40 protein-coding genes and 3 tRNA genes (2 of these 43 cut by a window edge) are annotated in these 57,671 nt (G+C 51.4%); 25 read left to right on the top strand and 18 right to left on the bottom strand.

Annotation, left to right across the window (positions count from 1 at the left end; genetic code table 11):
- The 10 genes from DEV76_RS10295 to DEV76_RS25900 form a co-directional block, all read left to right on the top strand.
- Positions 1–897 carry the 3' portion of a MoxR family ATPase gene (locus tag DEV76_RS10295; RefSeq protein WP_109697820.1) on the top strand. 606 nt of this gene lie to the left of the window's left edge, so the window shows 897 of its 1,503 coding nt (coding positions 607–1,503); its start codon lies off the left edge, out of view; it ends in the stop codon at positions 895–897.
- 59 nt (positions 898–956) lie between these two features.
- A complete protein-coding gene (locus DEV76_RS10290) occupies positions 957–2,243 on the top strand; it encodes a Gfo/Idh/MocA family protein (RefSeq protein WP_109697819.1) in 1,287 nt (428 codons plus the stop codon).
- A gap of 5 nt (positions 2,244–2,248) precedes the next feature.
- Positions 2,249–2,989: a 3-keto-disaccharide hydrolase gene (locus DEV76_RS10285; protein ID WP_109697818.1), complete on the top strand. Its 741-nt coding sequence runs from the start codon at positions 2,249–2,251 to the stop codon at positions 2,987–2,989.
- Positions 2,990–3,073: 84 nt separating this feature from the next.
- A complete protein-coding gene (locus DEV76_RS10280) occupies positions 3,074–3,649 on the top strand; it encodes an RNA polymerase sigma factor (protein WP_157962817.1) in 576 nt (191 codons plus the stop codon).
- Positions 3,650–3,719: 70 nt separating this feature from the next.
- Positions 3,720–4,877, top strand: coding sequence for a FecR family protein (locus DEV76_RS10275; protein WP_109697816.1), 1,158 nt, complete (start codon positions 3,720–3,722; stop codon positions 4,875–4,877).
- Positions 4,878–5,246: 369 nt separating this feature from the next.
- Positions 5,247–8,438 (top strand): SusC/RagA family TonB-linked outer membrane protein, encoded by a 3,192-nt coding sequence (locus DEV76_RS10270; protein ID WP_157962816.1) that lies wholly within the window; start codon positions 5,247–5,249, stop codon positions 8,436–8,438.
- A gap of 11 nt (positions 8,439–8,449) precedes the next feature.
- Entirely contained in the window at positions 8,450–9,976 is a 1,527-nt protein-coding gene (locus tag DEV76_RS10265) for a RagB/SusD family nutrient uptake outer membrane protein (protein WP_198652018.1), read from the top strand.
- A gap of 3 nt (positions 9,977–9,979) precedes the next feature.
- On the top strand, positions 9,980–10,510 hold the full coding sequence (locus tag DEV76_RS10260) for a discoidin domain-containing protein (RefSeq protein ID WP_109697813.1): 531 nt from the start codon (positions 9,980–9,982) through the stop codon (positions 10,508–10,510).
- Between the two features lie 305 nt (positions 10,511–10,815).
- Positions 10,816–10,893 (top strand) — tRNA-Leu (locus DEV76_RS10255).
- Between the two features lie 147 nt (positions 10,894–11,040).
- Positions 11,041–11,128: transfer RNA gene (locus tag DEV76_RS25900), tRNA-Tyr, on the top strand.
- Positions 11,129–11,186: 58 nt separating this feature from the next.
- Here DEV76_RS25900 and DEV76_RS10250 read toward each other — a convergent pair.
- Both DEV76_RS10250 and DEV76_RS10245 read right to left on the bottom strand, forming a co-directional pair.
- Positions 11,187–11,687, bottom strand: coding sequence for a hypothetical protein (locus DEV76_RS10250; RefSeq protein WP_109697812.1), 501 nt, complete (start codon positions 11,685–11,687; stop codon positions 11,187–11,189).
- Positions 11,688–12,728: 1,041 nt separating this feature from the next.
- Positions 12,729–12,799 (bottom strand) — tRNA-Cys (locus DEV76_RS10245).
- A 105-nt stretch (positions 12,800–12,904) separates the two neighbouring features.
- Between DEV76_RS10245 and DEV76_RS10240 the strand changes: the two genes are divergently transcribed.
- From DEV76_RS10240 to DEV76_RS10230, 3 genes are read left to right on the top strand one after another with little or no spacing between them, the layout of a single operon-like run.
- Positions 12,905–13,780, top strand: a complete 876-nt coding sequence (locus DEV76_RS10240; RefSeq protein WP_109698173.1) for a nucleoside phosphorylase — start codon at positions 12,905–12,907, stop codon at positions 13,778–13,780.
- Positions 13,781–13,813: 33 nt separating this feature from the next.
- Positions 13,814–14,593 carry a diaminopimelate epimerase gene (gene dapF / locus DEV76_RS10235; protein WP_109697811.1) on the top strand — a complete coding sequence of 260 codons (780 nt, stop codon included), beginning with the start codon at positions 13,814–13,816 and terminating at the stop codon, positions 14,591–14,593.
- Positions 14,594–14,637: 44 nt separating this feature from the next.
- Positions 14,638–15,576 carry a magnesium transporter CorA family protein gene (locus DEV76_RS10230; protein ID WP_109697810.1) on the top strand — a complete coding sequence of 313 codons (939 nt, stop codon included), beginning with the start codon at positions 14,638–14,640 and terminating at the stop codon, positions 15,574–15,576.
- Here DEV76_RS10230 and DEV76_RS10225 read toward each other — a convergent pair.
- From DEV76_RS10225 to DEV76_RS10215, 3 genes are read right to left on the bottom strand one after another with little or no spacing between them, the layout of a single operon-like run.
- Complete coding sequence (locus tag DEV76_RS10225) at positions 15,573–16,022, bottom strand: NUDIX hydrolase (RefSeq protein WP_109697809.1); 450 nt, start codon at positions 16,020–16,022, stop codon at positions 15,573–15,575. The two genes, DEV76_RS10230 and DEV76_RS10225, sit on opposite strands and share 4 nt — an antisense overlap.
- A 10-nt stretch (positions 16,023–16,032) precedes the next feature.
- Positions 16,033–16,827, bottom strand: coding sequence for a queuosine precursor transporter (locus DEV76_RS10220; protein WP_109697808.1), 795 nt, complete (start codon positions 16,825–16,827; stop codon positions 16,033–16,035).
- Positions 16,824–17,078 (bottom strand): hypothetical protein, encoded by a 255-nt coding sequence (locus tag DEV76_RS10215; RefSeq protein ID WP_157962815.1) that lies wholly within the window; start codon positions 17,076–17,078, stop codon positions 16,824–16,826. Before DEV76_RS10215 ends, DEV76_RS10220 begins: the two co-directional genes overlap by 4 nt.
- 91 nt (positions 17,079–17,169) lie before the next feature.
- Between DEV76_RS10215 and DEV76_RS10210 the strand changes: the two genes are divergently transcribed.
- The gene (locus DEV76_RS10210) at positions 17,170–19,656 is read left to right on the top strand and encodes a YfhO family protein (protein WP_109697806.1); all 2,487 of its coding nucleotides are present in this window, start codon (positions 17,170–17,172) and stop codon (positions 19,654–19,656) included.
- Between the two features lie 125 nt (positions 19,657–19,781).
- Here the strand turns inward: DEV76_RS10210 and DEV76_RS10205 are convergent, their stop codons facing one another.
- Genes DEV76_RS10205 through DEV76_RS10185 form a run of 5 tightly spaced genes read right to left on the bottom strand, consistent with a single transcriptional unit; the run spans position 19,782 to position 26,237 of the window.
- Entirely contained in the window at positions 19,782–20,693 is a 912-nt protein-coding gene (locus DEV76_RS10205) for a glycosyltransferase family 2 protein (RefSeq protein WP_109697805.1), read from the bottom strand.
- A gap of 1 nt (position 20,694) precedes the next feature.
- A complete protein-coding gene (locus DEV76_RS10200; protein WP_109697804.1) occupies positions 20,695–21,855 on the bottom strand; it encodes a glycosyltransferase family 4 protein in 1,161 nt (386 codons plus the stop codon).
- On the bottom strand, positions 21,848–22,669 hold the full coding sequence (locus DEV76_RS10195) for a glycosyltransferase family 2 protein (protein ID WP_109697803.1): 822 nt from the start codon (positions 22,667–22,669) through the stop codon (positions 21,848–21,850). The genes DEV76_RS10200 and DEV76_RS10195 overlap by 8 nt, the downstream gene beginning before the upstream one ends.
- A 6-nt stretch (positions 22,670–22,675) precedes the next feature.
- Positions 22,676–23,512, bottom strand: a complete 837-nt coding sequence (locus tag DEV76_RS10190; RefSeq protein WP_109697802.1) for an alpha-1,2-fucosyltransferase — start codon at positions 23,510–23,512, stop codon at positions 22,676–22,678.
- Positions 23,513–23,561: 49 nt separating this feature from the next.
- Positions 23,562–26,237 (bottom strand): CshA/CshB family fibrillar adhesin-related protein, encoded by a 2,676-nt coding sequence (locus DEV76_RS10185; protein ID WP_109697801.1) that lies wholly within the window; start codon positions 26,235–26,237, stop codon positions 23,562–23,564.
- Between the two features lie 120 nt (positions 26,238–26,357).
- Here DEV76_RS10185 and DEV76_RS10180 point away from each other — a divergent pair, with 120 nt between their 5' ends.
- On the top strand, positions 26,358–27,842 hold the full coding sequence (locus tag DEV76_RS10180; RefSeq protein WP_109697800.1) for a polysaccharide biosynthesis C-terminal domain-containing protein: 1,485 nt from the start codon (positions 26,358–26,360) through the stop codon (positions 27,840–27,842).
- Here DEV76_RS10180 and DEV76_RS10175 read toward each other — a convergent pair.
- A complete protein-coding gene (locus DEV76_RS10175) occupies positions 27,831–28,766 on the bottom strand; it encodes a glycosyltransferase family 2 protein (RefSeq protein WP_157962814.1) in 936 nt (311 codons plus the stop codon). The genes DEV76_RS10180 and DEV76_RS10175 overlap by 12 nt on opposite strands.
- 44 nt (positions 28,767–28,810) lie before the next feature.
- On the opposite strand from DEV76_RS10175, the gene DEV76_RS10170 reads away from it, so the two are divergent.
- Positions 28,811–29,653, top strand: coding sequence for an FkbM family methyltransferase (locus DEV76_RS10170; protein ID WP_109697798.1), 843 nt, complete (start codon positions 28,811–28,813; stop codon positions 29,651–29,653).
- Here DEV76_RS10170 and DEV76_RS10165 read toward each other — a convergent pair.
- Positions 29,646–30,320, bottom strand: coding sequence for a C40 family peptidase (locus tag DEV76_RS10165; protein ID WP_157962813.1), 675 nt, complete (start codon positions 30,318–30,320; stop codon positions 29,646–29,648). The two genes, DEV76_RS10170 and DEV76_RS10165, sit on opposite strands and share 8 nt — an antisense overlap.
- Positions 30,321–30,414: 94 nt before the next feature.
- Between DEV76_RS10165 and dnaE the strand changes: the two genes are divergently transcribed.
- On the top strand, positions 30,415–34,053 hold the full coding sequence (gene dnaE, locus DEV76_RS10160) for a DNA polymerase III subunit alpha (protein WP_109697796.1): 3,639 nt from the start codon (positions 30,415–30,417) through the stop codon (positions 34,051–34,053).
- Positions 34,054–34,175: 122 nt separating this feature from the next.
- Positions 34,176–34,493: a thioredoxin gene (gene trxA, locus DEV76_RS10155; RefSeq protein WP_109697795.1), complete on the top strand. Its 318-nt coding sequence runs from the start codon at positions 34,176–34,178 to the stop codon at positions 34,491–34,493.
- Positions 34,494–34,566: 73 nt separating this feature from the next.
- Here the strand turns inward: trxA and DEV76_RS10150 are convergent, their stop codons facing one another.
- Complete coding sequence (locus DEV76_RS10150) at positions 34,567–37,254, bottom strand: T9SS type B sorting domain-containing protein (RefSeq protein ID WP_109697794.1); 2,688 nt, start codon at positions 37,252–37,254, stop codon at positions 34,567–34,569.
- A gap of 134 nt (positions 37,255–37,388) precedes the next feature.
- On the opposite strand from DEV76_RS10150, the gene DEV76_RS10145 reads away from it, so the two are divergent.
- The 4 genes from DEV76_RS10145 to DEV76_RS10130 all read left to right on the top strand — a co-directional run bounded on the left by DEV76_RS10145 (position 37,389) and on the right by DEV76_RS10130 (position 43,085).
- Positions 37,389–39,023, top strand: coding sequence for a NupC/NupG family nucleoside CNT transporter (locus DEV76_RS10145; protein WP_198652016.1), 1,635 nt, complete (start codon positions 37,389–37,391; stop codon positions 39,021–39,023).
- Positions 39,024–39,156: 133 nt separating this feature from the next.
- Positions 39,157–41,274, top strand: coding sequence for a M43 family zinc metalloprotease (locus DEV76_RS10140; protein ID WP_198652015.1), 2,118 nt, complete (start codon positions 39,157–39,159; stop codon positions 41,272–41,274).
- Positions 41,271–42,452, top strand: coding sequence for an aminofutalosine synthase MqnE (gene mqnE / locus DEV76_RS10135; protein WP_109697792.1), 1,182 nt, complete (start codon positions 41,271–41,273; stop codon positions 42,450–42,452). The genes DEV76_RS10140 and mqnE overlap by 4 nt, the downstream gene beginning before the upstream one ends.
- A gap of 87 nt (positions 42,453–42,539) precedes the next feature.
- Positions 42,540–43,085 (top strand): DUF192 domain-containing protein, encoded by a 546-nt coding sequence (locus tag DEV76_RS10130; protein WP_198652014.1) that lies wholly within the window; start codon positions 42,540–42,542, stop codon positions 43,083–43,085.
- Here DEV76_RS10130 and DEV76_RS10125 read toward each other — a convergent pair whose 3' ends face one another.
- Positions 43,086–43,721, bottom strand: a complete 636-nt coding sequence (locus DEV76_RS10125; RefSeq protein WP_198652013.1) for a LuxR C-terminal-related transcriptional regulator — start codon at positions 43,719–43,721, stop codon at positions 43,086–43,088.
- Between the two features lie 189 nt (positions 43,722–43,910).
- Here DEV76_RS10125 and DEV76_RS10120 point away from each other — a divergent pair, with 189 nt between their 5' ends.
- Complete coding sequence (locus tag DEV76_RS10120) at positions 43,911–44,582, top strand: SDR family NAD(P)-dependent oxidoreductase (protein ID WP_157962812.1); 672 nt, start codon at positions 43,911–43,913, stop codon at positions 44,580–44,582.
- A 4-nt stretch (positions 44,583–44,586) separates the two neighbouring features.
- Here the strand turns inward: DEV76_RS10120 and DEV76_RS10115 are convergent, their stop codons facing one another.
- The 3 genes from DEV76_RS10115 to smc all read right to left on the bottom strand — a co-directional run bounded on the left by DEV76_RS10115 (position 44,587) and on the right by smc (position 52,511).
- Positions 44,587–46,875, bottom strand: coding sequence for a DUF7133 domain-containing protein (locus tag DEV76_RS10115; protein WP_109697789.1), 2,289 nt, complete (start codon positions 46,873–46,875; stop codon positions 44,587–44,589).
- A gap of 514 nt (positions 46,876–47,389) precedes the next feature.
- The gene (locus DEV76_RS10110; RefSeq protein WP_109698170.1) at positions 47,390–48,853 is read right to left on the bottom strand and encodes an MFS transporter; all 1,464 of its coding nucleotides are present in this window, start codon (positions 48,851–48,853) and stop codon (positions 47,390–47,392) included.
- 127 nt (positions 48,854–48,980) lie between these two features.
- On the bottom strand, positions 48,981–52,511 hold the full coding sequence (gene smc / locus DEV76_RS10105; protein WP_109697788.1) for a chromosome segregation protein SMC: 3,531 nt from the start codon (positions 52,509–52,511) through the stop codon (positions 48,981–48,983).
- A gap of 376 nt (positions 52,512–52,887) precedes the next feature.
- Between smc and DEV76_RS10095 the strand changes: the two genes are divergently transcribed.
- Entirely contained in the window at positions 52,888–55,119 is a 2,232-nt protein-coding gene (locus DEV76_RS10095) for an FUSC family protein (RefSeq protein ID WP_198652012.1), read from the top strand.
- A gap of 4 nt (positions 55,120–55,123) precedes the next feature.
- Here the strand turns inward: DEV76_RS10095 and bshC are convergent, their stop codons facing one another.
- On the bottom strand, positions 55,124–56,737 hold the full coding sequence (bshC, locus tag DEV76_RS10090) for a bacillithiol biosynthesis cysteine-adding enzyme BshC (protein WP_157962811.1): 1,614 nt from the start codon (positions 56,735–56,737) through the stop codon (positions 55,124–55,126).
- A gap of 199 nt (positions 56,738–56,936) precedes the next feature.
- Here bshC and DEV76_RS10085 point away from each other — a divergent pair, with 199 nt between their 5' ends.
- A protein-coding gene (locus tag DEV76_RS10085; RefSeq protein WP_109697784.1) for a glycosyltransferase family 4 protein crosses the window boundary here: on the top strand, positions 56,937–57,671 show its 5' end (the start). It continues 1,539 nt past the right edge of the window; 735 of the gene's 2,274 nt are visible here — the first part of the coding sequence; the start codon lies at positions 56,937–56,939; the stop codon falls past the right edge of the window.

Raw genomic sequence — 57,671 nt, 5'->3', positions numbered from 1 at the left:
GATATCCAGATTAGGGGCTTTAAAGTGCGCATGCCGCTCGATATGCTCTTTGTATTCACCGCCAACCCGGAAGACTATACCAACCGCGGCGCCATCGTAACACCGCTGAAAGACAGGATAGAAAGCCAGATCATTACCCACTACCCTAAAACACTGGAAAACAGTCTGCTCATTACTGAGCAGGAAGCCGCCGTGCATGCAGAGCAGCAGGGTAAAGTAACCATGCCCGACCTCATCAAGCGCCTCATTGAACAGGTGGCCTTTGAAGCAAGGGCGAGTGAGTATGTAGACAAGAAAAGCGGTGTATCCGCCCGCTTAACCATCGCTGCATTCGAAAATGCGGTGAGTGCTGCGGAAAGGCGCACTTTCCTGAATAATGAGACTAAGACATATGTCCGCGTAAGTGACCTGCAGGGAATCGTACCCGCCATCACCGGTAAAATTGAGCTGGTATACGAAGGCGAGCAGGAAGGCCCCCTCCAGGTAGCCCTCAACCTGCTGGATAAAAGCCTCCGCACCCTCTTCGCACAATACTTCCCCAACCCGGAAACCTTTAAGAAACGTAAAGCCGGCGGACCGGATACCAACCCCTACCGCCCCGTGATCCAGTGGTTTGATGCGGGCAATGCCCTTCAGCTGCTGCAGGATGCTTCTGATAAGGATTATGCCAAGGCACTGATGCAGGTATCCGGACTGGAAGAGCTGGTAGGAAAGCAATTCCCACATGCCAATAAACAAGAAAAGCTGCTGATGATGGAAATGGTGCTGCACGGACTGGCCGCCCATTCGCTGCTTAGTAAGAAGTCGCTCGAAAATGCTACGCGCTTCTCCGACCTGCTGGGCACCATGATGAATTTCAGTACAACGGAAGATCCGGAAGACGACGAAGAACTATAACGGGAATTTTTTATCTTGTCTCTATATTTCGATTTCTTTCCACGTCAAAACATGAAAACATGCACAGAAGGAACTTCTTGTTCAACACTTCCGCATTCCTTGCGGGGTCGGCCTTCCTGCCCTCTTCGTTACGCGCCATAGCGCCGAGCGACCGCGTCAATATTGCGGTGATCGGTGTAAATGGTATGGGCTGGAGCAACCTCAATGCCCTCTTAAAACATCCCGAAACCAATGTAGTAGGCCTTTGCGACGTTGACTCCAACGTATTGAACAGGCGCGCCGGTGAGCTGGAAAAGAAGACCGGTAAGAAAGCCGCACTTTACAGCGATTACCGTAAGCTCCTGGAAAATAAGGACATCGACGCCGTAGTGATCGGTACCCCCGACCATTGGCACTGCCTGCAGATGACAGATGCCTGCGCTGCCGGGAAAGACGTATACGTTGAAAAGCCCATCGGCAACTCCATCGCTGAATGCCGCGCTATGGTAAACGCACAGGAGAAATCCGGGCGTGTGGTACAGGTAGGGCAATGGCAACGCAGTATGAACCACTTTAACGATGCTATCGCATATGTGCACTCCGGCAAACTGGGGAAAGTACGCCTCGTGAAAGTATGGGCTTATATGGGCTGGATGAAACCGGTAGCGATTGCCTCTAACGCAACGCCTCCCGCAGGAGTGGATTACAAATCCTGGCTCGGTCCGGCTCAGATGCGCGACTTCAACGCCAACCGTTTCCATTTCAATTTCAGATGGTTCTGGGATTATGCCGGCGGACTGATGACCGACTGGGGCGTGCATCTCATCGATTACGCCCTCTATGGTATGAAAGCCTCCAATCCTAAAAGCATCATAGCCGCAGGGGGTAAATTCGCCTATCCGGATGATGCTGCCGAAACACCCGATACGCTTACCACCGTATATGAATTCGACGGGTTCAATATGCAGTGGGAACATGCAACAGGTATCAACGGCGGCCCATATGGACGCGATCATGGTATCGCATTCATCGGTAACAACGGCACCCTGGTGCTGGACCGTGGCGGATGGGAAGTGATCGGTGAAAAGGATAAGATGGAAAGCATCAGCCGCGTGAAAGCAAACGATAACGGGCTGGATAAGCATACCAAAAACTGGCTGGAAGTGATTAAGTCGCGCAAGCTGGATGACCTCCATTGCGACATCCGGACCGGTGCTAACGTGGCGGTGAATGCCCAGATGGGTAACATTGCCTTCCGAACGGGAGAAAAGATCTACTGGCGGCCTTATGAAGGCAAATTCAATAACAAAGAAGCCAACGCCCTTATCACACCCGAGTATCACAACAATTACAAACTTCCCAAATAACCGATATGTACAGGACAACGAAAATCATGCTCTGCGCAGCCCTTCTTGCGCCCGCTATCCATGCTTCCGCACAGGAAGCCAAACCACAGGACACTGAAGTATGGGAACCCGTACCGCCCAAAGTAACTCCCGGTACCGGTACCAGCGCCCCTTCAGACGCTATCGTGCTCTTCGACGGTACCAGCCTCAGCAGCTGGGTTTCTGATAAAGACGGCTCCGCAGCCCCCTGGGTTGTTAAAGACGGCGCTATGACCGTGGCACCGGGCAAGGGAGGTATCAAAACAAAGGCTTCCTTCGGCGACTTCCAGCTGCATATCGAATGGCGCTCCCCTTCCAAAGTGAAAGGAGAAGGCCAGGGCCGCGGCAACAGCGGTATCTTCCTGCAGGAGCAATATGAATTGCAGGTGCTTGATAACTATGATAATAAGACCTACTCCAATGGCCAGGCCGGCAGCCTTTACAAGCAGGCTATTCCATTAGCCAATGCATGCCGCCCTCCGGGAGAATGGCAGGTTTATGATGTAATTTATACCGCCCCCCGCTTTAAGGCAGATGGCACGGTGGAATCGCCCGCGCGCGTTACCGTACTGCACAATGGTGTGCTGGTACAGAACAATTACGCCCTGCTTGGTAAAACCCTCTACATCGGCAAGCCTTTTTACGAAAAGCATGGCGATCTGCCAATTGGCTTGCAGGATCATGGCGATCTCGTGAGCTACCGGAATATCTGGTTACGCAAACTCTGATGGTATTGTAATTTTTCGATAGCCTGATGCGCTCCGCATCAGGCTTTTTTTATATGTTTACAGTCACCAACAAAGCACGCTGCGTTGCAAACCAAGGTAGTAGATATCAGTGACACGTTACAGGCAGTATCCCGAGGGGATGAAGCTGCATTCCGTGACTTGTTCCGTCAATATGCCGACCATCTATATGCATATATCTGGCAACTCACCAAATCCCGTGAGCTGGCAGAAGAAGTTGTGCAGGATATATTTCTCCAGATATGGATCAGCCGCGAAGCGCTGGCAGGAGTCCGTAATTTCCGTAATTACCTGTTCGTGATCGCCAGGAACCATGCCCTTAACGCCATCAAGAAAATGATGCGGGAAAGGAAGCGGGCTTTGGAATGGGAGCTGGCGCGGGGGGAAGAAGATGTGCCGCCACCCCAGGAGCCTGACCTTGATATAGTGGAAGAAGCCATCCGCCAGTTGCCCTCCCAGCAGCAGAAAGCCTGGCTGCTAAGCCGCAGGGGTGGCAAGAAGTATCATGAGATAGCAAGGGAAATGCAGCTCTCCCGTGAAACCGTTAAAAAGTACATCCAGTACGCCACACAATCCATTGTGCGGTATGTAACCAGCAGGATCTCCACCCTGCTTGCCATCTGCATCTTTTCATCTTTCTGAAAAAAATCCTGAAAAATATTCCCGGGCGGTAGCCCCTTTTCTTTTTTACCGTTGTCCCTATTATACCACTATGCAAACAGATTCGTCAAGACTGCAGGAATTACTGGACCGCTGGATGAGCGACCAGGCTACCGACGCCGATAAGGAAGCGTTGCTTGAACTGCTGGACAGGCAGGGCACAGAAGCCCTTACTCCTGCCCTCAGGGAAGCATGGGATAACCTGCGCCCCGGCATGGCCATGTCTGACGAAACCAAAGATGCCATCACCAACCGTATCCTTCACCGCCAGCACAGCACCCCGGTGCGCAGGATGTTCTGGTGGTATGCTGCAGCAGCCGTACTGGCACTGGCCATCGCCATCCCCGCCGGTATGAAGCTGTGGAAAGGAAGCAATACCCCCATTGCAAAGGAGAACCGCCAGCCCGATGTTGCCCCAGGTAAAGAAGGCGCCATTCTTACATTGGCCAACGGCCAGCAGATTGTGCTGGACTCTTTGGGCAATGGACTGGTAGCCAGCCAGCAGGGAACTCAGATCACACTTCAGAACGGCCGTCTTGCCTATGATGCTGCCCAGGCGGCAGACATCACATATAATACTATGACAACACCCCGCGGCCGTAAGTTTCAGTTGCTGCTGCCCGATGGTACTAAGGTGTGGATGAACGCAGGATCTTCCCTCCGCTTCCCTACTGCCTTTACCGGCAGTGAACGCAGGGTGGAAATGACCGGTGAAGCATATTTTGAAGTAGCGAAGGATGCGAAGCACCCGTTCTTTGTGACCATTAATGGTCAAACGGATGTTCAGGCTCTGGGTACCGAGTTCAATATTCATGCATATGCTGATGAGCAGCACATCAATGCCACGCTCCTGGAAGGTTCTGTACGCGTCCGCAATGGCAATAACTCAAGAGTGCTTACTCCCGGCCAGCAGGCCCGCATTCCGCATGAAAACGGCAGCATGACTATTGTAGAGCCCGATCTGGATCAGGTGACAGCCTGGAAATCAGGTTACTTCAATTTCCAGAACGCCCCGCTCCGCGAAGTAATGCGCCAGCTGGCAAGGTGGTACGATATAGAAGTGATTTACGAAGGCAATGTGCCCGACCAGCAGTTTGAAGGCGAACTACCCCAGTCGCTGCAACTGTCGCAGGTAACGAAGATATTAACCAAAGTCAATATAAAATTCAGGATCGAAGAGGATAAGAAACGGCTGATAGTATTGCCGTAACAGTGTAACAGAAATAGCAATTATCAAGGTAACAGCAACAACCACGCAGAAAGAAACATAATGCCATGTTAGTACGCTCAGCAAAGCACCGTCGACGACGGTGAGGCAAGGTATTGTCCCCTTCAGAACGAAAAAGGGAAGTGTTTGCAGCACTTCCCTCGAATAAGTTCAGGCGGATAAACAGCATAGCCCGTTGGAACAAGCTTCTTATTTACTCCACTCTTAAACCTTTACAAAAGTATGAATTTTTGGACTTTTTGTAAGAATGTCTTCCCGTGCCCCCACCGGAAGGCAGGCCAAAATCTATGTAAGGCGGGGCACGGTTCCGGGAGGCACCGGAGCAGCCGCTTCACCACAATCGTGAATACGATGAAATTAACCGCCGCTTGTCTTTTTGCCCTGTGCATGCATGTCAGCGCAAAAAGCCTATCGCAGACCATCACTTTTACCGGCCGCGATGTACCTCTCGCCCGGGTATTTGCCACTGTCAAGAAGCAAACGGGCTACGTTTTCTTCTATAACAAAAGCATAGTGGCCGATGGCGCCACCATCAACATCAGCGCCACCAACCAGCCCCTGGAAGCCTTCCTGAAAGAAGTGCTCCGCAGCCAGCTGCTGGATTACTCCATCGAGGATAAAGTTATCATCATATCGCGCAAACCGGTTGAAACGTTACCCGATATGCCCCCTCCCATTAATGTGACGGGCCGTATCACCGACGACCGCGGTGTACCACTGCCCGGTGTTTCCATCAAGGTAAAAGGCACCACCCGCGGCGCTACCACCAATGCCGATGGTGTATTCAGCATCAGCAATATCCCCGACGATGCGCACCTGCTCATCTCCTACATCGGCTTCGAATCGCGCGATGTACCGGTGCAGGGCAAAACATCGTTCGACCTGCAGCTGATACCCGCCAGTAAAGACATTGAAGGCGTTACCGTAGTAGGCTATTCTTCCAAAAACGTGAAGTACCTCTCCAGCGCCGTAAGCACCGTATCTCGCGAGAAGCTCCGCGACGTAACGAGCAACAGTCTTTCCAGCCTCCTCCAGGGTAAGGCCGCAGGTGTGGTGGTGAGCTCCGGCTCTGGCGACCCTGCTGCGGGTAACAGCATCACTATCCGCGGACAGGGCACCCTCGCAGGCAGCCCCAACCCGCTCATTGTGGTAGACGGTAACATCGGCGGCTCCTTCAACCCCACCGATGTGGAATCCGTTACCATTCTGAAGGATGCGGCAGCAACGGGCTTATATGGTTCCCGCGCAGCCAACGGCGTTATCATTGTTACCACCCGCCAGGGCAAGGCAGGCAAAACACGCATCGAGTTTAACACCGTAGTAGGCTATAATAAGGCAGACAACGGCAACTTCAAACTCATGAACAGCCGCGATCTCTACGATTACCAGAAAACATTCACCACGCGTTCAGACACCGTGCTGAATACGGATACCGACTGGCTGGATGTGGCATTCCGCACCGCTATGACGCAGAGCTATACCCTCTCGGCTTCCGGGGGCAGTGAAAAAACACAATTCTATACCGCAGGTACATTCTTTAAAGAAGAAGGCACCTTGCTCACCAACAGCAAATCGGCCTACAACTTCAGGGCGAACATCACCCATAAGCTGACCGATAAGATTAAAATGGCCGTACTGCTCAACGGCAGCTACGAAAAAGCCAACAACCACCACAGCAGCACGCTCTATGGTGCTTACACCAATCTTCCCTGGGATAAGCCTTATAATGCCGACGGCTCACTCCGCTTCGGCAGCGGCACCGGATGGCTGGGCCGTGATCAGCACAACTTCCTGTATTCGCTGCAATACAACCAGTCTTATAACCGTGCCATGACCTTCAACGGCGACATTAACCTCGATTACGCCATCACGAAGCACCTCACCTTCAGCACTTATAACCGCGCCAACATTTACAACTACAAATCCACCGAGTACTACGACCAGCGTTCCAAAGAAGGAACCGCAGACAAAGGTTACCTGGCCCACAACGTTAACTACAGCAACACGCTGCTCAGCTCTAACCGTCTCCGTTACGAAAACAGCTGGGGCGATCATAACCTCTCCGTTTTAGGTGTCGGGGAAGCAGAGAAATACTATGGTGATAACAATGGCATCACCGGCCGCGGGCTTCCTGCGGGTATGACTGCCATGAGTACGGCAACAGAAGCGAAATCTACCCCCACCGGCGGGCGCGATGAATACAGCTTCCAGAAATGGCTGGTACAGGGCGATTACAACTTCGATAACCGCTACTTCTTCCTCGCCTCTTTCGTACGTGATATCAGTTCCAAGTTCGGTAACAACAAACCCGGTGGTAACTTCTACCAGGTGGGTGCTTCCTGGATCCTCAGCAACGAGAACTTCCTCGCAGGCAACCCAACTATTACATTCCTGAAAGTACGTGCCAGCCATGGTACCGTGGGTAACCCGCCCATCCTGAACTACCAGGCACTCGGACTGTACCAATACGATCAAACGGCTTCCTATGCCGGACAAAACGGTTCTTTCCCCTTCCAGAAAGCCAATCCGAACCTCACCTGGGAAAAAATCATGGTGAACAACTTCGGGCTGGAGATCTCGTTCTTCAACCGTATTGAGCTGAATGCAGATTTCTATAACAAACAGGCCAAGTCGCTGCTCATGCTGCGCCCCCTGCCGCTCACAACCGGTTATACCAGTGTCATGGAAAACATCGGATCTATGCGCAACCGTGGCGTGGAACTGAACCTGAACACCAAGAACCTCGTGGGTGAATTCAAATGGGAAACCAGCCTCAACTTTGCGCTGAACCGTAACAAGGTGACCAAGCTCAATGGCAATGATAAGTTTGCCAGTCCGGGTACCAACCAGCCGGTAGGCCTCAACGAGGATATGGACAAATGGTATATGCGCATCTGGGCGGGTGTAGACCCTGCCACGGGCGATCCGCTCTGGGAGCGTGTGGTAGCTGATGCAGACGGAAAAACCTATCTCACTTATACCAACAGCTACAACGCCGCTACACTGCAATATACCGGTACATCCGCAGCCCCCAAGTTCACCGGCGGTATGCTTAATACCTTCAGTTACAAAGGTGTTTACATGAGCGCCTTCTTCAACTTTGTATACGGCAACCAGGTATTCAACAGCTCCCGCCAGTTCTTTGATTCCGACGGTATCTACGACAGCTACAACCAGATGGTATTGTCAGAAGGCTGGAGCCGCTGGAGCAAACCGGGAGATATTGCCACGCATCCCAAGCCCCTGCTGGGTGGTAACAAGGCATCCAACGAGCCTTCCTCCCGCTTCCTCGAAGATGGCAGTTACATCCGCCTGCGCAACGTACAGATCGGGTACGACCTGCCGGAGTCTCTACTGCGCCGCGTTAAGATCGGCAGTGCACGCATCTTCCTGAGTGGCGATAACCTGTGGACGGGCACCAGCTTTTCCGGCATGGACCCCGAAGTATCTTTCGTGAACGCCAACGGCTTCACCAAAGGTGTTTCCGGGACCAAATACCCCATCAGCAAGAAAATATTACTGGGTGTAAACATCGGATTCTAAAAATGAGAACAATGACATCAACATACCGCTTCCTGTTCCTCGCCGGCGCGCTTGCCCTTACGGTAGCCTCCGCCTGCAAAAAAACCTTTGAGCCGTCGACCGCCAAGAACGAAGACGACGCGCTGAAAAACGAGGCGGACGTTAAATCCGCCACCATCGGCACTTACGCAGTACTCAAAAACGCGGATTACGTACGCTCCATTCACTTCCTCACCGAATACCAGGGTGATAACATTGCGCAGGCACAAACATCTTCCGATGCATTATCTAACGCCTACCGTTATACGCACCTGGTAGATATGTCGCACGTCAACAACGTATGGCGGCAATCTTACGGCGTGGTGAATGCTGCCAACAAGGTGATTGCTTTCACACCGGATGGTGCCGCCCCCGGCATGCGCCAGCTGAAGGGAGAAAACCTTTACCTCCGTGGCATGATCTACTTTAACCTCGTACGCATCTTCGGCAGGCCTTATACACAGGGTAACGGCGCCAACGAAGCCGTTCCCCTCGTACTGGAAAGCACTACCACAGAGCTGCCCGCACGCAATTCCGTGAAAGAAATATATGACCAGGTAATAGCCGATCTTACAAAAGCAACTGAACTGCTGACAGAAAAGAAGAATAATAACTTCGCATCGAAAGAAGTAGCACAGGCGCTGCTGGCAAGGGTTTACCTCTACATGGGGAACAATGCCAAAGCCATCGAGTCCGCTAACCTCGTTATTAATTCAGGCCGTTACAACCTGCTCACCGGCGATTCGTACAAGAACTATTTCAGGGGAGTTCCGGAGGATAATAAAGAAACCATCTTCTGCATCCGTCATACTAAAACCGAGAACCGCGACTTCAGCGCTATTGGCTCCATGTATTTCAGCGAAGGGGGTCAGGGACAAACAGGTTGGGGTGAGATATATGCCTCTACCGAATACATGGCCCTGCTCGATCAGCATCCTGCCGATTTGCGGCATGCATTCATATCTCCCTATGCCGCCGGCGGCGTGCTTTCCTGGCCTTATACGGCACCGGTACCTGATGTGCGGATGAACACGCGCCTCAATCCCAACACGCCCATGTATTACATCAACAAGTACAATTACCAGGAAGGCCTCGTAAACCTCAGCTCTCCTGTATACATGCGCCTTGCGGAGATGTACCTCATCCGTGCAGAAGCCTATGCCAAACAGGGAGCAGGCTCCGCCCAACTGGCAATAGATGACCTGAATACCCTCCGCCAGCGTGCAGGACTTACAGGAACCGCGTTGCATACCCTCGCCAGTCTTACCGCTGCAGGTAAAACAGTATTGGATGCCGTATTAGAAGAACGCCGGTTGGAGCTGGCATTTGAAGGGCACCGTGCCTACGATCAGTTCAGGAACAACCGTGCACTGGAAAGGAACTATCCCGGCACGCATTCGCTGAACAACACGCCCAGCACCAATATCCAGCAAACCATCCTGCCCTCCGACAACCGGGTGATCTATTTCATCCCTAACCGCGAGCGCCTGGTGAACCCGAACCTCACCCAAAATCCGTAACGCATGCAAAAGAAACATCTCTATCTATATCTCCTCGCCTGCATTATTGCCGCCGGTTGCGGTAAGGCGGACGCCGTTTTCTTCCAGGATAAATCCACTGTCGTAAAAGCCGACCGTGCAGGGTGGACCGCCACCGCATCCAGCGAAGAAACCACCTGCGAAACCGCCACTGCAGGATTAGTCCTCGATGGTAAAACCGCCACATATTGGAGTTCACAGGGCTGCCCCACCGTGCTGCCCTACCCGCACTCCATTACCGTGGATATGAAGAAAGCCATCAACCTCGTAACCATAGACATCATTGCCAGGCAGAATGATGCAAACGGTATGACGAAGTTCAAACTGGAAGGCAGCAACGACGGTACTGCCTGGACCATCCTCAGGGATAACCTCGCATTCGTACCCACCACCCGTACTGCGCAGAGCTATCCCGTGCCCTCCTCCGCCACATGGCGTTACCTGCGCGTAACTGCGCTGGCAGGGCCTATCCAGAAAGCTTTCCTTTCAGAAATTGACGTATACACAACTAAATAACAACTAAATCTGCCAACGGTAGATGCTACTCTGAACCCGAAAAGCCCGTGACGCGTAAGCGCACGGGCTTTCTATCGTTTGTACGTAAGCGTATCCCATACGTGTAGGACCAAACTACTTTGTCATTTGGACTTTGCGCATTCAAATTTGCTATCCTACTTTTGCATCATGCAACAACAAACATCATATAACGCATTTGGTCTAATCCTCTCCTTTTGGAGAGAACAGGCGGTGTTATAGATGTATCAGTTGAAAGATATTCAAACGCCTCCTGGATTATTTTCGGGAGGCGTTTTTGTTTTTAAGCCCCTGTAGGCAAACTGGGAAAGTCGCCTGACTTAGGATCAGGAGTTTTGTGGGTTCGACTCCCACCAGGGGCACCATTCCGGGTGAGCGGGTACGAATTTGAAGTACACTGCTCATCATATCCGGATGCGATTGTAAAATCATCGCGTGAGATAACAGGGAATCTAGGTGAGGCTGCATAGCCTTGTTCAAATGCGGGTTTCGAGAACCGCCGCGATGATAATGGGCAGCCCGCCACGACGGAGGAGTGGCACCGGTCTGTAAAACCGGAACATGGAAACACAACAGGTTCGAATCCTGTGCTGCCCACCATACAAAAAGGGCCGTCTCCAGGAGGAGGCGACCCTTTGCTATCAAATGAAAAACTGCGTTACTTCCCGCCGCAATTCGCGTATTCAATTCCCAATTCATAATACTCACTCTCTTCCGGGCAACCGCTTACCGATACGGTGGCAATGATGCTGTAATACCCTACCGCCATGGATGCGGGTAAAGCGTAGGCATTGGTTTCTGAGAAATTGTAGATGTTGCCGCTGGCAACGATGTTGCCGAAGCCATCCCATACCTGGTAATGCAGGGTGATGTCGCCTACCCAGAACGGCTGGTTCAGCGTGGCCTGAAAGGTGTTCACATAATCATCGAAATCGTAGGGGTGGTTGCAGAGGGTGCTTCCACCACCCAGTCCATTGGAGCTGGACGACATTCCGTTGATGATGTATGTATTGCAGGGATCAGTTTTGCCGGCTTTCAACCGGTCCATTTCTTTCTGTGCGTTCATGACATCAACGATATTGCTGCTTTGTGCTTTGAGCAACATGGGCAGGCATAACAGGGACATGGCCGTGAGGGTCAATTTCAGGATTGTTTTCATGGAATTTGATATTGAGGGTTTGAAAATGTGTCGCTTTAACGGGTTAAAAGATATCCGGGTTTCCGGGTTCACATGACCGTTTGCCTAAAATACACCTGTGCCGGGCCTCCGGATTCATCTGCACGGTTAAGTAATTGGTAAGTTTTCGGGAATTAAGCTGATCTGCCGCTGATTCAATATTATTTAACCTTAAAATAGTACATTTTTTACATAAACAAAAGTATTTGGAAGAAATAATGAAAGTAATTGAAAGTTTATGTAATACCATAGGACTACTATTGGGCAACAGAAAATATACTTCAGGGATACCTGTATTGTGCTGTTATGTATATGTAATGGTACCTAACCCTTTACTGCAAAGGGTTTCGATACGTTTTATATACATTAAGTATACTTTAAGTATACAGTAAGTACCTATTAAGCCTACAGTAGCGTATAAATATGGGATCAGTCTAGTCAGACAGGGGAGTCATTAAGAGGTTCCCACCTGGGGGAGGTTTCTGATAGCGGTAGAATTGATGGTATCTTACCTGAAGGGGGTTAGCGGCAGGCAACATGGCGTGAAATCCGGGTCAATACCGGGTGAAACTGAAGTTAAGTGCGGATAAAAGGTGGACTTGAGGTGGACTTGAGGTGGACTTGATGCGTATCTGAGGTTGCTAAAATAATATCACCGGAAAGCTGAAAAGGAGATATTTACAGCTGCCTGCAATTATAGGAAAATAACTTCTACAGGAGCATCATTTCATGTAAAGATACCTGCTAAAGCCTGTATAAATAACATGCTGAACGTTAGGGATGTTCAATTCCTGCCGTTCAGATTGGTGAAATCCAAATCGACCCTGAAAAGGTGAAAAAACCTTTGTTATCCTCCGCTTGTTGTTCCGTAGGGAAGCTTATTTTTAACAGGGTATGATGTTGCGTGAAGCAGATTTGCAGTGCATTGGTATGGTATATGCCGAAAGATGTGAACTTTACTGCAGCGCCGGCACATCCTGAAAAAGCAAAACCCGCCATTAAGGCGGGTTTGCGAAGAGGAAGAGGTACCGAGCGGATTCGAACCGCTGTACGAGGTTTTGCAGACCTCTGCCTAGCCACTCGGCCACGGTACCTTTTTTGTTTCCATCCTTTTTTGATGGACTGCAAAAGTAGTAAATTTTAGATATTTGCCAAATCTGATTACAAGATATTTGATTACGGATAAAAAAAAACGAGGTATGTCAACAGGAATAGCCGCATCAGAATTGATTCTCAATGCCCGCGGGGCAGTTTATCATCTGGACGTAAAACCGGAAGAAATTGCCAATATCATCATCACCGTAGGTGATCCCGACAGAGTACAGCACGTTTCCAAACATTTCGACCGCACCGAAGGGCAATACCGACACCGCGAATTTGTTACCCATACCGGTTACTTCGGCGATAAACGCGTTTCCGTCGTTTCTACCGGTATCGGCACCGATAATATCGACATTGTGCTCAACGAACTCGATGCCCTCGTCAATATCGATTTCCAGACACGCCAGGTGAAAGAAGAACTGACCAGCCTGCGCATCGTACGCATCGGAACTTCCGGCTCCCTGCAGGAGAATATACCGGTAGACAGCTTCGTGGCTTCCTCCCACGCCATCGGGCTGGATAACCTGCTGCCATATTACACCTGGCACAATACACCTGAAGAGCTTCAGCTGCTGGAAGCCTTCCGCGGACAGGTACGCTTACAACCCCATGCGGCAAGGCCTTACCTCTTTGAAGCTGCTCCTGAACTGCTGGAACGTTTCGGGGAAGGGTTTCATACAGGCATAACCGTTACCTGCCCGGGCTTTTACGCACCGCAGGGGCGTGTTCTCCGCGGCGCCCTCTCCCATCCCGAACTGATCGATCAGCTGGGCACCTTCCGGTTCGAGAACCGCCATATCACCAACTTCGAAATGGAAACGGCCGGTATATACGGGCTGGGCCGCGTACTGGGGCACCGCTGTCTTTCCCTAAGCGCCATAGTAGCCAACCGTGTACGGGGCGAATTCAGTGCAGACGGGAATGTGGCGGTAGAAAAACTCATTGCCACAGCGTTGCCGCTTATCACCGTTTGATCCTCCGCGAACAATGTGTAACTTTGCACTATCATGCAGATTCATTTCTATAAATACCAGGGAACAGGGAACGATTTCGTGATTGTTGACAACCGTAATGGCGCTTATTCCGGGCTTACCACCGAACAGATCGAGCATTTGTGCGACCGCCGCTTCGGTATCGGGGCAGACGGGCTGATGATGCTCGAACAGCAGGACGGCTACGATTTCCGGATGAAGTACTACAATGCCGACGGCCGCGAAGGCAGTATGTGCGGCAACGGCGGGCGCTGCTTAACGGCTTTTGCCCGTAATATGGGCATCCCGGGCGAAACCCTGCGCTTTATCGCCGTTGATGGTGAGCATGATGCCAAATTCCGGGAAAACGGCTGGGTGGAGCTTAAAATGCAGGATGTGGACCTGGTGGAAAACGGCAATACCTATTTCTATCTCAATACCGGATCTCCCCACTTCGTACGTTTCGTAACGGATATCCAGGAAGTGGATGTATATGAAGAAGGCCGGGCCATCCGCTACAACGAGCGTTTCGCGGAAAAGGGCACCAACGTCAACTTCGTACAGGAACTGGATAAAGGCATTTTCGTGCGCACCTATGAGCGTGGTGTGGAAGATGAGACCTACTCCTGCGGAACAGGTGTTACAGCCGCAGCACTTACCGCTTCCCCCAACGAAGCCGGTTCATACGCCATTCCCGTGGAAACCCTGGGCGGGCATCTGGAAGTAAGGTTCCTGCGGACGGGCGAGCGTAACTTTGAGGACATCTGGCTCTGCGGCCCCGCCACGCCTGTATTTGAAGGAAATATTAATATTTAGCCCCCCGGCTTTTGGTAGATTAATTCCGTTACCTTTGCGCCCGGATGATCCAGTACTTCATAAATATCGATTCCCGCACTGTTGAAATCAAGGAACCGGATAACGGCGCCTGGGTTAATATTACCCCGCCGCTAAAGCAATCCGAGTTCGAACAACTGTCGGAAAGCCTCGATATTCCGCTGGACTTTTTGACCGACTCCCTCGATATCGACGAAAAAAGCCGGTATGAACTGGAAGACAATGTAAAGCTCATCGTTCTCAAAACCCCTACGGAAAACAATTCCATCAACGAAAGCGATGCCTACTACATTACCATCCCCATCGTGATCATCCTCACCCACAACCAGATTGTTACCGTAAACTCGTTCGATAACGCTGCTATCAAAAAATTCCTCAACACCTTCCACAACCGCCACCCCGAAAAGCGGAACATGATGGTGCTGAAGATCTTTGAGAAAGTGGTGATGAACTTCCTCGATTACCTCAAGGAAATCAACCAGCGCCGTAACCTCCTCGAACAAAAACTATACGATTCCAACCGGAACGAAGAGCTGCTGTACCTGATGCGGATCCAGAAAAGCCTCGTGTACTTCGTAACCGCCCTCCGCAGTAACGAGCTCCTGCTCATGAAGCTGGAACGTACCAACTTCCTGGGCCTTAACGAAGACGAAAAGGAGTTTCTGCATGACCTTATCGTAGATACCTCCCAGGCGCTGGAAATGGCCAATATCTACACCAACATCCTTTCCAGCACCATGGATGCCTTTGCCAGCATCATCTCCAACAACCTCAATTTCGTGATGAAACGCCTCACGTCCATCACCATCGTACTCACCCTGCCGGTTCTCGTGGCCAGTGTGTATGGCATGAACGTAGAGATCCCATACGCCCATTCCAAGTACGCATTCTACATACCCGTAACCATAGCGATCATCACCGCCATCGTTATGAGCTGGTATTTCATGAAGAAAAAGTGGTTCTAGTATTTCGCCTTTACGATATCTGCAAGCACCTTATCGATAGGCAGGGTAACCGCTGCTGAGGAAAACGCGTCCCAATCCACCCATCTTACCCCTTCCACCTGATCTGCACCCTCCGGAATGGCAAAGCCAAAAGGCGTATCCAGTAACGGTGCCACAAAGGCTGATACCGGCTTCACGAGGTAATAAATGGAAATAATCTGGTTAACATTATCGAATGCAGAAATCTGGAAGAAATCGGTAGTATAGATATGCTCCACCACTTCCACATCCTGGTTCAGCTCTTCTTTCCATTCCCGCACCATACACTCCAGCGTACCTTCTCCAAACTCGAGGCCGCCACCGGGGAACTTGGTGTAATAACCGCCACGGATGTACTCGTCAGACACGAGCACCTGTTTCTTTTCATTGATCATGATCCCGTATACACGGACCGTAAACTTAGACATGTGCTTATATTTACCTGTTCATGGCTGCCCGCTTCATTTCCGCCGCCAGATCGTGGCCCAGGTACCTTTCAATGATACCATGTACCCAATAGATCACCGGCGTCAGCACGATGGCTACCGTGAATTTATAGATGTAATTAATGATGCAGACACTGATAATAAGCCCCAGCGGCCATGCCATCTCCTTTTCGCCCACAACAATAGGGAACAGATAGAAAGCGCAGAACAGCACTACGAACGAATCGATCAGCTGGGATACGAGCGTGGACCCCGTGGCACGCAGCCAGATCTTGCCTTCGCCCGTCAGTTTCTTGATCTTATGAAACGTCAGCACGTCTACCAGCTGGCCTAACAGGAAAGCCGTGAGGGAAGCGATGATGATCATGGAACCCTGGCCAAGGATCTGTCCGTAAGCTTTATCCATATCCGGCACACCGGCCGTTACCTTACTGGTCACAAAGAAATCTGAAGGATACAGCCTTATGGCGACGGAAAAGATGATGAATGCAAAGGCGATCAGGGCGGCAGTAAGGTACGACAGGAAGCGGACGCCTTTCACCCCGTAATACTCATTGATAATATCGGTCATGATAAACACCACGGGCCATAGCAGCACCCCGGCGGTCATGTTAAAGCTGTAGGCATCGCCAAAGATCATGATATTGACCGGACTGAGGCCGAAAGTGGCCTCGAGGGAAAAGATCTTGACACCGATAATCTCCGCGATAAGGGCATTGGCAACGAAAATGCCGGCCAGGATTACAAATACCCGGGTTGGTTTATCTTTCAGGATGTTGGTAATCATATGGGGGAAACCAGTTGAATGAGCAATATTAAAACATTCAAAACAAATACATATGGATGAATCTCTGCAAAATGTACCTTTTTCAGTAATAACATAACGATGGCGGTGAGGATCGTGATGATATTCAGGGGGGCGGCCACGAGCCAGCCCAGTATGGTAATGTGTTTGGTAAGAAAGCTCCATGCTTCGGGATCGCCCATCATACGAACACCATAGCCAAGCAGGAAGCAAATATTACAGATAAAGCTCAATTTTATGAGAAAGCGGACGAGCCTCATATTGAAATTTCGGATAAAATACAGTTATTTTGGATTCTTTTAAAAACTAAACCGGAAAAACCCGATGCAACAAAGCTGGCTAAAAGGCCTATTGAAACATGTGTATGCCATCCTGATCTTCCTCGGACTGGCGTTTTTGTTCTGCTCGCCCGTGCTGGATAGCATGGAACTGCGGCAGACCGATAACGTATCCTGGAAAGGCATGTCGCAGGAAGCACGTGCTTACCACGACAGTACCGGCATCAATCCCATATGGACCAACGCCATGTTCGGAGGGATGCCTACGTATCAGATCTACATGTCGCAGGATAACTATACATATTACCTGCACGAGATTGCTACGCTGGGTCTGCCCAAGCCTGTGAACTTTTACTTCCTCGCCATGATCGGGTTTTACTTCCTGCTCTCTGTCATGAATTTCCGGTGGTGGATTTCCGTAATGGGCGCCATAGCCTTTGGATTCACTTCCTATAACGCCATGATCATTGCTGCAGGTCACGATACCAAGATGTTCACCCTTGCGTATATGGCACCGCTGCTGGCTGGCATCCTCCTCGCCTACCGGGGTAAATACTTTATCGGCGGCATCATCACCTGTATAACATTGTGCCTCATGATCACATCGGGGCACTACCAGATGTTGTACTATATGCTGATTGTTTGTCTCTGCATCGGCATCGCTTACCTCGTAAATGCAATTCGCAATAAGCAACTCCCTCAATTCCTGAAAGCCACCGGAATGCTGGTGGGATTCGGTATATTGTCGGTACTGCCCAGCACAGTATCCCTGTGGACCACCACCGAGTTTGGTAAATACACCATGCGCGGCGGCCATAGTGAACTTACCCCCGAAGCTGGTCAAGAAAGCGATAAAACCAAAGGCGGTCTGGATAAAAGCTATGCTTTCAACTGGAGCGAAGGTATTATGGAAACACTTACCATCGTGGCGCCTAACCTGTATGGCGGTCCTTCCACCGGCCCGCTTCCCGGGAATGGTGAAATGCATAAACAACTGGTGAATATGGGCGTACCACAGTCGCAGGCCGATCAGCTGATTGAGCAGATGCCGCGATACTGGGGTGGCCAGCCTATGACCGACGGCGGTGTGTACTGGGGGGCTATCATCCTTTTCTTCTTCGTACTCGCCCTCTTTATCGTAAAAGATTTCAACAAAGGCTGGATCGTTGCCGCCTGTATCATTGGTGTGATACTCGCCTGGGGCGATAACCTTTCATTCATCAACTACTTCCTGTTCGATCATCTTCCCCTGTACAATAAATTCCGCGCACCGGCACAGGCCCTCGTGATTCCGCAGGTGCTCGTACCTTTCTTTGCATGCTGGGGTTTAAACCAGCTCATCAATGATGCGCAGGATAAAGTACTGGCTTTAAAGAACCTTAAAAAAGCACTGTATGTAACCGGCGGCCTCGCCCTGCTGCTCCTGCTCGGTTCTTTCGGTATGTTCTCCTTCACCCACAGTAAAGACTTTGCGCTGCAATACTTCAGCCAGTTTGTGGGAGATAATCAGGAAATGCTCAACCAGCTGATCACCGCACTGAAGGCAGACCGTGCTTCGCTGCTGCGGATCGATGCCCTCCGGAGCCTTGTATTCATCATCGCCGCATTCGGGCTTTGCTGGGCATGGCTGAAAGGCCGTTTGGCTGCTACGCCTGTACTGGCTATCCTGGCAGGCCTCGTTGCCATCGACCAGATGTGGATTTCTAACCGCTATCTTGATAAAGAAAACTACGTAACACCATCTGATTACAGCGCCATCTTTGCACCTTCTCCGGTAGATACCGAGATCAAAAAAGATCCCGATCCGTACTACCGCGTGTTCAATACCGCCCGTTTCGAAGATGCCATCAGCTCCTACCACCATAAGAGTGTAGGCGGTTACAGCCCTGTGAAGCTCGCCCTTTATCAGGACCTTATCCAGCACCAGCTGAGCAAAGGCACCCCGGGCGTCATCAACATGCTCAATACCAAATACGTTATTTTCCAGACCCAGCAGGGCCAGCTCTCTTACCAGCAGAACCCCGCAGCGCTGGGCAATGCCTGGTTTGTGGACAGCCTCGTTTGGGCGAAGAATGCTGACGTGGAAATGAAAACCCTGGATAGCCTGCCTACAGACCATGCTGCGGTAATCGATGAGCGCTTCCGTCCTTCCCTGAACGGATTCACTCCCGGGAAAGATTCTGCCAGTCATATCAAACTCACCAAATACGGTCTTAATGAGCTGCATTACACCAGCTCCAACAGTAAAGCCGGCCTCGCAGTATTCTCCGATATTTACTATCCTGCCGGCTGGAAACTGACGGTAGACGGGAAGGAAGAAGAGATCCTGCGGGTGAACTACCTGCTGCGCGCGGCTAAGATCCCTGCGGGCAATCATGCCATCGTGATGAAGTTTGAACCGGAATCTTATTACCTCGGTAACAAGATCACTGCGGCATCCTCCATTACCATGCTGGTACTGCTGGCACTTGCCATTGCCTTCGAGATCATCCGCCAGCGTAAGGCGAATGCCAAAAAGGAAACTGCTAAGTAAGCATTCAACACATTGCAATAAGCACGGCCCGGTAGTCTTTCGATTACCGGGCCGTAGTGTTTAAAACAAAACCCGGCCATCTTCTGAAAGCCGGGTTCAATATGCTTGTTATAATGTTCAGTATCCTAGTACCACAACCGCGCTTCCGTTTTACGGAGATAGTTGCGGGCTTCCGTGCCTACAGGGGTACGTTTGTTATGGCGGGGTATCCCGGAAATGGCTTTCCATCCCTTCCACCATCCTTTCCAGTCCCACTTCGTTTTCTTCAGATATTCCAGCGACCACATGAAGGCGGTGCTTCCATAGCAAAAGCCCGGCAGGTAGCGGTAAGCCACCTTCGCTTTATTCACCCACAGCATGCGCATCTTATCGGCATGGGGTGTGCGCCCGAGCGGAGATTCATTGTGCATCACCACAATGTCGGATAAGTAAGCGATGGAATATCCTTTGTCGATCACCCGGTACGAAAGATCGTATTCTTCCATACCGTAGAAGAAATCTTCCGGGTACAATCCCGCCGCTTCATATGTTTCTTTCAGGATGGCATGGCCACAGCCAATGAAATAAGGTGCTAGGAAGTGCGGTTTATTCTGATATTTTTTGAATTGCTTGTGCGGGAAAGCGTTCACCTGCATATGGCCGGTGCTGGCGTAGAGTACTTTGAAGCAGAGGATGCCGGCATGATTATCGGGCAGGTATCCACTGTTAAATGCGCCGGCGATTGTCTGCAGTGCGGTATCGTCGCGGAACCAGGCATCATCGTCGATAGTAACGAGTATAGGCGCTTTGGCCATGGTGATGCCGAGATTACGCCCCCTGGCCACACCGAGGTTTTCAGGGGAATCTATGTATCTGAAATAAGGGAACCCGGCCATGAAGGCTTTCACTTCACTGTAATCGGCTGTGGAGGCGTTATTGATAACGATCACTTCTTCCAGCAGTGTACCCGCCCCTTGCTGGGTGGTAAGGTTGCGGACGAGCAACCCGAGATCTTCGGGCCGGTTGTAAGTGATGATAATGACGGATAATGGCTTCATATCAATTCAACAAAAGGCTGCGGTAAGCGGCAGCAAACGCTTCCAGGCTAAAATGTTCGCGGGCGTAGGCGATGTTCGTTTCCCGCATGGCGGCCAGTACTTCCGGCTTTACTTCCTGCAGGAGGCGTGCACCTTCTGCCACGATAGCTGCTTCTGACTGGTTATGCGAAATAAGCCATCCGTTTACACCATGCGCCACATGATACGGAATATCCCCCACATCGGTAGCCAGTACGGCGAGGCCCCTTGCCATGGCTTCCATGATCACCATGGGAAAACCTTCGCGGGTAGATGTAATGGCGATGATGCGGTGCTTTCGGTACAGGGTGTCTATCACTTCTGCTTCCGACTGCTCTCCATAAAAGCGGCAATTCATTTTCAGTTCATCGGGGATGGCGCTTTCAACAGGGCCCAGCATGCCGGCCTGCTCGCCTGCTGCCTGTGCAATAGCTGCCACCAGCCAGGGGCGTTTCTCTTCCGTTCCCCGGCCCACATACAGGAGCTTAGTCAGTTCCCGGAGCGGCGCCACTTCTTCAGGAATGGGTATGCCATTCATAATGAGGCGTATCCGTTCACCATACGCTGCCGGAATACGGTAGCGGTTATACAGTTCCAGATGTTGCCGGATGCTGTCGCGGCTGATCATCACCGAAGTTTCATAAAAAGGAAGGAAGGGTATGCGGATAAAGGAAAAGCTGCAATAGGAATGGATCAGCTCTATCTGCCGCACTTCACGAGGCAGATGGGGCGCGAGTTTATAAGCAAAATTACACTGGCCGTTGAAGACCACCGGTGTTTTGCTTTGCCTGCGGATGTGTTCCGCTATTATGCCCCTCCAGATGAGGTTGTTCCAGTACATGAACTTATTATCGGTATACTCCGATATATCCCTGATCTCCACATTGGGCGCCCTGAAAGCATCGAGCAATGCGCTTCCCTGCGACTTCTTTGTAAAGAAAACGAGGATGCGTTTCCCGGGGAACAGTTGCGTGATCTGCGCATGCACTTTCTCCGCACCGCCAACATGGTAAAACGGGAAGAAGAGGAAGATATCGTGTTCACCTTTCAGGGGCCGCATCCTTGCAATCATCCGCCCCAGCAATGCAAAGGGGAATATCACAAGGGCTTCGAGGCGCCGTTTGAGGATGAACAGTTTAAACATGAGCGTTACGTTGTTTGAGGAATTTAACAAAGGCGATCATACCATCGCGGCACATTCCGGCAAATACCCGGCAATCGAACCGGTTCCACTTCCCCTGCACGGCCCTGTATGCCAGATAGCGCCTTTTACAATGAAAATGGCGCAGGAAGATGTTACTCCGTTTAATGACCGACACGGTTACTGACCCGGAATGTACCCGGTACTGCAACAATGGTAATGGAACTTTCTCCATCACCTTCCCGTCGCCCTGCAGGCGGAGCCAGAGGTCGTAATCTTCGATATGCTGCTGTTCTTTCCGGTACGGATATTCGCGTAACACCGTTGCCCTTGCCATTACGCCGGGGTGGGCGATGCAGTTGGCATAAGGCAGTTTGGCCCGTATCTGTGCATTGGTGGCACAGGCCCTGTCTTCCGGCCACTCGCCCGTTACCTTCCCGTTTTCATCGATGAAAGTGATGAAACAGCCTACAACAGCAGTTTCCGGATGGTTATTGAGCCAGGCGGCCTGCTGCTCGAAGCGTTCGGGGAGGCATACATCATCGGCATCTATCCGTGCGATGTATTTGCCCCTTGCGGCAGCGATGCCGCGGTTGAGGCTGAATATAAAACCGTGATTGGTTTGCGGGAGGTATTGAATGCGGGGGTCGTTGAAGGAAAGGATGATAGCTTCACTATCGTCGGAAGACCCGTCGTTGATCACGATCAGCTCAAAATCTCCCAGTGTTTGCGCCAGCAGCGCTTCCAGCGTTTGCCGGAGAAAGGGGCCGCCGTTATAAACGGGTAATATGACAGAGATAAGCGGTGCTGTTGCCATGTTGCTTTAAATTCTGGTCCAGTCTGCAGGAACAAGGTCTGCATCGTTAATCCCTTCGGCCAGGAACCACTTTTTCGGGGCGGTTACCTGTTTGCCTTCGTACCGGTTAAGCCAGGCGGCCCACCAGCTATAGCTGCTGTTGGCGATGATCTGGTGCCGGCAGCTGCTCATGAGGAAAAGGTCTTCATATTGCGTACTGCTCAGCGATCCGCTCAGGATTTCATAAGATATTCCTGCCGGGAGGTTGTTGCTCACCCATTCCGGATCGTTGGTAAATATATAAAAAGTTGCGCCGGGGTAGCGTGTTGCCGCCCTTTCGTAGTATTCCGGCTCGCAGATGCCATGGTAGGTAGCCGCAGCACTACTGGTATAATCCCCCCTGCGAAAGTGCATGGCCACGCTGTTGCTGTTACGCAATGCTTCCGCTTTGGCCAGTATTGCGGGAGGGAAATCAATATTGAAAGCAAACTCCTGCCGTATCACATATGCCGATGGCTCGAAGTACTTCCAGCTTTGCCAGTATCCTTTGAGATAAACGGGGGGCCTGAGGGAAAAGAAGGCGGGGTCTACATGATAATGCTCTTCCCGGAAAACGGTGCGCATGGATGCGGGCGCCAGCCGGTTAAACACTTTACCGGCGAAGCCGGGATGCGGGATCATATCTTCTGTGGCAATACCGGCACGGATCTTTAATCCATCCAGCCCATACATCCCTTCCTGCCGGGGCTCGTAGCTTCCCTTATCCAGGAATAGCGGAACATTATGGCGCAGGGCGAGGGTACGGCCTGCGGCGTATTGGAACATCTGGTTGCCCAGCCCGCCTTTTAATTGAACAAGGATCAAGATGGCTTGGTTTTGGCGCAAAATTATCCTTTTTCGATCATTAATCCGATCAGCGGATCAAAGTAACCGTTCCTTTCCGCTCTACCGGGCCGCATTCCGATTCAATACGCAACACATATACGAAAGTGCCTATATCGAGCGGTACATTCCTGTAAGTACCATCCCAGCAGTCGTTGGCTTTATTCGTCCGGAATACAACATTACCCCACCGGTCAAAAACCGACAGTTCGAAACGCGTAGCCGGACCGGTAGTTTTTACCCCAAAACAATCGTTGATACCATCGCGGTTGGGCGTAAATGCATTGGGTAACTGGAAGTGCGGCCTTGGCCCTGTATAAGATACCGCTACCGTGATGGAATCGTTGTTGGTACATCCGTAGTAGTCTGTCGCTGCCACGTGGTATTTGGTGGTTGCGGTGGGAGAAACCTGCTGTACAGGGTTTGCACGATCCGTAATACCCGGTGCCGGGAGCCAGTTGTAGGCTGCTGCGCCTGACACAGTCAGGGTGGCACTGCCTTCCATACAATTAATATCGTTGCTTTTGATAATACTGAGCACCGGCGGCGGGCGCATGGTAACCGGAAGGGTCACACGCTGTTCCGTACCACATACATTATCCCGGAGCGTTACATGATAGGCGGTGCTGGACGTGATGTCTGTCACCAGTCTCTCCCCCGGGCCTATCACCGTTCCGTCTTCCGTTTCCCATATGGCTTCGTCCATACCACTGGCGGTAAATGAGATACGGCTGTCTTTGCAACCATTTGCACTCGCCGGGGTAACAGACATGCTGCCCGGCTTCCTTACTGTTACCGACAGGTTGAAGGATTCCGACACTGCACATAAGGTATTTACAATCCGCACCGTATAATTACCACTGGCAGCAGGCTGCATCACCAGTTGACTGGCCGTGCCTACCACATGGTGCTGCCCATCGGCCCAGGTATAGGTTCCTCCGCCTGAAGCGTTAAAGGTTACCTGGCGCCCTTCACAAATGACCGCATTACGCGGGGTAACATCCACCACCGGGCGGGGCGTTACCATTACGGGGAGCGTGATAGTGGCGGTTTGGCCGCAGAGGTTTTCCCGGAGAACGGCGGTATAGGGCGCAGAGAGCTGCGGGGTAACCGTCAGCGTATTACCCGTACCTACAGCGGCGCCTGTATAGTCGCTCCAGCTTACATTATCTGCACCCGTCGCTGTAAAAGTGATGGGAGTTCCCTGGCAAACGGTAAAGTTGTCCGGGGTTACATTAAGTACCGGGAGGGCATCTACGCGTACCGCTACCGTATCGCGGCTATTGCAGCCGTTGGCATGCTCCGCATATACGAAGAAGGAGGTATTTGTGGTGATATTGGCCGTGGGGTTCGGGATAGTAAGGGCCGATAACCGCGGATTGGGTTCCCAGCGGTAGGTAAGTGCCCCCGTAGCCTGCAGCTGGGCAACACGGCCCATACATATGGCCATATCCGTGCCGGCATTCACTTTCGTAACATTACAGGTTTGAACGATCTGCGGGTAATAGTCTTCCACTTCCCCATCCGCAGCAAATCCACCGGCCTGTTCGACAGCAGTACTTGTTCCTGCAATCCTGAAACGGAAGCCGCAACGGATGGTGCCCCCGTCTGCAAGGGAATAAGGAAGGCCTGTCCAGCTGAATGATGCGAGATTGGTACCTGCCGGCACGGGTACCACTACCCTTTCTGCAGCAGTGAATGTACCATCCATATTCCAGTCCATCCATCCGCTGGCATAAGCCGTGGCGGAGGTCTGGTTCACCAGTGTGAGGTTAACGGTATAGTTGCCTGTGCTGCCGTTATAGTCGGGGAATACGGAGATCCCGTCTTCATCCACCCCGTCGGTATTATCATCGATGCCTTCAACGGCATCCGCATCTGCGATGATGCTGCCGAAATGCAGGTCGGATGCCGGTACCAGAGACGGGCCAGGCAGTGTGAGGTTGCAGCCGTTTATGGCGGAATAAGCGATCGCATGCTGGGCTGTGGGGAATGATGCGGGGAGATCCCCCCGGTCTATGGGCGATAATATCCCAAAAGTGACGGCCATACCGCCCGTGGCACTGGAAGCCCTTTGAAGGGTGGAATTGACCCGCAGGGGTGCCGTACCATTGGAATATGTGGCCATCATAGGGTTCTGTCCCATTCCTGAACTGCCGCCGTAAGTATTGGAGATCTCGATAGTTTGGGTATTGCAACCGAAAAGCGGGCCCACAGGCATGGGTATATTGGTGAAGTATTCCACCGCTTGCCAGGGGCCGCCTGAAGTGGTGAAATGCGTTACTTCCGTTGAGACGGAACCTTCCGCATCGGCTGCAATTAATGTAAAGGGGATCGCCACACCATTCCTTGTAGCGGTTACCTCCATATCGAAACGGGCTGTAACGTTTGTGGCTACGCTATGCAGAGCAGGTTGAATGGCGGAGTTGGTAAAATCATACAGGTTATGCAGCACCGCGCCATTCCAGGTGTTCATAATATCCGGCCGGAGGCCTGCCCCTGAAACGTTGCTGAAACGGATCGTGACTACAATGCCATCGTGGGTAGTGAAGGTTTTGGAAGCCCCGTCCGCAACGGTGAACCCATTCCAGTCGAACCACCAGATATAGGGCTTCAGCTTACCCGTGCCCCTGTCTGCATATTGGGCAGAAACAGTATGCTGGAGGAAGCAGAAGAGGAAAAACCATAAAATCTTCCGGAATGGCATGGGGATCAGGGATAAATTAAACTGTACGGATATCCGGCACAGGTTTAAAAATCAAAGTTAATATTTCGTCCGGCAATCCAAAATCATTCTATATTCGCCGTTAAGTTTGAAAGAAGAAATATGGGAATTATCCGCAGTCAGAGTATCCGTACGTCTATCATTACGTTCATTGGATTTGGCATCGGGGGAATCACTACGATCCTCGGCGCCAAACTCGTAGATCCGAATGTGATGGGGCTAACGCGGTTCTTTATCAGCGTGGCTACCATTGTATTTGCACTTTCAAACCTCGGATCCATTACCGTGATGAACAAGTTCTACCCCTGGTACCGCGATCAGCTGCCTGCCCCCAAACGCGATATATTCGGACTGGTACTCATCCTCTGTGGCATCGGTTTCCTCATGTGTACCGCCGGCTTCCTGATCTTCCAGGATCTCATCATCCGCAAATTCGGCACCAAGAGCGCCTATGTGGTGGATTACTATTTCTACCTCATTCCCTTCTCACTTTTCTTCCTCCTGTTTTCCGCATTCGAAAACTTTTCCTATAACCAGTACAAGAGTGTATACCCCATCCTGCTGAAAGAAGTGGGTCTTCGGGTGGAATACCTGATCCTGAGCCTTCTTTTCATTTTCGGAGTACTCTCGCTGGGGCGTTATGTGCAGTTTATCTCAATTGTTTACGGCGTGCTTCTGCTCCTGCTTTTGCGGTATCTGTACCGGCAGGGCGATCTTGTTTTTTCTTTTTCCATCAGCAACGTAACCCGGCGGCTGGCGAAACAGTTAATTACTTTCAACGCCACATTGTACATCGGTTCGGTGATCAACGTGATAGCCGCCAATATCGATAACCTTTCCATTTCCAGCCAGAAAGGGCTGGATCTCGGATTTGTATTTGAACTTAGCACCTACATCAGCACGCTCATCCTGCTGCCGCAGCGCAACGTAGTGGCCATCGCCATTCCGGTACTGGCCGCTGCATGGAAGAACCGTGATATGCAGTCTATTGGCAGCATATACCGCCGTTCCAGCAATACCATGCTCACTTATGCGGTGTTACTTTTCGGACTGATATGGCTCAATGTAGATAACGCATTCGGCATCCTTCAGCTGGATCCCATTTACTATGCGGGTAAGCCGGTGATCCTGTTCCTGGGCATGAAATCGGTGATGGATATGAGTTTTGGGGTGGCCAGCCAGGTTACGGGCACTTCTAACTACTGGCGGGTGGAGTTTTATTCCAATCTTGCTGCTGGGGCCGTGGCCATTCCGCTCAACATCTGGTTCCTGCGGCTTTTCGGTATTGAAGGGAATGCCATGGCCAATTTACTTTCTGCCGCCGTATTCGGAATTATCCGTTTCAGCTTCCTGTATTTCCGATTCCAGTTGCAGCCTTTCTCACTACGTACGCTCTACATCATACTGCTTGGCCTGGCCTGTTACTGGGTGTCTCAGCTGATCGATGTATCCAATTTCTATATCAGTCTTATCCTCCGCACGGCAGCCTTTACCGTACTGTATGGCAGTGCGGTGCTCATCTTCCGCCTGTCAGACGATGTATCCGAGGCGTTCAATAAATTTATCAGGAGTAAATTAAAGCCATAAGCTGCGCACCCATGCGGCTGACATCACCGCTTTGGAAGCCGGCCCGTTACGGAGCACTGCTACAGGTACCTTAGCCTGTGCGCCAACGATCTGCCTGAAAACGGCCGGTACCGGGGTACCCTTGCAATATTTTTCCAGCTGCTGCTGATTACGGATACCGAAGTTGCGCAACATCCTCCACAGCAGGTCATACATCTTCCATCCCTGCTTCGCGAAAGCAGGGTCTTTACTCAATACATGCGACCATTCCGGCAGCACCACGTCCGGGTCACCCTGCACGGCATTGGTGATCTGCATTTCATGCACACCAATATTTACGAGTGGTGTTTCAATGTGCATGGCCGGTCCCCGCTTCAGGAGCTCAATATAATAATCAATATCAACCAGCCATTTAAGCGCGGGATCGAAAGTAAGGCCGGGATACCGGCGGAAGAGCACGGTGCTGGGGGCGCCGATAAAGTTGCCAAGCAGCAGCGATGCCGGCTGGCGGTTCAGCCGTTCCAGCTGAGCTGGTGTAGTGGTATTGAAAGTTTCGCTGTTATTGGGGTATACGTTCACGCTGGTGGAAAACACCAGGGAGGCATCGGCCCGGCTGTCCAGCGCTTCAACGCATAATCCTATTGCCTGAGGGCTCCGCAGCCAGTCATCGTGATGCAGGACCTTTACATATTCGCCTGTTGCCAGGCTTAGGCCGGCGTTCCAGTTTTCAGGGGAACCCAGCGGAGAGGGATTCCTCTGATACCGCAGCGGAAAGCCTGTCCTGAAATCCCGCACCAGATCTTCCACAGCCTCGTCCGGCGAATCGTCGGTAACAATGACTTCAATGGATGTAAAATCCTGCAAACGCAGGCTGTGCAGGCATCTTTCCAGGAGCAACGGCTGTTTGTAAGCCGGTATACATATGGAAACCCTCGGTTTATTCATGTAAAAGCTATATTTTGCAAAGATATATTTATCGATCATATTACATGGCCAACTCCTCGAACAACGCATCTTCCGGTTCCATAATGGGGCAAATCGTCAATGGTATTCTTAAAAAATTCCGAACAGATAATTCCGGCAGCGAAAAGCTTTCTTTCTGGACGGTCAAATACCTGAAACACCTGCCCCAGGGCCCCCTGCAGCATATAAGCTGGAAAAGCGGCAGGATATGGTTCACCAAATCCTGGGAGCTCCTGCATTCGTTCGATGAGATCATTACCAAAGAGATCTACCGTTTTAAGGCAGGCTCTGAAGCTCCGCTCATTATCGATTGCGGTGCCAATATAGGCCTCAGCGTGCTGTATTTCCAACGGCTATACCCGCAAGCGCGGATTATGGCCTTTGAACCTGATAGCCATAACATTGAACTGCTTACAAAAAACGTGCACGACAATCAGCTTACCGGGACGGAAATTTTCAGGGAAGCGGTATGGACACACACCGGCAGCATCACTTTTGAATCTACAGGTGGCCAGGGCAGCCGTATCCAGGAGAATGCGAAAGGCGTTATCACTGTTCCCTGCCGCCGCCTGGCCGATCTCTTACAGCAACCGGTAGATTTCCTGAAGATCGATATCGAAGGGGCGGAATACCCGGTAATACTGGACTGTGCCCCGTATCTCCTCAATGTGCGTTGCCTTTTCCTCGAATATCACGGGCAGATCGGCAAAAGCCATGAGCTTACCCATATGCTGGAAATCCTGAAAGAAAGCGGGTTTGAATATTATATCAAGGAAGCGGCCGATAATGTGGCGCACCCCTTCGTACCGGGCGATTGTGGCCGGGAATATGAGCAGCAGCTGAATATTTTTGCGCGGAAGATTAATTGATGCGTCCTGCACCTGCGTAATACCTTACCCAGTAAGGTTCCCGCAGATCGCTGATCATCACCCCGTTACTGGAAGAGGCATGTACAAAACGGTCGTTATAGAGGTAAATTCCCACATGTGAGATCCGTTTCTTGCGGTTGATGGCGAAGAAGACCAGATCGCCCGACTGCAATTCGGCCCGTTTGGCCAATCGGCTCACCTGGTTGAACAATTGTACGGAATTACCCACCAGGTTGATCTGGTATACTGCAGACATGAGGGTATTCACGAAATTTGAGCAGTCGATACCCGATTTGGTACTGCCCCCCATGCGATAAGGCACTCCCCACCATTCTTCTATAAATCCAAATAATTTCTCATTTACCACGTTTTCCACGGGCAGATCGAGGAGCTGGGCATATTTAAACTGCCACCAGCGGGCTTCTTCAATGCTGTTTACATGCCCCGGGTTTTCACGGAGGCGGGTTGGCCGGTTTTTACCGGTATGGGAAGAGGTTTTGGGATCACGGGTAACAGCAATGCCGTCGATGAACTCCATCTGCTGGTTTTCCACAGGCTTTTGCGCCGTTGTTTGCTGTGGCTGCTTCTTCAGCATAGCACAACTTCCCAGCATTAAAGCACCTGCAGGTAACATCCTAAACATCCATTTTCCCGTTCTTCTCAACATTCCGTCTTTTTTTAAATTGGCTGCAATATAAAAAAAATCCGATTTTTGCCCTTTGGCAATCGCTGAAAAAATCACCTCAATATAAGATCCGACGATGAAGTTTTCACACCTGCACGTGCATACACAGTTTTCGCTGCTGGACGGAGCCGCCGATATCAAGGGGCTCTACAAAAAAGCGATGGGCGATAACCAGCCCGCGCTTGCCATCACAGACCACGGTAACATGTTCGGGGCTTTCCAGTTTGTGGCAGAAGCCTATAACCACCGGCTTAACCCTGAAGATCCAAAAGATAAACGCCTGAAAGTGAAGCCTATTGTGGGCTGCGAGTTTTATCTGGTGGAAAACAGGCACAAACGCCAGTTTACCCGCGAAGAAAAAGATATCCGTTACCACCAGGTACTCCTGGCTAAAGATGATGAAGGTTACCGCAACCTCATCAAACTCTGCTCCCTCGGTTACATGGAAGGCCTCTACGGCAAATATCCCCGTATCGACAAAGAGCTGATCCTTCAATATCATAAAGGCCTCATCGCCACCACCTGCTGCCTCGGTGCCTCCGTTCCCAAAACCATCCTCAAAAAAGGAGAAGAAGAAGGTGAAAAGGAATTCAAATGGTGGCTCGATATTTTCGGGGAAGACTTTTACGTTGAAATGCAACGCCACGGCATCCCCGAACAGGAAAAAGTCAATGAAGTACTAGTGCGCTTCGCCGCCAAGTACAATGTGAAGATCATCGCCTCCAACGATTCTCACTACGTGGATCAGGCCGATGCCAATGCACACGACATCCTGCTCTGTATCAACACCGGCGAAAAGAAAAGCACACCGTCCATGAAGGAATTCTCCGACGACGATGTGACGACCAAAAACAAACGTTTCGCTTTCTATAACGACCAGTTCTATTTCAAGTCCACGGATGAAATGTCGAAGCTCTTCGCAGATCTCCCCATGGCTATCGATAATACCAATGAGATCGTGGATAAGGTGCAGCTGCTGGACCTGAAGCGCGATATCCTCCTGCCCAACTTCCCCATCCCCAAAGAATTCTTTACGCAGGATCAGTACCTCCGCCACATCACCTACGAAGGTGCCCGCGGCCGGTATGCCGAGATCACTGCCGAAGTGGAAGAAAGGCTCAACTTCGAACTGGATGTAATCGAGAAAATGGGATTCGCCGGTTACTTCCTCATCGTGTCCGACTTTATCAAAGCGGGCCGTGAACTGGGAGTATTCATCGGTCCGGGCCGCGGATCGGCTGCAGGGTCTGCCGTAGCTTACTGCATCGGCATCACCAACATCGACCCCATCAAGTACGATCTCCTGTTCGAAAGGTTCCTCAACCCCGAGCGTAAGAGCATGCCGGATATTGATACGGACTTCGATGACGAAGGCCGTCAGCGTGTGATCGATTATGTGGTAGAAAAATATGGCAAGCAACAGGTAGCGCAGATCATCACCTACGGTACCATGGCCGCCAAAATGAGTATCAAAGACGTGGCGCGTGTAATGGACCTGCCCCTGCAGGATTCCAATGCCCTTGCCAAACTCGTTCCCGATAAACCCGGCATCCAGCTGTCAAGGATCTTTAACGCCCCGCTCGAAGGGGATAAGAGCCTGCAGGATAAGGAAGGCCTCGGCCCTGAGGATATCGAAAACGTGAAGAAGCTCCGCGACCTTATCAAAGGGGAAGACCTCCAGGGCGAAGTACTCCGCGAAGCCTGCGTACTGGAAGGCTCCGTACGTAATACGGGCATCCACGCAGCGGGTATCATCATCGCCCCGCAGGACCTTTCTGAACTTATCCCCGTTACCACCGCCAAAGATTCCGACCTCCTCGTAACCCAGTTCGAGGGTAACGTAATTGAAAGCGCAGGCGTAATCAAGATGGACTTCCTGGGGCTCAAAACCCTTACCATCATTAAGGGCGCCCTGCAAATGATCAAAAAGAATCATGGTATCGATATCATCATCGACAACATACCGCTCGACGATGAAAAGACCTTCGAATTATACCAGCGTGCAGAAACCAACGCCACGTTCCAGTTTGAAAGTCCGGGTATGCAGAAATACCTGCGTGAACTAAAGCCCGATAAATTCGCTGACCTTATTGCCATGAACGCCTTGTACCGTCCGGGCCCGCTCGAGTACATCCCGCTGTTCATCCGACGTAAACATGGTCTGGAGCCGGTAACGTACGACGTACCGGTGATGGAGGAATATCTCGCGGAAACCTACGGGATCAACGTATACCAGGAACAGGTAATGCTTCTCAGCCAGAAGATGGCCAACTTCTCCAAAGGTGATGCGGACATCCTCCGTAAAGCCATGGGTAAGAAGCAAAAAGCGGTACTGGACAAAATGAAGGCCCAGTTCATGGAAGGCTGCAAACAGAATGGGCATGACCTGAAGATGTGCGACAAGGTATGGACCGACTGGGAGGCATTCGCATCTTACGCATTCAACAAATCTCACTCTACCTGCTACGCCTTTGTGGCATATCAGACCGCATATCTGAAAGCCCACTACCCTGCCGAATACATGGCTTCCGTGCTGAACAACGCCAGCAACATGGAAAAGATCACGTTCTTCATGGAAGAATGTAAGCGCATGGGGCTGGATGTATTGCCGCCGGATGTGAACGAATCCTACAAGGGCTTTGCCGTTAACCGCAAAGGCCAGGTGCGCTTCGGCCTCGCAGGTCTTAAAGGCGTGGGTGAAGCTGCCATCGAGAGTGTGATCGAGGAGCGGGAGAAAGATGGCCCGTACGCCAGTATTTTCGACATGATCAAACGCGTAAACCAGCGTGCGGTAAATAAAAAGTCATTGGAGGCCCTGGCCATGTCAGGCGCGCTCGATTGCTTCCCTGAAATGCACAGGGCACAATATTTCCATAAGCCCGATGGAGACAACTCCACCGGACTGGAAAAGATCGTGAAATTCGGACAACAGGTATCTGCGGAAAACTCCTCTTCAGGCGGCCTGTTCGGTGATACCCTGATGGCGGAGATAGTTCCACCGAAGATCCCGCCCTGTGACCCATGGCCGCTGACCATTAAACTGAACAACGAACGTGAGGTAACCGGCATCTATATATCCGGCCATCCCCTCGATGATTATAAGTTTGAACTGCGGCATTATCATATGAACCCCTTGTCCGACGTCACTGAATATCAGAACAAAATCAGCGGCGTTTCGGATAATAATAAGGGTAAAGCGAAAGATTTCCGCATGGCCGTATACGTCAGCAGTGCCGTAGAACGCATATCCAGAAACAATAAGCAGTTCGGCATCATGACGCTGGAAGATTATTCCGGCAAGTTCGAATTTGCGTTGTGGAGTGAAGACTTCCTGAAATTCACCAATTACTTCAAACAGGGGCTGTGCCTGTATGTAAACGGTGGGTTCAAACCCCGGCGTTTCAATGAAAACGAGTACGAATTCAAGATTAACAGCATGCAGCTGCTGCAGGAAGTGAAAAGGAACCAGACGAAGAAAATAGGCCTTATTACGATGCCCCAGTTCCTGACTTCGGAGATGATTGATTTCCTGGCAGACAATGTGGCACGAAACCCGGGTAAAAGCGAAATTTACTTCCAGCTGGTGGATCGGGACGAAAACCTGTCAGTACGTATGCACACCTTCAATAAGCATATTGAGATGAATGACGAATTGGCACAATGGCTTGATACACAACCAGATCTGGATGTGTGGATAGATATTGCCAATAAGTAAGTAGAGAAATCCTATATCATGGGATGCCAAAAATGCAGTAGTTTTACATCGGATTGGTTTTTGAGTATACATCATCACCAATTCACCAATCATTAAATTATAAACTTTTAAATCTATAAAAAATGGCTTTAGAATTCACAGATGCGAACTTCCAATCCAATGTTCTTGACTCGGATAAATTGACCGTGGTTGACTTCTGGGCAGAATGGTGCGGTCCCTGCCGTGCAATCGGTCCGGTTATCGAAGAGCTCGCGAAAGACTACGATGGCAAAGTAAACATCGGTAAAGTGAACGTGGATAACAACCCGCAGGTCTCCATGAACTATGGCATCACCAGCATCCCCGCTATCCTGTTCATTAAGAACGGCCAGGTGGTAGACAAGCAAGTGGGCGCCGCTCCGAAAGCAGTTCTGGATAAGAAAATTCAGGCAAACCTCTAATCTGGTTTGAACATATTAAAAAAGCCGTCCTGTTTATCCGGGACGGCTTTTTTATTGGAGATTCTTTTTATTATCACCGGATCAGGTCAAACGTACCTTTCTTATCGTACATGAACAGTTTCCCATCGGGCTGCCAGAAGCCAAACTTAATCACATAAACATAAGTAGCAATAGGCTGTATCTTACCATTGTATTTACCATCCCAACCCTTGCGATGATCGCTGGTGGTAAATATCAAGTTACCCAGGCGGTTATAGATCTGCATGTTAAAGGCTACTACAGCCTTCGCTTTAGGCCGGAACACATCGTTCACCCCATCCTGGTTCGGTGTAAAGGCATTCGGCATTTCCAGCATCGTGGAATAATCCACCAGTACACTTACCGTATCCGCCATTATACAGTTGGCGCCCGAAAGCGTGCGGACGATAAATTGTGTAGGCGTAAATATCCGGGCGGGAGTTTCCGGGCAGATCGGGCATACAACACCTCCTGCATCTACCGGGCTCCAGATGTAATCCGTACCATTGGAAGCCCGCAGCATGAACTCGTCGCCGATACTTACAATGGTATCAGGGGTGAGGATATTGATCCTGCTGCGGCTAAGGTTATCTACAAAGATGTTCGCCTGGCTTACACAGCCATTGGCATCCACTGCCTGCGCGAGGTAGTTACCCGTACCCAGGAAACTCACCTGAGTTCCTGTGATCGGATTTCCGTTCCAGCTATAGGCATAGGGAGGTGTGCCGCCAGAAGGAGAAAGTTGCACCCAGCCCTGCTGGCGGTTACAGGTATCCTGCCAGGACTCAAAGGGCAGTAACAAAGGCGTGGGTGATGTAAGCGTAACCTGCTGGCTGTCCAGACAGAAAGCATTTCTGATATACACTTTGTAAGTACCGGGGCCAAGGCCGGAGAAATCTGGCGCATTGCCAAAGGGCTGTGCACCGAGAGCGAACTGGAAGGGTGGCGTACCCTGGCTCACCTGCGCCAGGATGGTACCGTTATTACGGCCAAAACAGGTAGGGTCTGTACTGGTGGCGCTGGTAGCCATCATGCGGGCCATATCCGTATTGATCGTGAAATTGTATAGTCCTGAACATCCGTTAACATCAAGGATGTTCACCCGGTAATTCCCAGCCGGAAGATTATTGAAAATGTTATTTGTACCGGCCGTGCCTCCGTTCAAAGAAAAAGTAAGCGGAGCCGTTCCTCCCAACGTTATTACCTCCACACTGCCGCCGGGGGTATTACAATCGATGTTCACAGGTGTGCCTGATGTGGTAATGGCGGTTGTGATGGAAATGGAAATATTATCCGTTACGGTGCATCCACCGTTAAATACCGAAACACCATAATTGCCGGAAGTATTTACGGTGATCAGCTGCGTGCTCTCTCCGGTAGTCCAGTTATAGCGTTTATGCGGGCCGGCGCCGCCATCCAGCGATACCGGAGATCCGTTACAAATTACAATATTGTTTTGCCCGAGGTCTACAACCGGCGGGGCAAGTACCACTATATTTTTACAGAAGCTCCGCTGATTGGGTGTTCCCAGATCAGTGATCAGGTTAATGGTATACGTTCCCGGCTGGTCGTACGTTACAGGCGGAGGCGCCTGGCCGGTGAAGTTAGGAATGGATGAATTATTACAACTGCCTAAAGTAAGGCGGGTGATGCCGCCGGTTCCCACATCAGGGATAAACGCGTTAAGATCGTTCCCCGTCCTGAAAATAGAAGATATGGAAGCCGGGAAATCCAGCGTATTACCCGGATTGCCCAGGGAGGTGGCAGTAGCCGCTCCTGTTATACCACCTGCAAGATCTACCCGCACAAGCGTATTATTACCGTTATTAACTACCAGCAGGAACGTTTGCCCGCAATCCTGGAAGGCGGCAATGTCACGCGGCTCATCCAGCAGCCCCCCCATCGTTCCCAGATCGGTACCCGTAGGAGGATTGGTGATGGAAGTACCGAAATCGTATCTAATGAGGTGATTGTTCCGGTTAGCAACGAACATATACCAATTGGGCCCTTCTTTCAGCATGTGTGTTCCATATGGAACTGACATGAACCCGCCCACATTACCCAGGTTTATCATAGCAGGCGTTGTCGTAAAATCAGTGCCGAATTCAAAACGCGTAATGGTATTGTTTTGCTGATTGGTTGCGAAACCGTAATACCTACCGCCTTCCTGTATAACTGAAAGGTCGTAGGGATAAGCAAGTACGTTACCGGTATTCCCCCAGTCCACCCCACCGGTAGGTGTGTTACTCCAGGCAGAGCCAAAATCCAGCCGCACAATTTTCGGAACAGACATGGAGTTGCCTCCCACCACGATCAGGTGTTTGCCGGCAGCGTCTTCCACAGCCTGTACACCTTCCGCATTATCGGGCATGAAACCGATAAATTGAGTAAGCAGGGTTGAGGTCGGCGTATTGAGGAGGCTATTCCCAAAATCCAACCTTATAACATTACGGTCAAAGTTGTTTATTACGAAAACAAAGAACCTGCCGGCATCTTCCACCAGCACACTATGGGCCGGGCCATTGAGATTAGCGCCAAAATTTCCCAGGTTAGTGAGCACCGGCGTCCGGAAAGGGCTGCCTGAGCAAAAGTTCCAGAACCAGGTGCCTGCGCCGCTGGACTGATCAGTTATCGTAACGGGAGCGCCAACACATACTGTATCCGGAGCGGTAAAGCTGGCAGTTTGGGCATTGACTTTTAAGGATGTCAGGAGAAAACAAATGAGGTATAGGTACAATCGCATTACTAAACAATTCAAAATAATTCGGCGGCGGAAAGATATTATTTTTATTCCTATTTTAATATAGTATTATTTACTTTCCTTATTTTGCCGGGTGTATCACCTCTTGTTTTGACCTTATCTTACTTTCTAACAGTATGTTACATTGGGAGAATATTGCCCGTGGGACATTGGGCATGACATTTCTTGTGCTCGTTTGTTACCTCCTGAGCAACAACCGGAGAGCAGTAAACTGGAAACTTGTTGGGATAGGCCTCATAGCCCAGATCATGTTTGCCATGGGTGTGCTGGATACCCGGGCGGGCGGGCAGCCGGTATTCTGGCTATTCTTTGGTATAGCCATTACCGTATTCACCGTACGCAGGGTTATCCGGAAGTCGAAGGAAGGGTTTGAACTGAAGGCAGATGCCATCAGCTGGCTGCTGGCTTTACTGGCACTGGCGGGTTTCTTCTTCGGTATTATCCGCAGTCCGCAATACCCACTGCCTGCCGTGGCTTTCGCAATTGGTCTCGTGCCCATCCTCCTCATGGCCCGTTACCTCCCCAAACGGACCCTCGAATTACTGAAATGGACCGTACTGGCTGCATGCTTCCTGCTCACCCTGTCTGTTTACCTGCAATGGTGCCCTCAGGATGTATTCCGCCGCTCTTTAAGCACTGTATCCCGCTCATTCGTAGATCTTATCAACCTCAGCCATAAAGGAACGGATTTCATGTTCGGGAAGCTGGCAGATCCTTCCGGCTCCTGGGCTTATATCTTTGCCGTTCAGGTACTTCCCAACATCATCTTCTTCGCGGCCCTGTCGTCTATCCTCTACTACCTCGGCATCCTGCAGAAGATCGTGTATGTGTTTGCTTACCTGCTGAATAAAATGCGGATCTCGGGTGCCGAAAGTCTTTCCACCGCCGCCAACATTTTTCTCGGGCAAACGGAGGCTCCCCTTATGATCCGGCCTTACCTCGATAAAATGACCCGCTCCGAGATCATGTGTATCATGGTAGGCGGGTTCGCCAATACCGCAGGCAGTGTAATGGCCGCTTATGTGGGTATGCTGGGCGGTACCGATGAACTGGCCAAGGAGTATTTTTCACTCCACATGCTCAGCCAGAGCATCATGAGCGCCCCCGCAGCCATCGTGTGTGCCAAGCTGCTGTTCCCTGAAACACAGGACCACCTCATCCAGAAAGATCTGCAGATTCCAAAAGAGAAACTGGGCGATAACTTCCTCGATGCCTTATCCCTCGGTACTACCGACGGCCTCAAACTGGCCGTAAATGTTGGTGCCATGCTTATAGTGTTCACCGCCATGATGTATGTCGTAAATGGCATGCTGGGCTGGGTAGGTGATCAGACCAATCTCAATCCCTACATCGCCACCATGAGCGGTGGCAGGTACCAGGCACTTTCACTGGAAATGCTGCTGGGATACCTGTTTTCCCCTGTGGCATGGCTCATAGGCGTAGCTTCTGCGGATATACTGGCCGTAGGGCAACTACTGGGCATCAAAACCGTGCTGAACGAGTTTCTGGCGTACCAGTCGCTGACGCAAATGAAGGAAGCGCGGGTGATAACCGACCCTAAATCCATGCTGATAGCCACGTACGCCTTGTGCGGCTTCGCCAACTTCGCGTCTATCGGTATCCAGATAGGGGGTATCAGCCAGCTGGCCCCCAATCAGCGGAAAAACCTTACGGAACTGGGTATCAAAGCGCTCATCGGCGGAACCATCGCCTGCCTCATGTGCGGGTGTATAGCCGGGGCACTGAGCTAACGGAATAAACCATGCCGCTATGTGGCCTGTTGGACGGGAAATTCCGCCTTTTTACCGGGGCCCCCTCCAAATACCGTTTCGTCTGTTTACTTTTACGTCAGATCATATCACTATCACCTATAACCACTACCGCTTGCGCATTTTTATCCTGATCGCCCTGCTGGCCACGTCTACCGCCGCTTTCGCACAACGCAAATGCGGAACGGATATCGCTCTCGAAAAGAAGCTCCGCTCCGCTCCCCGGCTGCAGGAAACCCTCCGGCAAATGGAAAAGTCGCTGCGCCGCGATAAAAGCCAGCCCGCTCCCTTCCGGACGTTTTCGCGCGTCACCATCCCCGTAGTGGTGCACATCGTGCTGCCCGACCCTTCGGTGGTAACCGAAGCCCAGATCCTCGGCCAGCTCGCTTCCCTCAACCTCGACTATCTCGCCCAGAATACCGATGTTTCTCAGGTGCCCGCCGTATGGCAGGGCCTTACCGGCAATCCTGAGATCCAGTTCTGCCTCGCGGCACGAACACCCGACGGAGACCCTACCAATGGCATTACCCGCACCGTTTCCAACCGCTCCTTCCCCATTACCGGCGCTGCAGCCAGTGTGAAATACACTTCCAGCGGCGGGGCCGCAGCATGGGACAGCGACCGCTACCTCAACATCTGGGTATGCGAGCTGGATGAAAACTACCTCGGCGTAGCCACCTTCCCGCAACTGTATGTGCCGGAAGAGCAGGGTGTTGTGGTGCATTACAGGGCCTTTGGCAGTACAGGTTCTGCCCGTGCTCCCTTCAACCTCGGCCGTACCCTCACCCATGAAATCGGGCACTTCCTCCACCTGTATCACATCTGGGGGAACGATGAATCCGCTTCCTGCAACGACGACGACCAGGTGGCCGACACGCCTCTCCAGAGCGAGCAAACGTATGATTGTCCGGCAGGCGTACTCACCGATGCCTGTACCCCTGCAGCGCCCGGGATCATGTACATGAATTACATGGACTATGCGAACGATGCCTGCATGCATTTCTTTACCTCCGGCCAGTCTGACCGGATGCGTAATTCCCTTGAAACACAGCGCACTTCCCTCCTGTTTTCCGACGGCTGCCAGCCGGTGAACCTCCTGCCCAACGATGCCTCCATACTGTCTGTAACACGCCCTTCAGGCTATCTCTGCGATGTTTCGCAAACACCTTCGGTAGTACTGAAAAACCGCGGCTCCGCACCGCTCACCAATGTGGTGATCCGTTACACCGTGGGCAACGGGGCGCCCGTGTCCTATAACTGGACCGGCAACCTGGCATCCCTGGCACAAACTACCGTAGCACTGCCTGCATTCAACGTGGCGCAGGGAAGTTTTGAATTTAAAGTGTATACCCACCTGCCCAACGGCGTAGCCGATCAGCAGGCGGATAACGATACTGCCACCTCATCTATGGCTTATGCCGCACCAGCGGGGTACCCGGCAGCAGAGGGCTTCGAAGGCACGGCCTTCCCTCCCGCCGGCTTTACCATCGTGAACCCCGACCGTGGGCTTACCTGGCAGCGGACGGATTATGGCAGCGGAAGCGGGCATTCCGTAGTGCTGCGCAACTACTTCTATGATGTGAACCATGCCACCGACGACCTGCTGGGCCCGCTTATGAGCCCATCCGGTTCAGATTCGGTGAAACTGATATTCGACATTTCGGCAGCTACCACCACACCGGTAAATACCCCCGATAATATGTGGGATACGCTGGAAGTGTTGCTAACCTTCGATTGTGGCGTAACCTTCGAACCCACCGGATACAAGAAATGGGGTGAAACGCTCATTACCCGCCGCACGCCTGCAGATGCTGAGTTTTACCCCGCCGCCGGTGAATGGCGGAAAGACACCGTGGAGCTAACCCATATTGTGAAAGGAAGGCCCTTCCGTGTGGCGTTCCGCAACACCTCCAACTGGGAAAACAACGTGTATCTCGACAATATTCAGCTCCTCACCAGTCCGGTGCATCCGGACCTCCGCGAGAAAGGTATCCTCATATGGCCAAACGCTTTCTCGGAGCGGTTCTTCATCGAATTCCTCCAATGGCCGGAAGACCTTCGCGGTATTGCGGTTTTTGATGCCATGGGGCGCCAGGTTTACCGCCGGGAATCGCTGCAGCGGAGCGGTAACAGGGTTACAATTGATTTGGTAAATGCGGCAAATGGTGTTTACTTTGTAAAGTTATTTTACAGCCAACAGGTGAGGACTTATAAAATAGTGAAAGCAAAATGACGACGAACTTAGGACCGAAACCGGCGCTTGCCGCCCTCCTTGCAGCTACAACTCTCGATAAGCAGCTGAAAACCATTGCAGACAAGGTATTGGCGCAGGAACGGATTACGCAGGAAGATGGCATCGTGCTGTTTGAAAAAGGAGATATCGGATTGCTGGGCGCCCTCGCCAATCACGTTCGCGAAAGGATGCACGGCAACAAAACGTACTTCAACCGCAACTTTCATATCGAGCCTACCAACGTTTGTGTATTTACCTGCAGATTCTGCTCCTACTCCAAACTATATAAAAACAGGGAAGAAGGCTGGGAACTGAGCATCGATGAAATGCTCGACATCGTAAAGAAGTATGATGGCCAGCCCGTTACCGAAGTCCACATCGTGGGCGGCGTACATCCCAAAATGCAGCTCGATTTCTTCATGGACCTCATGCGCAAGATCAAAGCGCACCGGCCCGATCTTCATATCAAAGGTTTCACCGCTGTGGAGCTGGACTATATGTTCCGCAAAGCCAAAGTGAGCACCGAAGAAGGCATGCGCCTCATGCATGAAGCTGGTCTCCAGAGCATGCCCGGCGGCGGAGCAGAGATCTTCCACCCGGATATCCGTGCTAAAATCTGTCATGATAAAGTAGACGGTGAAGGATGGCTCGCTATCCATAAAGCCGCACACAATACCGGCATGGTCACCAACGCAACAATGCTGTACGGCCATATCGAAGAATACTGGCACAGAGTGGATCATATGGAGAAACTCCGCCAACTGCAGGACGAAACACATGGCTTCAACACCTTCATCCCCCTCAAGTTCCGTAACAAGGATAATGAGATGGAAAACGTACCGGAGTCCTCCATCGTGGAAGACCTGAAGATGTACGCCGTGGCCCGCCTGTACATGGATAACTTCCCCCACCTTAAAGCCTACTGGCCCATGCTTGGCCGCAGCACCGCACAGCTCACACTGGCATTCGGTGTAAACGACCTCGATGGTACGATCGACGATACCACCAAGATCTACTCCATGGCAGGCGCCGAAGAGCAAACACCCGCTATGAGCACTGCCCAGCTGGCCATGCTCATCCGCCAGGCCGGAAGGGCACCTATTGAGCGCGATACGGTGTATAACGAAATCGCGGATTTCACCAATGTGGAATTCACCGATGAAGAGCTATCGAACTGAATGAACTGTTAATATTTCCAAAAGAGGAAAGGCCATGCTTTTCCTCTTTTGCTTTTTTACTACCTTCAATCCTCAAAATTCCGTAAAATGAAGCAACTCAACCTGGTACTGGCCCTCACCGGCGCAATGTACCTGGCAGCATGCCAGCCGAAAAGCGGGCAACAGAACCAAGACGCCTCCGCAGGTGGCGATACCGCTGCTACCAGCGTTACTACTCCAACACCTAAAGCCGATGGCCCCGTGTTCACCAAAGAAGGCGTTTTGTCTTTTATCAGTAAAGCGAAAGGTGATACGATCAGAACGATCGATATTGAACTGGCACAAACAGATGAGGAAAGAGCCCTCGGCCTCATGAACCGCAAATCCATGGAAGATACCCAGGGTATGCTGTTCATCTTCGAGTCTGCTCAGGAGCAATCTTTCTGGATGAAGAATACCTACATCTCCCTCGATATCATGTACGTGGATGCTAACAAAGAAATCGTTTCCATCCGCAAATACACCACACCGCTCAGCGAAGACGGCGTGCCTTCCCTGAAGCCGGCGCAATATGTAGTGGAAACCATTGCCGGGTTCTCCGACAAATTCCATGTACAGGTAGGTGACAAAATCGATTTCACCATTCAGAAATAATCAGACAAGCCCGCGCTTGTAAGCTTCCTTGATCAGTCCTGCGGCGTTTTTTACCTGCAACTTCTGTATGATGTTGAAACGATGGGTATCAACGGTCCGCAGGCTGACAAACAGCTTATCCGCTATCTCCCGGCTGCTGAATTCACGGGCAATCAGTTCCAGAATCTCGGTTTCACGCCGCGTCAGCACATCTTTCTTCCGCACCCTTTTCCTGTGCTGAAACAAATCCTCCAGCAGCATGGATTTTACTTTGGTATCGATATACTGTTTCCCTTCATACACCGTTTCCACGGCCGAGAGCAGGCCTTCTTCGTCCATACTCTTTAACAGGTAGCCAGCCGCCCCGGCTCGCATCACCTGCTTCACCTGAACTGCTTCCTGTGAGCCCGACATGCCTACGATACGGCATTCCGGAAAATCCCTGCGGATGATCTTGCATAGAGCAGAAACATTCTGTTCCGGCATGTGAAGGTCCAGCAGCAACACGTCTGCCGGTGCACGGTTCATTTCGTGAGACAGCTCCCGCCAGTCCGTGAGCGAAAATACGGTTTCGATATGCGAATGTGGTGAAAGCATGGCCGCTATCCCTTTGCCGATCACCTGGTGAGCGTCGGCAATTCCCAGCCTGATCTTCATACTTATTTGGCTTTTTGAGGTCTTTAACACAATATTACTTATCAAGTGCTGAAAATGCATGCGTTAGCGGAGCCGTATCACATGGTTATGTGGTAGGGATTTTTACTTAGATAAGTTTAGGCGAAAAATTACGAGATAATGCGTAGCCCATGGCCCATTACGGAGGATAATTTTGCGCAAACCTCTCTCATGAAGCGACCTTATACTGCACTCATCACCGGCGCCAATGCAGGCATCGGACTGGCACTGGCCGGTAAACTGCTCGGTCAGGGCTACCGCGTGATCGGCACCTCCCGCACCGGGTACATCGATGCGCTCAGCCACCCCCAGCTTTACTGTCTCCAGCTCGATGTGCGCGATGCCGCCAGCATCGAAGCGTGCAAGCAGGCCATCACCCGCATGGCTACTTCTATTGACCTGCTGGTGAACAACGCCGGCGTGGCCGATGATGTGTTCCATACCGTTCCCGAGCGTGCCTCTTTCGAAAACACCTTCTCCACCAATGTTACCGGCCTCGTGTTTTTCACCGAAGCGGTGGTAGGTTTGGTGCCTCCCGGCGGACAGATCGTGAATATCTCTACAGACATGGCGCTGCTTACGGAAGTAGCCATGAACGGCCCTGCCTACCGCATGTCTAAAGGTGCGGTGAACATCTACACCAAAATGCTGGCGCAGCGGTTAACAGAAAAGAAAATAACGGTAACTGCCATACATCCCGGCTGGGTACGTACTAAACTGGGCGGCGATCAGGCTCCCCTCCTGCCCGAAGCTTCGGCAGCAGGCATTCTTGATATCATACAGACGCAGAAAAACAGCGGGGAATTCCGCAACGTAGCTACAGGAAAGCATTTTGCGTTGTAGGTAATTACTGCAGCTCCTCCATGGTAAACGACTTCTGACGGCCTTTGTACTTTCTGCGAACGGCCTGTACATCGCCTTCCGTCACTTTATCCGCTTTGTTGCTCCACGCATTGCGGATGAAGCTGAGGAGCTGGGCGATGTCGCCATCAGAGAACTCGTCGTTGCTGGCAATGCCCGGCATATCGCCATTGATCTCGGGAGATTTATACACTTTACCATTCACCTGCACCGGACCGGTGAGTCCATATAGCACGATGGCGATGAGGCGTTCTTTCTTTCCCGTAACCAGCTCAGAGTGATTGAGTGGCGGAGCGAGCGATTGGATGCCATCGCCATCTGCTCCATGGCAGGTTTGACAGATGGTTTTAAACAGAAGATTACCGCGGGGGTATTCACGTACAAGGGCTTCATCGAGCCGTGCCTTGCGGTGATTGGTGATATCCACCAGTACTTTCTCCAGTCTGCGGCGTACTACCAGATTCGTATCGCTGCTCCAGGTGATAATTGCAGTCAGCAATGCCTGTTCCCTGTCTTTCACATTACTGATTACCGCATCCGCCACGATCTTATCGTTCGGGAATTGTTTCCATATAGTGCTGAGGATGGTTTGTGCCCCTGCAGCATCGTATTTGGCGAGGTATGGCAGCACATAGGCTGCCATAGCGGCGGTTTGTTCCGTAGTTGCAACTTCGGCCAGTCTGGTGCGCAGCAGTGCCACATTAGCGGCGTTGAGTACGGAAGGCACTGCTGCCAGGGCCTGCCTGCACAATTGCGGGTCTATTACATCCAGCAGCGGCAGAAGGTCGGCTGCGGTGAGGGCTTGCAGTCCTTCCAGTGCCCACATGGCATGGATGCGTCCAATGCCCGGTTGTTGCAAACGCGCACGGAGTTGAGGAACCATATCAGATTTGCCTAAATCTGTCAGCATTTGCTGTGCTTTGTCGCGGATCCAGCCGTTATGATGATCCAGCGCGGCTACCCATGTAGCAGGATCGTTACTGAGGCGGAAGGTTTCCGGCTTTTTGTTTTCCGGGAAGATGCGGTAGATGCGGCCGCAGTTAAGCGGATCGGTTAATCCGCGCATCCCGATCTCGTTTTTTAGATAAGGCGTGAGGTAAGTTTTGTGCTGGATGATGCCGCGGTACATATCCAGTACATAAAGCGCGCCATCGGGCCCGGTATAAAGGTTTACGGGCCGGAAGCGCTCATCTGTACTGGCCAGGAATTCTTTTCCCTGATAAGCCTGCTTACCGCGTACAAACACACTGCTATCTTGCAGGATGTTGCGTTTGATGAGATTGGCGGATGGCTCTGCCACGAAGGCGTTGCCATTATAGCCTTCCCCGAAGAAGTTATCCCTGTAAATTACGGGACCGCAGGCGGCGGTGAAATTGACGAGGCGCAAACTATCGTCCAGCACCCCTTTCATATACCCGCGGTTCACACCCGGAGTCGGGCGGATGGGATATGTACGGTTATCGGGTACGATGTTTTCATCGAATCCCGCCACGCGGCGCTGGTTGGAGTTAATGCGGCCGAGGCCCGGGGAGAAGTAGTCGCCCAGCAGGTTCTCGGAGTTGTTGTTGAAGTAAAGTCTTCCCTGATCGTCCTGCGTAATGCCCCATTGCCCGCGGAAGTGGGTTTCTTCCTTCAGCCATTTGCCGTTTTGCAGGCGGTAGCGCTTGGAGGATTTGGCGGAGTAGATCCAGTTATCCATGGCCCGGAACAAACCGTTGGGCTGATGCTCCACATTGCCGCCTTCTGTATAGAGGGAATCCACGAGGGTTTTACGGCCGGGCTTATCACCGTTGATCTCAACATACCACATTCGGGGCGGTTCTGCTACCAGCAGCCCGTTACCTACTAAGCAAAGTGCACGGGGGAGTATAAGGGAGTCGAGGAAGATGGTGCGGATATCGGCAGAACCGTCGCCATTGGTATCTTCGAGGATCACGATTTTTCCGTTAGGAATATCTTCACCCGTACCGGAGGTATCGGGCATATAGCCTGTCATTTCCGCGACCCACATGCGGCCACGTTCATCGAAGGTCATGGCTACGGGTACTATTACCTGAGGTTCTGCGGCTACGAGCCGGACTTGAAACCCTTCTTCAGTCCGGAAAGCTTTGAGGGCTTCCGCAGGTGAAAGCACGGGGCTTTCTGCAAAATCCCTGCGCATGGCGAGGGAATCATCCTTCCCGCCTTTCCCGTTTTGCTGGCAGGCTGCCAGCGCCCCTAATATGAGGGTTATTCCTATAAACCAACTAACCTTTGAATGAAAGCCTCCCTGCATGCTTAGAAATCGATTGTATTTAGCCGATAATATACAAATCCTGCCCCTATAGTCAAAATTTGAAGTAACAGGCAAATATACAGCGCTAAAGGGCAAATGAGCGATGCAGCAGGGTAACAACAGTATCAATGGTAAGCTGTGTTGTTGAAGACGGGAGACAGGTAACTGTGGGCGCACTGCATTATAGGGTTAATAAACTATCAAAACTGCTTTATTTGCCCGTTTTATAACTGATTCAAAATGAATTAATTGTTCTACCATCCTTCAGTCATCCTTCAGTGGTCCCTTAGGGAAGGATAATGCTTAACTGAAGGATGACTGAAGGATTACTGAACAGTGCTTGAAGGATGAAATGGGCGTTTCTGATATGATTTTAACAGCACATATCTTTCCCTCCTTCAGTTAGTATGGAAAAGTAAAACGATGTAAAAATTGATCAGCGGTTATCCGATCCTGCTGGAACCGGTACTTTTATTACCGGAATGTAGCAGGTGGAAAAATTCAATTAGCATACTCAGAAAAACTTCCTCCTGAACACATCTTTCAGCTGCGTGTATCCGTTCATGAGGCTGCCCGTCACGAAGTTATCCTTCAGGTTATTGCGCAGGGAGCTTCGCATAATACGCACCACCACATCCTTCTCTACTTCTCCCTGTTCTTTTACTTTACCTAACAGGTTCACCGCCAAAAAACCCAGCAATGCACCAAAGAGGAAAAGGAAATTCCAGTCCTGCAGCTCTATGATATGGAGGGATTTCGTCCAGCGCGGGCCACCTAATTCCGCTTCCACTTTCAGGTGACGGCCCGTGAAATAATCGGCCAGTAAACCACCTGCCAGCGGAGCAAGAGCGGAAAAGACGGCCGTAATAATGTTCTTTGCAGAAAGATAGATGATGGCATCTGCCGTGGGCGCCAGCTTCAGGCCGATGTTTGTAAGACTGAGGTTGATCCCCGCATTCGACAAGCCCATCAGGATATGAATTAGCCCCAGTAACAGCAGGTTGGGCCACAGGGAGGTGTAGATACCTACGAAGCACCAGGCGAGCAGACAAATGATATATAACGGCGCCCCGATGGCGATGATCGTCTTGTTACTATACCGGTCCGCAAACTTGCCCCACACGCGGATGGTGAGGATACTGCTCACCTGGCTCAGGATGGTGAATCCAATGATGTAAGACAATGGCAGCCCCATGCTTTTCATCATAAACACATTGAAGAACGGCGAAGCGATATTCACCGCAAACACCCAGGCGGAGTTGAACACCAGCAACCTTCTGAAATTGGGATCGCGCAGGGGGCGGCGGAGCATGACAAAGATGTTTTCCCGCGGCATTATTTTCTTCGGCTCAGGCGTGGTTGCCAGCATGGAAGAGCCAATAATTCCTGATACTCCCGCCAGCACAAACATGGCTCCATAGCTCTGCAGCTCCCATCCGGGGTAAAAGTCTTTCATAAAATCGAGCCCCAATGCCAGTAACAGGCTCAGTACCACGTTGAGTGTTTGCATGAGCGAACTGCGCCTGCCAAAGAATGCGCCCAGCTGATTGTCGGGGATAAGGTCTTTCATCCAGGAATTCCAGCTGGCGCCGGCTATTGCGCCGGACAGGTAGTAGAAGAACAGCACGGGAATTAGCAGTTCGAGGGTAAGATATCCGGGAAAGAGAATGGGTACCAATCCCACCAGCACCAGGGGAAAGCGAGCAAGCAGGGAGCATATTACGGTAATGGCCCGCCGGTTGTTGAACTGCCGCACCAGCCACACGGAGATCAGCTGGAACATATTTACCATAGTAGGCAGGGCTGCGATTAACCCCAGCTGCAGGTTGTTGGCATCCAGCAGCAGCGCCATGGCAATGATGAACGCACCACCCGTCAGCGTTGTCATCGCTTCCGAAAACAACCCGTCCCATACCACCTTTCTCAGGCCTTTCGCTACCTCCTGCTCCGTCAATTCATCTTTCGGCTGTAAGTTCATGTACCCGGTTTGGGGGTTGGGGTACAATCTTTGTGCCGGATACGGCTGTTTCAGGCCTTGAAATTAAACGGCAACAGGCGCTCCCGGTATGGAAGCGCCTGTTGTTATTTTTAATTCGCAGTAATCGTTAATTGAGGCTCCGGAAGTCTACCGGTACCAGCTTGCTCACACCGGGCTCCTGCATGGTTACCCCGTAAATCACGTCTACCGCCGCCATCGTTTGCTTGTTGTGCGTTACGATGATAAACTGTGAGTTATCGGAGAATTTGCGGATCATGTTGGTGAATTTACCCACGTTGGCATCATCCAGCGGAGCGTCCACCTCATCGAGGATACAGAACGGCGCGGGCTTGATGAGGTAAATAGCGAACAGCAGGGCCGTAGCGGTAAGGGTCTTCTCCCCGCCCGACAGCTGTGTGATGGCAGCAGGACGTTTACCTTTAGGCTTTGCGATGATCTCGATACCGGTATCCGCCAGGTTGGTAGGGTCGTTCAGGATCATATCACACTGGTCTTCTTCCGTAAACAGCGCTTTAAATACGCGGATGAAGTTTTCCTTTACCTGGTTGAACGTGTCGAGGAACTTCTGGTTAGCGGTGGATTCCACTTCCTGGATAGTAGCCAGCAGTGATTCCTTGGCGCTTACCAGGTCGTTCTTCTGTTCGAGGATAAACTCGTACCGCTTCTTCATCTCGGTATAAGCTTCAATGGCGGTAGGGTTAATCTCACCCATGTTCTCGAGGCGCTTCTTCAGTCTTTCCGCATTGGCCTGCAGCTCTTCCACAGGTTGCGTGCCGGTGCGGTCTTCATCCAGTATCTCATCGAGGTTCACTTTAAACTCCACGCTGAGGCGTTCCTTCATAGAGGCCAGCTGCAGCTTCAGCTCGTTTACCTTGTCTTTGATCTGGTTTAGCTGCTGATCGAGCATATCGCGCGTTTTCTGCTTGGAGCGGAGCACGCTTTCCAGTTCCTGGAGGTGGTTACGGAAGTTATAATATTCCTGATCTTTTTCGTTTACGGCTTTCTCTTCTTCTTCGCGGCGGCGGAACAGTTCTATCAGTCCGTCTTCAGAAGTGGTGAGCCTGTCTTCCGCAGCGGCGATGTTACCTGCGGTATCTTCCTGCTGTTTGCGGTTGCTTTCGATCTGCACATGGAGGTCAGACAGTTGCTTGCGCTTGAATTCCAGCTCCTGCCGCAGTGCCTGCACTTTGCTTTGCTGGCGTGTATGCTGGAGGTTCTGGTTATTATACTGTACGCTGGCCTGGTTAAACTGCTGCTCTGCTTCCATGCTGGATTTCTCAGCAGCCACGATGCTATCCTGCAAACCGTGCACCCGCTCGTTCAGGCCGTCCAGTTCATCACGCACGGTGGAGATGGATTGCTCGTTGGCGGCGAGGGAGGCATCCATTTCAGCGAGGCGTTTGTTACCCGTCTCAATGAGGTGATGGAAGTTCTCGATCCGGTTTTGCAGGCCGAAAAGTTGATTATTCAGTTGATTGACGCGCTCACGGGCTGCGTTGATCTTGTTTTCGTTCAGCTGACTGTTATACCCCAGTACTTCGTCGTGCTTAGCCTGCAGCTGTGCTTTCAGGCTGCCCACGGCAGTTTCCAGTTCGCGGATCTCTGCATCCAGCTTCTCGAGGTTCTTGGCGCGGCCCAGTTTCTTACCTTCGAACAGGCCTACGGAACCACCGTTCATGCTGTACTTACCGCGGTGCATCTTACCCGATTTCTCGGTAATGAGCACATCCTGTTCGGGAAGCTCGCTGAAATTGATGGCGGTGAGGTTTTCTGCTACGAAAACTTTACCGAGGAGGTAGTTACCCAATCCTTTATACTTCTCATCAATTTCCACCACATCCAGCGCGGGTATGGTACCCGGAGGCGTAAAGAGGCTGCCTGCCTGGTGGTTGAACTGATCGAGGATGAAGAAGTTGGCCTTGCCTTTCTTATTGCCGTCGAGCAGGCGGATGGCCTGAATGGCTTCCTCGGCATTATTTACCACATAGTAGTTCAGATACGGCTCCAGCAGGTTTTCGATGCAGGTGCGGTAATCTTCCTTACAGAAAAATATATCGGAAAGGATGGGTGCCTTATTGTTCCATTCATTGTTCTTCTTGAGGAACTTGATGGATTCGGGGTAGCCTTCCAGACTGTCTACCAGCGATTTGAGCAGGTCGTATTCATTCTTGCGGGAATCGAGCTTCCTGTTTTCATCTACCAGCTTGTCGCGCAGGCCTTCTATTTCTCCCTGCGTGGCGAGGATCTTGCCTTTGGTTTCTTCCTGGAAGGCAATCATGTCTTCCAGTTCTTCTTTGGCATTCTCTAAAGAGTCCTGCAGGGTGGTTTTCTCTTCTTCCAGCTGCTGGATCTGTGCCTGGCGGTTTGTTTTCTCCTCCTGCAGTTGCTGAATGCCGCGCTGAAGGTTCTGAACGGAGGTATCGGCTACGGCCACTTTCTTTTCCGCTTCAAACTGCTGGCGCTGCCATTGCTGCTGATCGCGGCGGAGGTTCTCGAGGTGGAGTTTCTTTTCTGCGAAATGGTCTTTCTTCTCGTCAACCATTTCCTTCAGGGTTTCCAGCTCGTCCTGCATGGATTCGAATACTTCGGCTTCATCAGCCACCTGCGTTTCGGTGAAGGCGATGGATTCGGTGAGGCCGTTCAGTTGCCCTTCCGCATTGTTCAGGAAGTCGGCGATGCCTTTTTCCCTTTCGCGGAGGTAGGTGAGTTGCTGGGAGGCGAGGTTTTTATCGTTCTCCTTCGTTCTGATAGTGGATACCAGTTCGTTGAAGGCGCGTTGCAGCACCTGGAGTTCGCGTTCTTTGGCAACGAAGTGCAGTTTATCCTGCTCCACGGCGGCCTCGTCTGTCGATATCTCGGCTTCGAGGGCCATTTTGCGGTCGGTTTCCTGCTGTTGCTGCTCGGTAAGGTCGCGGAAGGTGATGTTAAAACCTTCCAGTGCAGCTTTGGCGAGCTCTATACTGGCTTCTTTATAGTCTTTCTTGATCTCGTAATAGCGTTCTGCTTTGCGGGCCTGGCTTTCGAGGGTTTTGAGGTTGTTATTGATCTCAAAGAGGAGATCCTCAATACGGTTAAGGTCGCCTTCGGTGGCGTCCAGTTTGGATTTAGCCTCTTTTTTACGGGTTTTGTAAATGGAGATGCCGGCAGCCTGTTCCAGCATGCGGCGGCGGGAGTTCTCCTTGTCTTTGATAATGTCGTCCACCATCCCCAGCTCGATAATAGCGTAGGAGTCTGTGGAAACACCGGTGTCCATGAAGAGGTTATGGATATCTTTCAGGCGGCAGGCTACATCGTTGAGACGGTATTCCGAATCGCCGTTTTTGTAGAATTTGCGTGTGATCGTAACCGTGGTGAACTCGGTGGGCAGTACGTTCTTGGTGTTTTCGAAAGTGAGGCTCACTTCCGCCATACCGCTTGCGGAGCGGGTACGCGAGCCGTTGAAGACGAGGCCGGCCTGGTTTTCGGAACGGAGGTTAGAGATCTTGTGTTCGCCGATTACCCAGCGGATAGAGTCAATAATATTACTCTTTCCACAGCCGTTCGGGCCAATAACACCAGTCACGCCTTCGTCGAAATGCAGTACGGTTTTGTCCGCAAAACTTTTGAAACCTTTGATCTCTAATGTTTTTAAACGCACATTTGTCGGATTACGAATGAAAAAGATGGATCGGAAATCCCCCGGAATTGCATTCCCCCGGAACATTCCTCCGCCATGATTTGGCCGCCAAAGATAATCGAATTCTGCTGATTCCAGCACTGAGCGGGGTTGCCTGCCGTGGCGGCGGTTTTCAGATATGGCATCCGGGGCATTCGATCAATTCACAGTAAGTTAGTTGCAAACCCTATAATGTGGATAAGGAATTTATACACACATGGGGATAATTTATGCACTGCAATTGTAATCAATATACACTATCTTACTGATAACGAACAAAATACGCTCACAATCGAATCGATACTGACTGCCCATTCTCCCGTAGGGGATGCCAGCATTATTCGTAATTTTGCCCGCAATGCAAGAACGTTGGACCAAAGAAGCGAAAGCCTTTATTTTTAGTTACCATTTCAGCAACGGCCTGCGCACTACACTGAGCGTGGTTGTTCCCTCCCTTATTTTCGGTCTTAGCGGCCACCTCACCACAGGTATCGCCATCTCCATGGGTGCCCTCTGCACCGCCCTGGCGGATGTTCCCGGCACTATTATTCATAAGCGGAACGGACTGATTATCAGCACCATCCTGATATTCCTCACCGCCCTCGGCACGGGCCTGCTCCTGCCCTACACCCCGGCACTCGTGGTTTGGGTAGGCCTTTGCAGCTTCTTTTACAGTATGCTGCTCATTTACGGCAACCGTGGCGGCAACATCGGCGTGGGGGGCCTCCTCGTGATGGTATCCGTCATGGCTGAAAGCCTTACCTGGCAACAGGCCATCCATGTTTCCCTGTACACCCTCAGCGGCTCCATATGGTATGCCCTCCTGGCTCTCCTCCTCTGGCAGATCAGGCCTTACCTGACGGTGCAGCAAACGCTGGGCGACTGCATCCAGCAAACCGCTAAATACCTCCGCCTCCGGGCCGACTTCTACCGCCCCGAAAAAGATATTACCACCACTTACAGGGATGTACTTGCCCAGCAGGTGATCGTGAATGAGAAAATGGAAGCCGTGCGGGAACTGTTGCTTAAAATGCGCTCCGCCCAGCAGGGAACCACCTCCATTTCCAAAAGCATGGTGCTCATTTTCCTCGACCTGGTGGATATGCACGAGCAGTTCATGGCCTCCCAGATCGATTATACCTCTCTTCAAAAGCGCTTCGCCGGTACACAGGTCATCGAACAGCTGCAGCACACCATTGTACAGTTTGCCGATGAGCTGGATAATATTGGCATCGCCGTATCTGCCGGATTACGGTCTATGCCGCATGTGAACCTTAAACTAGAGCTGGAAAAATCCCGCAGGGCGTTTAAAGCCCACCAGTCGTCGTTTGCCACACTACGGGAACGGGCAGACCTTATTCCCTTCGACAGTATATTCGATAACCTCGAGCATATCGCCCAGCGCCTCTATAACCTCCACCGCCTCACCCGGCTGGAAAGGGCTAAGGAGGCCTCGTTCGACCATCAGCTGGAGCTGTCCAAGTTCACCACGCGGCAGCGTTACGATGTGGAAACTTTCCGCAACAACCTCACCTTCAATTCCCACATCTTCCGCCACGCCCTGCGTACGGCATTGGCGATGGTGGCGGGCTTTATGCTGGGGCACCTGCTGCACCTGAGCAAAACCTACTGGATCCTGCTCACAATCATGGTGATCATGAAACCCGGTTTCAGTCTCACCAAAACCCGTAGTTACCAGCGTATCATAGGCACGCTCATCGGCGCTTTCTGTGCCGCGGGCATCCTGTACCTGACCAAGAACGACGTGGTCATCTTCTCCGTCATGCTCATCTGCATTCTGGGTGCTTACAGCTTCCAGACGTACCATTATATTACGAGCGTGGTGTTTATGACACCATTTATAGTATTCCTGCTCCACTTCCTCCACCCGGCCGATTTCGACAATGTAACCCAGCGTGTGCTGGATACCGTGATCGGCGGAGGCATCGCCTTCCTGTTTAACTACATCTTCTGGCCCAGCTGGGAATACCGCTTCCTCCCCGATTACATGGTAAAAACAATGATTGCCAACCAGCAATACCTCCGGGAAGTAACCAACTTGTATACAGACAAGCCTTTCAGCCTTATCGCCTACAAGCTGGCACGGAAAGATGTACACGTATCCACGGCCAACCTTACCTCCGCTTTCCAGCGGATGCTGTCGGAACCAAAGAGCAAACAGAAACACGGCTCCCAGCTGTATCATTTCGTGGTGCTGAGCCATTCCCTCTCCAGCCACATCGCCCAGCTATCTGCCTACGCACTGCAGCACCGGCTGGAATACCAGCGGCCGGAGTATAAGGATATCCTCCTTTATCTCAACCTGCTGATGGACCAGGTGGCTGAATATGTAAATGCGGGAACTTGGGGCAGCGATCCTGAGGTGCCTTCCGCCTTCCATTCGCTGGAAGACAGGCTTACACAGCTCATTACCGTACGGCAGGAGCAGATCAACCAGGGCCAGGGACATACTACGGAGCGTGCGGAAATGCTGGAAATTAAGCATGTACGCGATCAGCTCCAGGCGCTGCATACCGTCCTGAAAGACATGAAGAAGGCCGCCATTCGCGGGGCCGAGATTACCGACTGATGATTTACAGTTCCGTTACGATGATGAACTGATCGGTGACGGGGATGGAGAATTGCAGGATATGATCGAAGAACGCCGGCCCGTATTCCGCATAGTAAGGCAGCAGGTTTTCCTTCCGCTCCTGCAGGGAGTTACCAGGGAAAAGGCGGTCTTTCACCGTTTGTATCTGCTCCGTTTGCCAGGCAAACTTCTTCTTTTCCGCACGCAGGAACTTATGTTCCAGCTTCCCGATGGATTTAACAGCCCTGGATCGCTCCGCATTCACGCTGGCGCCCAGTGTTATATCAATTTGCTTCGCTTTTTCTTCCAGTTCGTTAAACAGCTTTTCCACGGCAGCATATTCATCGCGCAGCACGAGGCTGGCGTTCGTATGGGCGTGAACGAACTTGCTGATGAGGAGACCGGTGTCTTCAAAAAGCGCATCGGGAGAAAGGCCCAGCTTTGACAGACGGGCGTGTTCTTCCCGGCGCACCCAGAGGAAGGAGTTGCGCAGCAGCACCGCGGGGTACGGTACTTTATGGTGATGGAAAAGATCTTTCAGTTCGAGCCAGTACGCTACTTCACCGCCACCGCCGATAAAAGCGATATTAGGAAGGATTGTTTCCTGTAAAATGCCACGGAGGATCACGTTAGGACTGAAACGCTCCGGGTTGGCCTCCAGTTCAGCGAGCAATTCGTCGCGTGTAAAGGACAGTGGGGTGTGTAATACTTTCCACACTTCCCCATCTTTAACGATTCTTTCGCGTTGATAATCGCGGAGATAGAAAAGATTTATTTCTCGCGGAGTAGCCTGAACCTTAAAATGGGCTGCCAGTTTGTCGATTGTTTTAGTGACAATCTTCTCGGAGCTTTGTTCCAGCAGCTCTTCCTTCATGACGGGAATCAGCTGCCGTTTAAAGTTGGGATGGTCAGGAATGAGCACTACGAGGCCGTAACAGCCGAAAAGGTCGTTTACGAGGCTCAGGGTGGCCTCCTGGATGTTTCCGTGCCCTAAATAGGCTTTACGGAGGGTTTCCAGCAGCTCGGGGGCATGCGGCAGGTAACCGATGCTGTCGCCGATGGATTTAATCATCTCCTCCAATCCTTCCGTACGCATACGTCCTACTGCGCCGGTCTGGTCCGTTTCCCAGGTAAGCTTGCGCCCGTCCAGGAAAATGGAGCCCAGTTCGTCGAGGTCGGCATCTTCACTGCCCATGTAATACACGGGAACGAAGTGCTTGCCAGGATACTGCAGTGCGAGATCGCGCGACAGTTTGACTGTTTGAAGAATCTTATATACGAAATAAAGATAACCGGTAAAAATGTTGGGCTGATGGGCAGTACAGACGGTAAAGGTGTTGGTAGCCTGTAACAGCCCTATGTTAGCGCGTACTTCCTCCCTGATTTCCAGGTGGCGGTATTGCTGATAGAGGGTTTCTGCCAGAATGTCCCGGCGGAGGGCCTGCCCTTCCTTCACCTTCATAGCCATGGCAAAGTCTGGAGCGGCCGGATTGTATTCGTAAAAGTCGCGCAGGGGCGCCTGTCCGGAGAGGAAATTGGCGATGATAGGACTGAAGTAACCTGTTTCTGCAATCGGTATCGTATGGAAAGCAATCGCCGGATTGATATGTTGAATCACTGAATCAAAATTTGAGGACACGAATTTACGTCATTAAACCATTACGAATCTACACATTTCCCCACTGCCATTTCTGCCACTTATCACAAAGCCCCCTCCCTCCCGATTGAATTGTCACAACAATCTGGCGCTCTATTTGTAAAATCTACGTTAACCCGAACGGTTTTCTACACATAGCATTGAAAAAACAATTTATCTTATGAAGATTGCATATATAGCTTCGTATTACCCCCGTGAGTGCGGAATAGCAACATTTACAGAGCACCTGATCAAGGCCATGAAGTGCCAGGAAACAACACCGGAAGTTTGTGTCATAGCCATGAACGACGAGGGACAGGTTTATGACTACCCGCCCGAAGTCACCTTCACTGTACGGCAGTACCATATGCAGGATTACCTGGATGCCGCCAGCTGGGTGAATGATAATGGAGTTGATCTGGTAGTAGTGCAGCATGAGTTCGGCATCTTCGGCGGTGAAAGCGGCATCTTCCTCCTCCCTTTCCTCCATAAACTGAAAGTACCTTTCATTACCACTTTCCATACGGTGCTGAAAGCACCCTCCTATTTACAGAAAAGCATCGTCCGCGAAATATCGCGGCAGGCAGCACGCGTTGTCGTGATGAGCCGCCTCGCGATTTCTTTCCTTGAAGATATTTATGAAGTTCCTGCGGAAAAGATTTCATTCATTCCGCATGGTGTTCCCGACTTCGAAAAACTCACCATCTGTACCGAGGTGGTACCGGAAGCACTCCGCGAACGCAAAGTGATATTCACCTTTGGCCTGCTCAGCAGGAATAAAGGTATCGAGACGGTTATAAACGCCCTGCCGCAGGTTATAGAGCGCCACCCGGATGTGATGTATGTGGTAGCCGGTAAAACCCATCCCGCTGTGCTCCGCCATGCGGGTGAGGAATACCGTAACAGTTTAAAACAA

Origin of the sequence: Chitinophaga deserti (assembly GCF_003149455.1) — a bacterium.
Classification (GTDB): domain Bacteria; phylum Bacteroidota; class Bacteroidia; order Chitinophagales; family Chitinophagaceae; genus Chitinophaga; species Chitinophaga deserti.
This window is presented reverse-complemented; position numbering and strand designations above follow the sequence as displayed.

Coding starts and splice junctions, on each gene's coding strand:
- DEV76_RS10115 (WP_109697789.1), bottom strand. CDS start 46,875: ATGCAGGGAGGCTTTCATTCAAAGGTTAGTTGGTTTATAGGAATAACC.
- DEV76_RS10110 (WP_109698170.1), bottom strand. CDS start 48,853: ATGAACTTACAGCCGAAAGATGAATTGACGGAGCAGGAGGTAGCGAAA.
- DEV76_RS10270 (WP_157962816.1), top strand. CDS start 5,247: ATGAAATTAACCGCCGCTTGTCTTTTTGCCCTGTGCATGCATGTCAGC.
- DEV76_RS10130 (WP_198652014.1), top strand. CDS start 42,540: ATGAAGCAACTCAACCTGGTACTGGCCCTCACCGGCGCAATGTACCTG.
- DEV76_RS10145 (WP_198652016.1), top strand. CDS start 37,389: ATGTTACATTGGGAGAATATTGCCCGTGGGACATTGGGCATGACATTT.
- DEV76_RS10180 (WP_109697800.1), top strand. CDS start 26,358: ATGGGAATTATCCGCAGTCAGAGTATCCGTACGTCTATCATTACGTTC.
- DEV76_RS10265 (WP_198652018.1), top strand. CDS start 8,450: ATGACATCAACATACCGCTTCCTGTTCCTCGCCGGCGCGCTTGCCCTT.
- DEV76_RS10205 (WP_109697805.1), bottom strand. CDS start 20,693: ATGAAGCCATTATCCGTCATTATCATCACTTACAACCGGCCCGAAGAT.
- DEV76_RS10165 (WP_157962813.1), bottom strand. CDS start 30,320: ATGTTGAGAAGAACGGGAAAATGGATGTTTAGGATGTTACCTGCAGGT.
- dapF (WP_109697811.1), top strand. CDS start 13,814: ATGCAGATTCATTTCTATAAATACCAGGGAACAGGGAACGATTTCGTG.
- DEV76_RS10200 (WP_109697804.1), bottom strand. CDS start 21,855: ATGTTTAAACTGTTCATCCTCAAACGGCGCCTCGAAGCCCTTGTGATA.
- DEV76_RS10225 (WP_109697809.1), bottom strand. CDS start 16,022: ATGTCTAAGTTTACGGTCCGTGTATACGGGATCATGATCAATGAAAAG.
- DEV76_RS10125 (WP_198652013.1), bottom strand. CDS start 43,721: ATGAAGATCAGGCTGGGAATTGCCGACGCTCACCAGGTGATCGGCAAA.
- DEV76_RS10120 (WP_157962812.1), top strand. CDS start 43,911: ATGAAGCGACCTTATACTGCACTCATCACCGGCGCCAATGCAGGCATC.
- DEV76_RS10175 (WP_157962814.1), bottom strand. CDS start 28,766: ATGAATAAACCGAGGGTTTCCATATGTATACCGGCTTACAAACAGCCG.
- DEV76_RS10240 (WP_109698173.1), top strand. CDS start 12,905: ATGTCAACAGGAATAGCCGCATCAGAATTGATTCTCAATGCCCGCGGG.
- DEV76_RS10170 (WP_109697798.1), top strand. CDS start 28,811: ATGGCCAACTCCTCGAACAACGCATCTTCCGGTTCCATAATGGGGCAA.
- DEV76_RS10210 (WP_109697806.1), top strand. CDS start 17,170: ATGCAACAAAGCTGGCTAAAAGGCCTATTGAAACATGTGTATGCCATC.
- DEV76_RS10095 (WP_198652012.1), top strand. CDS start 52,888: ATGCAAGAACGTTGGACCAAAGAAGCGAAAGCCTTTATTTTTAGTTAC.
- DEV76_RS10230 (WP_109697810.1), top strand. CDS start 14,638: ATGATCCAGTACTTCATAAATATCGATTCCCGCACTGTTGAAATCAAG.
- DEV76_RS10220 (WP_109697808.1), bottom strand. CDS start 16,827: ATGATTACCAACATCCTGAAAGATAAACCAACCCGGGTATTTGTAATC.
- DEV76_RS10260 (WP_109697813.1), top strand. CDS start 9,980: ATGCAAAAGAAACATCTCTATCTATATCTCCTCGCCTGCATTATTGCC.
- DEV76_RS10290 (WP_109697819.1), top strand. CDS start 957: ATGCACAGAAGGAACTTCTTGTTCAACACTTCCGCATTCCTTGCGGGG.
- mqnE (WP_109697792.1), top strand. CDS start 41,271: ATGACGACGAACTTAGGACCGAAACCGGCGCTTGCCGCCCTCCTTGCA.
- DEV76_RS10285 (WP_109697818.1), top strand. CDS start 2,249: ATGTACAGGACAACGAAAATCATGCTCTGCGCAGCCCTTCTTGCGCCC.
- DEV76_RS10150 (WP_109697794.1), bottom strand. CDS start 37,254: ATGCGATTGTACCTATACCTCATTTGTTTTCTCCTGACATCCTTAAAA.
- DEV76_RS10250 (WP_109697812.1), bottom strand. CDS start 11,687: ATGAAAACAATCCTGAAATTGACCCTCACGGCCATGTCCCTGTTATGC.
- dnaE (WP_109697796.1), top strand. CDS start 30,415: ATGAAGTTTTCACACCTGCACGTGCATACACAGTTTTCGCTGCTGGAC.
- DEV76_RS10275 (WP_109697816.1), top strand. CDS start 3,720: ATGCAAACAGATTCGTCAAGACTGCAGGAATTACTGGACCGCTGGATG.
- trxA (WP_109697795.1), top strand. CDS start 34,176: ATGGCTTTAGAATTCACAGATGCGAACTTCCAATCCAATGTTCTTGAC.
- DEV76_RS10185 (WP_109697801.1), bottom strand. CDS start 26,237: ATGCCATTCCGGAAGATTTTATGGTTTTTCCTCTTCTGCTTCCTCCAG.
- DEV76_RS10195 (WP_109697803.1), bottom strand. CDS start 22,669: ATGGCAACAGCACCGCTTATCTCTGTCATATTACCCGTTTATAACGGC.